Consider the following 42,010-nt stretch of genomic DNA (forward strand, 5'->3'; position numbering starts at 1 on the left):
GTGATGTCCTGGTCGATGAAGTTGCCCACGTAGAGGTACTTGCCATCGGCGCTCCACACCGCGCCTTCGGGCAGGCCGCGCACCACCACCTCGTTGGAACGCGTGACCTTCTTGCCGTCGATCTTCAGCAGCACCACCGAGCCGTTGCGGTTGTAGAAGTAGGCGTTCTTCGCCGAGTTGCTGCCGCGCAATATCACCGCCACCGCATGCCGCCCGGTCGGGCTCACGGCCAGGCCTTCGGGACCGTCGCCGACCACCACCTTGTCGATCACGCGCGGCGGCGCGGCTTCCATGTCGATCACGCTCACGGTGTCGACCTGGCCGTCGGACGCGCCCGAGTTGCCGTTGTCGGCCGTCAGCGCCAGCTTGCCGTCGGGCGTCACGTCCACGTTGTAGGGCCAGAGGCCCGCCGCGAGATCGACCTTGTTGTAGCTGACCTTCTCGCCGTTCACCTCAAGCAGCGCGATCTTGTGGCTCGGGAACTTGGCGGCCAGCGCGCGCCTGCCGTCGGGCGTGAAGCGCACGTGCGCCACCGAGTCGCCCATGGCCACCGTGTCGATCGGCGTGACCTTCTTGCCCGCGATGCGCAGCACGCTCACCGAGTTGTCGGCGCGGTTGGCCACCAGCGCCAGCGTGCCCGCGCGGTTGATCGACAGGCCCGAGGGCTGCTTGCCGACCTGCAGCGTGTCGAGCAGGCTGGGCGGCGTGGTGGTCAGGTCGATCACAAACAGGCGGTTGTCGGGCACCTGCTTGCGCACGCCGTTCTCCTCGACCACGTTGAGCGAATTGGCGACCAGTGCCAGCGTTTCGCCGGGTGTGATCGCCAGGTTGGTCGGCGGGCCGGCGATGGTGTTGTCCAGCTGCAGCGTGCCCAGCACCCTGGGCGCCAGCGGGTCGGTGCCGATGTCGAGCACCTGCACCGTGTCGCGCCCCATGGGGCCGAGGATGACGGCGCCGGCGTCGTTCCACGACTGCTTCTCGTCGTTGGCGACCAGCATCAGCTGGCGCTGCGGCACGGTGGGGGTCATGGACGTGCAGGCCGCAAGCGAGACCGCGGCGGCCAGGGCAAGGGCCGCGAGTGCGGCGGGGCGGAAGTTCATGGCATCTGTCTCCGGTGTTGTTGTGCGCGCATGGTAGCGAACGGCGGTCGGCACAATCCGTCGACCCAACCGCCGAGAGAAGACCACCCATGACCATCGAGATACCGAAGGAAGCACGCCAGCAGGCCATTGCGTCCATCGAACGCTACTTCCGCGAGAACATGGAAGAGCCGATCGGCAACATCGCGGCGGGGGCGCTGCTCGGATTCTTCCTCGAAGAGCTCGGCCCGCTGGTCTACAACAAGGCCGTGGCCGAAGTGCAGGAACGCCTGCAGTCGCGCATTTCCGAAATCGACCTCGAGGTGCACGAGGACGAGTTCCAGTACTGGCGCAAGTTCGACAGGCAGAAGAAGGGCAGGCAGGCGTAGCGCCCGCGCATCGCCGTGCATTCAAAAGTGCTTCAAAACGTTGCAGAATTCGCAGCCATGCACTTCCACCGCACGCTCCTTCGCCCCGCGCTTGCTCCCATGCTGCGCGCCCTTGCCGTCCTGCCCTTCGTGTGTGCCGCCTCGATGGCCGCCGCGCAGCAGGACCCCGCCGGCTTTCCGCTCGACTCCGTGGGCTACCTCAACGAGGAACTGCCGCGCATGGAGGCCGCCATCGCCGCGAAGGACCGCAGCTTCTTCCATGGCGCGATGGTCCGCACGGTGCAGTTCTCGGAGCGCTGGGGCTTCAAGGTCACGGCCAACCCCGACCTCGCGGCCTACCCGATGTGCACGGCCGCCGTCATGGACTACGCTGTGGTCGGCATGTGCAGGCTGACCCCGTCCGACGAATGCGAACCCGGACTGGCTTCGCGCTTCGAGGCCAACGTGCAGCGCTGCCGCGAGGTGGCGGCCAAAAAATAGCAACAGAGACACACCATGGACTACGCCCGCTACCAGACCCTTGTCATCACGCGCCGCGGCGCCAACGGCACGGTGCTCGACATCCAGATGCGGGCGGCCAACGGCAAGTTGCCCACGGCGGGCCATGACGGACACCGCGAGCTGGCCGAGATCTGGCGCGACGTGTCGGCCGACGACACGGTGCGCTGCGCCGTGCTGCGCGGCGAGGGCCTGGGTTTTTCGGGCGGCGGCGACCTCGCCATGGTGCAGGACATGACCACCGACGACGCCGTGCGCCAGCGTGTGTGGAAGGAGGCGCGCGACCTCGTCTACAACCTCATCAACTGCGACAAGCCCATCGTCAGCGCCATGCACGGCCCGGCCGTGGGTGCAGGGCTGGTGGCGGGCCTGCTGGCCGACATTTCCATTGCCGCGAAGAACGCGAAGATCGTCGACGGCCACACGCGCCTGGGCGTGGCGGCGGGCGACCATGCGGCCATCGTGTGGCCGCTGCTGTGCGGCATGGCCAAGGCCAAGTACCACCTGCTGCTGTGCGAGCCCGTGAGCGGCGAGGAGGCCGAGCGCATCGGGCTGGTGTCGCTCGCGGTGGACGAGGCCGACCTGCTGCCGCGCGCCTACGAAGTGGCCGACCGGCTCGCGGCCGGCAGCCAGAGCGCGATTCGCCTGACCAAGTACGCGCTGAACAACTGGCTGCGCCAGGCCGGCCCGACCTTCGACGCCTCGCTGGCGCTCGAGTTCATAGGCTTCGCGGGCGCCGACGTGCGCGAGGGCGTGGCCTCGCTGCGCGAACGGCGCGCGCCGAACTTCGGCTGACTGTCCCTGGCTCGCAAGGGCCAACGCGGAACCGGCGTTGCCGGACCGCTGGTGTCGCCCCCTGCAAGGGGCTCAGCTCGATTTGAGGCCCTGCAGCGTTTGCAGGAGCACGACGCGCGTCTGTCCGAGCACCATGCCCTTCCATTCCTCGTTGTCGCAGTAGAACGCGTCGCGCAACTGCGCGCGAATCTCGCGCTGCTGCGACGCCGGTGCGTCGGGGTGGCGGCGCAGCCAGGTGTCCGCGCGCAGGCGAACCAGCACTTCCAGGTCGGGCAGGGTGCCGAACTCCAGGCCCATCGGCGCAATGCGTGCGTTCGGGCATTCGTCGTACGCGGTCGAGATGACCGGGCCCGACACGTCGGCCGAGGCCGAGTCGCCGGCGAACGGCGCGAACACGTCGGCGCCCCACCAGGCATGCGCCAGCGCCAGGTCTTCGGGCGTGTTGCGGCCCGGGTAGATCTTCTCGCCGTGGCCGTACGGGCCCAGGCCGGTGTGCACGTCGATCCAGCCCAGGTGCGTGGCCGACGCGGCGTACTTGCGCAGGATCGCGCGGATGGTCTTGTTGCTCCATGAGGGCGCGGTGCCGCCGTAGAACAAGCCGTCGGGTGAGGTGTACTGCCCCTTGGTGACGGCCGCGCGGAAGGCGGTCATGCCGTGCTGGCCGATGTAGGCGGCCACGGCCGCGTCGTCGGCGGGGGTCGGCGGCCAGGTGTCGGGCAGCACCAGCGGCTCGACCTCGGCGTAGGCCGAGTTCACCGGCAGCGGCGCATTGAAGTCGATGTGGTTGCGGTTCAGGTCGATGTTGTCTTCGTTCGTGCGGTGCAGGTGCGAAAAGCCGTGCGGGTTCACCGCATGCACCAGCAGCAGCGCCACGCCGGCCTGCTGCAGCCGCGCGAGCAGGTCGGCATCGTTGAGCGTGGCCACCTGCGTGCCCGAGCCGCAGAAGCCTTCGGGGCCGTGCGTGCCCGAGGTGACGAGCAGGATTTTCTTCGCATCGATGGCGCCGATCAGCGCCACGTCGGTGGCGAGTTCTTCGCCGAGCGCGCCGCGGTGCGTCGGGTGCACAAAGGACTCGACGGCCGCGCCGCGCTGGGCGGCGGCCTCGAGGAACTTGGTGCGGGCTTCGACGTAGGTGCCCGAGAAATACCGCGTGGCGGCGCTGCGTTGTGTTGGCATGGCGTGGGGTTCCTGTGCTTTCAATGTCTTGGAAACGAAGATGAAGGGGGTCAGCCCGCGGCGTGCGCGCCCGCGGCGTCGATGTCGCGGCCCGTATGGTCGCGCAGCCAGAGCAGGCCGAGCAGCGAGACCACCGTCATCGCCACCAGGTACCAGGCCGGCGCCAGCTTGCTGCCCGTGGCGTTCAGCAGCCAGGTGCTGATGAAGGGCGCGAAGCCGCCGAACAGGGCCACGCCCACGCTGTACACCAGCGACATGCCGCTCGCGCGCACCGCCTTCGGGAACATCTCCGGCAGCATCGTGATGCCGGGCACCGTCTGCACCACAAGGCCCAGGCTGAACACCCCCAGCACCAAGAAAAGCACCGTGGGCGTGGGCGAGGCGTTGAGCCACAGGAAGCCCGGGTAGATGAGGATCGCCAGCGCGATGCGGCTCCACAGGATGAGCGGCTTGCGGCCCACCTTGTCCGACAGCTTGCCCACGAAAGGGGCGAACGCGAACGAGATCAGCCCCGTGAGCGCGGCGCCGAACAGCGCCACCGACGGCGTGAACCCGAGCTCGCGCACCGCATAGGTGGGCATGTAGAAGGTCACGACATACGCGGCCGTGGTGCCGCCCACCAGCGAAAGAATGGCGGCCAGCACCGTCTTGCCGTGCCGCGTGCAGACGATCTTCAGGCTGCTCTCGCGCGGCGCGGCGGCCTGTTCCGGCGAGATGTGCAGCGACTCCTCGAGGTGGCGGCGGATGTACATGCCCACGGGTGCGATCAGCATGCCCAGGATGAACGGCACGCGCCAGCCCCAGCTCAGCATGGCCTCCGGCGAGAGCGACGTCGTCAGCACGCCCACCACCACGGCGCCCATCAGCACGCCCAGGCCCTGGCTGGCGAATTGCCAGCTCGCCATGTAGCCGCGGTTGGACGGCGTGGCGTGCTCGACCAGCAGCGTGGTGGACGCGCCCACTTCACCGCCGGCCGAGAAGCCCTGGATCAGCCGCGCCAGCACGATGATGAGGGGCGCCGCCACGCCGATGGCCGCGTAGGTGGGCGTGAACGCGATCAGCGCGCAGCCCAGCGCCATCAGGAAGATGGTGAGCGTCATGGCCTTCTTGCGGCCCGCGCGGTCGGCGTAGGCGCCGATGACGATGCCGCCCAGCGGCCGCATGATGAAGCCCACGCCGAAGCTCGCCACCGTCAGCAGCAGCTGGCCGTACGAGTTGAAGGTCGGGAAGAACAGCTTGCCGATCACCAGGGCGAGAAAACCGTAGACGGTGAAGTCGAAGAACTCCAGCCCGTTGCCGATCGTGGTGGCCACGATGGTCTGGCGCCTGCGCGCGGGGGACGAAGGCGAGGGCCGGCTGCTTGGGATGCTCATGTCACTCCAGTGGGATTGCTGTTCGAGGTGTTGTGGGTCGAAGGTATGCCTCGACCGCGCCGGATGCTAGAGACTCGGTGCTGTCATGAAAAGACAATAATTGGGGCGGAAAGATAACTTTTGGTTGTCATGGTTGAAACCCTATGGCTCCGCCGGAACGCCCCAGCACCCGATGAAACCCAACCAGTTGCACGCCTTCGTGGCGGTGGTCGAGCAGATGAGCATTCGCGCCGCGGCCCGCGTGCTGGGCATTTCGCAGCCGGCCGTGACCAAGATCGTGCGCGAGCTGGAGCGCGAGGTGGGGGCGCCGCTGGTGGAGCGCAGCGTGAAGGGCGTGCGCCTCACCGAGTTCGGCCAGGCCTTCGCGCCGCGGGCGCGGCTGCTGTTGGCCGACATGCAGCGCGCCCGCGACGAGATTGCGCAGATCCGCGACGGTGCCACTGGTTCGGTGTCGATGGCGGTGAGCGCTTCGTTCGCGCTCACCGTGCTGCCCGCGGCGTTCAAGGACTTCCACACGCGGCTGCCCGCGGTCGACGTGCAGTTCAGCGAGGCGGTGCTGCCGTGGATGCTGGCGCGCCTGCGCGACGGCTACCTCGACTTTGCCGTCGCGCACGTGGTGCCGGGCACGCTCGATCCGCAGTTCGAGGCGCTGGAGCTGTTTCCGGTGCAGCTGGTGGTGGGCATGCGCAACCGCCACCCGCTGCGCGCGGCGCGCTCGCTGCTCGAGCTTTACGCGGCCGAGTGGATCCTGCCGGGCGACGACCATCGCGGGCGCGAGTCGGTGGCGCCGCTGTTCACGCCGCTGGGGCTGCCGCCGCCCTCGCGGATCATCCAGGGCCAGTCGGTCACGGTGGCGCTGGGCCTGGTGGGGCACATGGACCTGATCGGGCTGTTCGTCGAGCCGCTGGTCAAGCTCACGTTCAAGCGGCACGGCATTCGCCGCGTCGACATCGAGGAACAGCTGCCGATGCTCAACGTGTGCGTGGTGCGCCGGCGCGGACAGCTGACGACGCCGGCGGCGCAGCATTTCATCGAGTGCATCCAGCGGGCCTCGGCAGCGGCGATGGGCGCCTGAGGGGCGTTCAGGCCGGCGGGAAAGCGACGCCGGCCTCGCCGCTTTTCCAGGGCGCGTGCTTGTGCATGGCGCGCGCGAAGAGGTCGGATGCGGTCCAGTTCGCCAGCCATGCCTGCAGCCGGGGCCAGGGCTGGGCGTCGAACCACGCGGCATCGACCATCGCGAACTGGCGCACGAAAGGCATCAGGGCCGCATCGGCGAGCGTGGCGTGGGCGCCGGCCAGGTGTTGCGAGGCCGAGAGCCTGGCTTCCAGGTTGCGCAGGAACTGCGCGCCGCGCTCGCGCGCCGGCTCGCCGCCGTCGGCATGGCGCTGCGGGTACTTGTAGCGGTCGAGCTGGGGCTTGAAGTCGTCGTCGCAGGCCGCCACCAGGGCCAGCATGTCCTCGAGCGTGCCGGCCTGCGGCTGCAGCCAGCGTTGCGGATCGTCGCGCCGCAGCGCCCACAGCATCACGTCGAGGCTCTGCTCGAGCACCGGGCCTTCGGGCGTCAACAGCACCGGCACCGTTCCCTTGGGCGACGCCGCGAGCATCTCGGCCGGCTTGTTCTTCAGCATCACCTCGCGCAACTCGCAATGCTGGCCGGCGGCCACCAGCGCGAGCCGGGCCCGCATGGCATAGGGACAACGGCGGAACGAGTAGAGAACGGGGAGGGCGGTGGGCATTCGGGGAGGGCGGGGGAAGGGCGCGGGAGGTGCGGCAGGCGGAGCCGCCGATTTTCGGCCACGGCGGCGTGCTCGCGGACGGGCGGGTTTTTCCACACAATCGGCGCCATGGGTGAACGCCTCTTTCTCCGCCTCGACGACGACCCGCTGCACGGGCCGGAGTCGAGCGTGCCCGCCGGCACGCTGCGCGCGTTTCCCGTGGGCGCCGCGCTGCGCGGCCATGTCTCTCACATCCTGCGGTACCGCGAAAGCTTCGCCGAAGGCTGCGAGGTGCGCGAGCGCGTGCTGCCCGACGGCGCGGTGCGGCTGGTCTTCAACTTCGGCGATGCGCCGTCCGCCGACGGCGGCCAGGGGCAGGCGGTGGAGGCCATCGGCGCGTCGGCGGCGCCGGTCGTGGTGCGCATGCGCCGCCAGGTCGACGGGCTCTCGGTCACCTTGCACCCCGGCGCCGCGGCGGCGCTGCTCGGGGTGCCGGCCGGCGAGATCGGCGCAAGTGCCGTGCACCTCGATGCGTTGTGGCGCGGCGAAGGCGCGCTGCTGCTGGCGCGCATGGCCGATGCGCCCGGCGATGCGGAACGCATGGCTTTGCTGCACACGGCCCTGCTGCGTCGCCTCCATGGCGGCGAGTCCACCGGAAGAGCGGGCGGCACCGGCCATGCCGTCGCCATGCACGCGGCCCGCCGCATCGCCGCCGCCGGCGGACGCGAGCCGCTGCGCGACGTGGCTGCCGCCGTGGGCGTTGGCGAGCGGCGCCTGCAGCAACTGTTCCATGCCCACGTCGGCCTCGCGCCGCGCGCGTGGCGCAGGCTGGCGCGCATGCACGGCTGCCTGCGCGCGCTGCGCGCGCAACCTTCGCCGGGCTGGGCCGAACTGGCGCTCGACGGTGGTTTCTACGACCAGTCGCACCTGGTCAACGAGTTCCGCGCCCTGTGCGGCGTCACGCCGACCGAGTTTCTCGGCCGGGCGATTGCGGGTTCTTCCAAGACGGCGGGCTGAGGGCGCTCTATCTTCGGCCGCTCTCAAGCCAACGCAGATCGAAAGAGCCATGAACCGGATTCACGAAGAGAACGCCCACCGTCCGTTGAAAGACTGCGTGGCCGTGGTCACGGGCGCAAGCCGGGGTGCGGGGCGCGGCATTGCGCTGGAGCTGGGCGCGGCGGGCGCCACGGTGTACGTCACCGGCCGCAGCACGCGCGATCGGCCCGCCGGCACCTACGCCCAGCTGCTGGCCCTGTCCGGCATGGCGTCGGTGCCGGGGAGCATCGACGACACCGCCGACGAGGTCACGCGCCAGGGCGGGCGCGGCATCGCGGTGGCATGCGACCACACGAACGAAGAAGACGTGGCGGCGCTGTTCGCCCGCGTGGCGCGCGAGGCCGGCCGGCTCGACCTGCTGGTGAACAACGCCTGGGGCGGCCACGAGAGCTTCGACGGCGTGTTCGACGCGCCGTTCTGGGAGCACCCCCTCGCTCAGTGGGATGCCATGTTCGAGCGCGGCGTGCGCAACCACCTGCTCGCCAGCCGCTGCGCCGCGCCCCTGCTGGTGCGGCAGAAGAAGGGGCTCGTGGTGACCACCACCTTCTGGGACCGCGACCGCTACCTGCGCGGCAACCTGTTCTACGACCTCGCGAAGGCCTCGATGACGCGGCTGGCCTTCGGCATGGCGCAGGACTTCAGGCCCCACGGCGTGGCCTCGGTCGCCGTGTCGCCGGGCTGGATGCGCACCGAGTTCGTGCTGGCCGGCCACAACACCGACGAGGCGCACTGGCAGGAGCGGCCCGAGCTGGCGCGCACCGAGTCGCCGCGCTACCTGGGGCGCGCCGTGGCGGCGCTGGCGGGCGACGCGAAGGTGATCGACAAGAGCGGGGCAGTGTTGCGCGTGGCCGACCTGGCGCAGGCCTATGGGTTCACCGACATCGACGGCAGGCAGGTGGCCGCGTTCGAGATGTAGCCGGCGGCATTGCTGGCTTCGGCGGGTAGGACAAATTCGCCCTCGACTGGGGTAAATCGCGTACCGCCGCGGGCGCGCGCGGGATCACCATGTGCGCAGGTTCAAAGCAATCCGCAACCCGAACCTTCACACCAGGAGGTGACCCGCCATGCCTGCCCCAGCCGAAATTGCCGCACCGGCGTCCGCCAGCCAGCTCGCCCGGTCCAACCCCGTCCGGTTTCCCAACGAAAGCGTGGCCTACCGAAAGGCGCGCATGGAACTGCTGGCCGAGGAAATCGACCTGCGCCGGCGCATCGAGCGCGTCGCCGAGATGCGCCGTGCGCTGCCGCCCGGCGGGGTCGTGCCGGAAGACTATATGTTCCAGGGCGTCGACGGGCCGGTGCCGATGTCCGGCCTCTTCGGCAGGCATGGAACCCTCATCACCTACAACTGGATGTTCGGCCCGAAGCGCGAGCGGCCGTGCCCCATGTGCACGTCGTTGCTGAGCGCGTTCGACGGCGAAATGCCCGACCTTCTGCAGCGCGTGGCGTTCGCGGTGATCGCCACGTCGCCGGTCGAGCGGATGACCGCCTTTGCCGATGAGCGCGGCTGGCGCTACCTGCCGCTCTACTCGTCGCAGGGCAACAGCTTCAACGCCGACTACGCCGGGGAGACGCCCGACAGCGGCGACCTTCCGGCCTTCAACGTGTTCCGGCGCGACGGCGACACCATCAGGCATTTCTGGGCCGCTGAAATGGGCCCGGGCACGGCCGACCCGGGGCAGGACCCGCGCGGCGCGCCCGACCCGATGCCGATCTGGAACCTGCTCGACATGACGCCCGAGGGCCGGGGCTCGGACTGGTACCCCAAGCTGAGCTACTGAGGCGCCGCCTGTTTTAAATGCAACCGTGTTGCGTATGCTTCCTATAATGCAATCCTGTTGCATATATGGAGCCTGTTCCCATGGCCGATCGCCTCCCCGTCACCGTGCTCTCCGGCTTTCTCGGCGCGGGCAAGACCACGCTGCTGAACCACATCCTCCACAACCGCGAGGGCCGCCGCGTGGCGGTCATCGTCAACGACATGAGCGAGGTCAACATCGACGCCGCACTCGTGCGCGACGGCGGCGCCAGGCTCTCGCGCACCGAGGAGAAGCTGGTCGAGATGAGCAACGGCTGCATCTGCTGCACGCTGCGCGAAGACCTGCTGCTGGAGGTGAGGCGCCTGGCGAAGGAGGGGCGCTTCGACCAGCTGGTGATCGAGTCCACCGGCATCTCCGAGCCGCTGCCCGTGGCCGAGACCTTCACCTTCGCCGGCGAAGACGGCAAGAGCCTGGCCGACGTGGCGCGGCTGGACACCATGGTGACGGTGGTCGACGCCTTCAACTTCCTGCGCGACTACGGCTCGGCCGACAGCCTGGGCCAGCGCGGCCAGTCGCTGGGCGACGAGGACACGCGCACGGTGGTCGACCTGCTGATCGAGCAGATCGAGTTCTGCGACGTGCTGGTGGTGAACAAGACCGACCTCGTCACGCCCGGGGAGCGCGAGCAGCTGATGGCCATCCTGCGCAGCCTGAACCCGCGTGCGCGCATTGAGCTCGCGGAATTCGGCCGCGTGGCGCTCGACCGCGTGCTCGACACCGGCCTGTTCGACTTCGAGCAGGCCGAGCAGGCGCCGGGCTGGCTGGCCGAGCTGCGCGGCGAGCATGTGCCCGAGAGCGAGGCCTACGGCATCCGCAGCTTCGTGTATCGCTCGCGGCTGCCGTTCCACCCGATGCGCTTCTGGAAGCTGGTGCAAAGCGAGTGGGAGGGCGTGGTGCGCTCCAAGGGCTTCTTCTGGCTCGCGAGCCGCGCCACGCGCGCGGGCACGTGGTCGCAGGCCGGCGGCGCCTGCCGCTACGGCGCGGCGGGCTTCTGGTGGGCAGCGGTGCCGCGCGAGCACTGGCCGACCGATGCCGATGCGCTCGAACTCATCCAGAAGAACTGGGACCCGGCCACGGGCGACGCGCGGCAGGAGCTGGTGCTGATCGGCATCGGCATGGACGAGGCCGCGCTGCGTGCGCGGCTCGACGCTTGCCTGCTGACGGAGAACGAGATGCGCTTCGGCGCCTCGTGGTGGCAGAACTTTCCGGACCCGTTCCCTTCCTGGAACGTGTGAACAGGCGCTAGCGGGAGCACTCGCCGCAGGTGCCGTGCAGCGTGAGCGCCGTGTGCCGGGTGTCGATGCCCTGCTTGCGCAGTGCCTTGCCGAGCCGCCCCATCACCTTCGGCAGTTCCGGGTCCGACGGCAGCGCCAGCACCTTGTGGCAGTGGTTGCATTCGAAGGTGTTGCCCGACGCGGCGTCCACGTGGCGCGAGAAACGGTTGACCCGATCGGCACCCACGCGGCGGTCGCACAGGCCGGCCTCGACCAGCCGGTCGAGCACGCGGTAGACGGTCACGCGGTCGGGCGCCTCGCCGGTGGCGGTGGTGTAGGCCGAGGCCACGTCCTCGTGGGTCAGCGGCTGCGAGCTGTGTTCAAGCAGTTCGAGCACCGTCTGCGCGGCGCGCGTCACGCGCAGACCGCTGTCGCGCAGCAGCGTTTCGCTGTCGAACGGGGCGGCGGCCAGGGGGGGCTTCGGGTGCGGGGTGGAGGTCTTCATGCGAAACGCCATTGTGTTGCATCCGGGGTCCCCGCGTCCCGCGCGGGGACGCGGGCGCGCCTGCATATGCCCGAAAGCACCTAAGCATCTGACGAATGGGTCGTTCGCTTGCGGGCCGCGGCGCGACAGAATCGCGCGCTTTGTCTCCTGCAACCGAAAGTTCTCCATGCGCGCCCGTTCCCCCTTGAAGCTGCTGAAACCGGTCCTGGCGCTGTGGGCCGGCGTGTCGCTGGCCGTGCTCGGTTTTGCCGCGCAGGCCCAGACCTCGCCCGCGCCGGCCTATCCGTCCAAGCCCGTGCACCTCACGGTGGCGAACACGCCCGGCAGCTCGCCCGACGTGCTCGCGCGCCTGCTGGGGCAGCGCCTGTCGGAGCAATGGAAGCAGCCCGTGGTGGTCGACAACCGCGCCGGCGCGGCCGGCATCCTGGCGGCCGACGGACTGGCCAAGGCGCAGCCCGACGGCTATTCGCTCCTGGTGGGCGCGGACGGCCCGATCACCATCCTCCCCAACATCCAGCCCGGCCTGCCGTACGACGCGCGGCGCGACCTGGTGCCGGTGGTGTCACTCGGGCAGATCGACTTCGTGCTGGTCGCCAACCCGAAGACCGGTTTTCGCACCGTGGCCGACTTCGTGCGCGCGGCCAAGGCGCACCCCGGGCGCATCAACTACGCCTCGGCCGGCAACGGCAGCCCGCAGCAGCTCAGCATGGAGCTGCTCAAGCAGAAGGCGGGCATCTATGTCACCCACATCCCGTACCGCGGCGGTCCGCTGGGCATGCAGGACGTGATCGGCGGGCAGGTCGACGTGATGTTCATCGCCGTGGGCCCCGCATTGCCGCACATCCGCAGCGGCCGGCTGGTGGCGCTGGGCACCAGCGGCGAGAAGCGCCATGCGCTGTTGCCCGAGGTGCCCACCGTGGGCGACACCTACAAGGGCTACCGCTCCGGCACCTGGTTCGGCCTGTTCGCGCCGGCGCGCACGCCGCAGCCCGTGATCGATGCCATCGCGGCCGATGCGGGGCGCATCGTGCAGGCGCCGGCCCTGCGCACGGAACTCGCGGCGCAAGGCATCGAGGCCACGGGGTATCCGCAGCGCCAGTTCCAGACGCTCGTGTCGGCCGAGTACGAGCGCTATGCGCAGATCGTGAAGGCGGTCGGCATCAAGGCCGAGTAACGCGGCGTCATTTCAGGGACTTGGCCAGCACCTTGGCAAAGGCCTCCACGTCGCCGTCGCGGCACATCTCGGCGGCCAGCGGGGCGTGGCCCTGCGCCACGGCCGCCAGCGCCATCGCCTTCTTCGGGCACAGGCCCAGGCAGCTGCACTGCACCACGCGCAGGCGCACCGGCATGTGCGACAGGCCGTGCTTGAGTTCCTTGCGCACCTGGCGGGCTGTGAGTTTGGTGGGGCCGTCCTTTCGTTCTTCGCACTCGCCGCACACGAGCACGACGCCGGCCAGCTTGGTCTCGACCATGGGGAGGGATTGGCTCACGTGGATTTCCTTGGTGTCTTTGCCCACGATGTTGAGCGCGGCGGCACGGCGTGCAAGTCAGCCAACCCGCCGTTTCCATGCCCCCGGTTGCGCTCTGGCAGACCCCGGATGCGCTAAGGTGCTGCCATCCGCTTTCTGAACACCTTCGCCTGATCATGTCCCGTCCCCCCATCGAGATCGAAACCGCCCCCCATCCCACCGCCACGGTGATCGTCATGCACGGCCTGGGCGCCGACGGCAACGACTTCGTGTCCCTGGTCAACGAACTCGACCTGTCGGGCGTGGGCCCGGTGCGCTTCGTGTTCCCGAATGCGCCGGTCATTCCGGTGACCATCAACGGCGGCTACCAGATGCCCGCCTGGTACGACATTGCCGCGCCCGACCTGTCGAGCCAGGAAGACGAGGCCGGCCTGCGCCGTTCGCAGGCCGCCATCGAGGCGCTCATCGCCGGCGAGAAAGCCCGCGGCATCGCCGCCGAGCGCATCGTGGTGGCCGGCTTTTCTCAAGGCTGCGCCATGGCCCTCATGACCGGCCTGCGCCACACCGAGCGCCTGGCCGGCATCGTTGGCCTCTCGGGTTACCTGCCCATTGCCGCCACCACGGCGGCCGAGCGCCATGCGGCCAACCACGAGACGCCTGTGTTCCTGGCCCATGGCCGGCAAGACCCGGTGGTGCCCCTTGCCGCTGCGTTGCGCTCGCGCGATGCGCTGGCCGCGCTGGGCCACACGGTGGAATGGCACGAATACACCATGGCGCATTCGGTGTGCATGGAGGAAATTGCCGACCTCAACCGCTTCCTGCTGCGCGTGCTCGGCTGAGTCTTGCAGGGCGCCGCAGCGCGACATGGCCGGCCAGCCGCGCCATGGCGGTATTTCACAAGCCGTTCGAGGCGCCAACGGGCGTTTTTCTGATGTGTGTAGCTATCAAAAACATAGCGCTTGACAGGCTGGCAAAGGCCGGGATTCCCTGCGCAAGCAACGCCCGCGCGCCCGTGCTACCTTCCAGCCCCTCAGAAGATTGATGGGTCATAACAATATGAGCAACAGATTGCAGGAGAGGTTGGGTGCACTTTCAGCCGCACGCCTCCAGGGCATGCGCCGCGGCATCGAGAAGGAAAGCCTGCGCGCGCTCCCCGACGGCAAGCTCGCGCTCACGCCGCACCCCGAGGCCCTGGGCTCCGCGCTCACGCATCCGCACATCACGACCGACTTCAGCGAATCGCAGCTCGAGCTCATCACCGGCGTTCACGCCAACGTCGACGCGGCCCTGCAAGAGCTCACCCGGGTGCACCAGTTCACCTACCGCGTGCTCGACACGCTGGGCGACGAGCGTTTGTGGGTCTCCAGCATGCCCTGCGGCCTGCCGACCGACGAGACCATTCCCATCGGGCGCTACGGCTCCTCGAACGTGGGCCGCGCCAAGAGCGTCTACCGCATGGGCCTGAGCCACCGCTATGGCCGCCGCATGCAGACCATCTCGGGCATTCACTACAACTGGTCGCTGCCCGACGTGTCGAGCGAACAGTACTTCGCGCTGATCCGCAATTTCCGCCGCCACGCCTTCCTGCTGCTGTACCTGTTCGGCGCCTCGCCGGCGCTGTGTTCGAGCTTCGTGGCGGGCCGCCCGCACGAGCTGCAGCCGCTGGGCGACGGCAGCATGTTCATGCCGCACGGCACCTCGCTGCGCATGGGGCGGCTGGGCTACCAGAGCGACGCGCAGGCCTTGCTGGCCGTGAGCTACAACAGCCTGGACGGCTACGGCGCCTCGCTGCAGGACGCGCTCACGCGACCCTGGCCGGCCTACGAGGCCATCGGCATCCGCAACCTGGGCGGCGACTACAACCAGCTGGCCACCAGCCTGCTGCAGATCGAGAACGAGTTCTACGGCACCATCCGCCCCAAGCGCGTGATCCACCCTGGCGAGCGGCCGCTGCACGCGCTGCGCGAACGCGGCGTGGAGTACGTCGAAGTGCGCCTGATGGACCTCGACCCCTTCGAGACTGTCGGCATCAATGCGCAGACCATGCGCTTCATCGACGTGTTCCTGCTGCACTGCCTGCTGAGCGACAGCGCCGACGACACCCCGCAGGAAATTGCCGAGCTCGCGCACAACCAGCACCTCACGGCCGCGCGCGGCCGCGAACCGGGCCTGCAGTTGCAGCGCGACGGGCGTGAAGTGTCGCTGGCCGACTGGGGCGCGGAGCTGGTCGAACAGTGCCTGCCCATTGCGGTGGCGCTGGACGCGGCGCAGGGCGGCGGCACGCTGCACGCCGACGCGGTGCATGCCGCCCGGGCCGCGCTGCGCAACCCCGACAGCCTGCCCTCGGCGCGCGTGCTCGCGGCCATCGAGAACGCGCACGGCAATTCCTTCGTGGGCTTCGTGCGCGCCCAGTCCGAGCAGACCCGCACGCAACTGCTCGACCTGCCGTTCCCGGCGGCGCTGCAAGCCGAGTTCGAGCAGATGACCGCCGAGTCGATCCAGGCGCAGAAGCGCATCGAGGCGGCAGACACGATGCCCTTCGAAATCTACCGCGAGCAGTACGTCTCGCCCGCGCGCCTGGGCATGGCGCGCGGCCGCGTGGCGCTCGCCGCCTAGCACTTTCGTCCTTCCTTTCGCCTCGCGCCCCTTCGCATGACGACAGGGGCGGTGGCGGATGGCCTACAGGCATTGGCCCGCATCGCCCACCGCGCGCATCCGTTGCGCAGCGACGATGGCTGCCATGACATTCAAGGCCTACCTCGTCGAAGACAGTCCGGTAATCAGGGAGAACCTGGTGGGCTTTCTCGAAGACGTGGCAGACGCGCATGTCGTGGCGTCGGCCAGCACGGAGGAAGAAGCCGTCAGCTGGTTGCGGCTTCATGCCGACGACTGGGACCTCACCATCGTCGACCTGTTCCTCCAGCGTGGCAACGGCCTGGGCGTGATCCGCGCCTGCCGCAACCGCGCGCCGCACCAGAAGGTGGTCGTGCTGAGCAACTACGCCACCGCCGACATGCGGGCGCGCTCGCAACAGTTGGGCGCGGATGCCTTCTTCGACAAGTCGGCCGAACTCGACCAGCTGGTGGCGTATTTCGAGCAGCTGCGCTCGGCCCGCCATTGACCGGCGAATGAAGGCACAGGCCTGACGCCGGTGTGACTTGTCTTCTGCGCGGGGGACTGCGCGCGGGTGCTTTTCTGGGTTAAAACGCCACGCTGCCGCCCCAGGCGGCGACGAAACAACGGCAACTCCCCAGGAAAGCGACACAGAGACATGAGCAGCAACAACATCGACTTCAAGGGCCGCGTGGCCATCGTGACCGGCGCGGGCGGCGGCCTGGGCCGCCAGCATGCGCTGGCCCTGGCCGCGCGCGGCGCCAAGGTGGTGGTCAACGACCTGGGCGGTGCGCGCGACGGCTCCGGCGGCTCGGTGAGCGCCGCGCAGGCGGTGGTCGACGAGATCAAGGCGGCGGGCGGCGAGGCCATCGCCAATGGCGCTTCCGTCACCGATTTCGAAGCGGTGCAGGCCATGGTCAAGCAGGCGGTCGACGCCTGGGGCCGCGTGGACATCCTCGTCAACAACGCAGGCATCCTGCGTGACAAGAGCTTCGCCAAGATGGAGCTGGACGACTTCAAGCTGGTGGTCGACGTGCACCTGATGGGCGCCGTGAACTGCACCAAGGCCGTCTGGGCTCTCATGAACGAGCAGAAGTACGGCCGCATCGTGATGACCACGTCGTCGTCGGGCCTGTACGGCAACTTCGGCCAGAGCAACTACGGCGCGGCCAAGCTTGCGCTGGTGGGGCTGATGCAGACGCTGAGCATCGAAGGCGCAAAGAACGACATCCGCGTGAACTGCCTGGCACCCACCGCCGCCACGCGCATGACCGAAGGCCTGATGCCGCAGGAGGTGCTGGACGCGCTCAAGCCCGAAGCCGTGGTGCCCGCGATGCTGGTGCTTGCCGCGCAGGACGCGCCCAACCGCACCATCCTGTGCGCGGGAGCCGGCACTTTCGAAGCCGCGTACATCACGATGACGCAGGGCGCCTGGGTGGGCATCGGCTCCGACGCGCCCGAACAGTTGGCCGCGCGGCTGGCCGAGGTGACCTCTCGCGAAGGTGAAGTGGTGCCGCAGAGCGGTGCGGCGCAGGGCACCAACGAGGTCGGCAAGGCGATGGCGAACGCGAAGCGGGGCTGAGTCGCCAGACCGGCGGCTGGGCCTTGGGCCTCCCCGGTGCTAGGACCTGCGAGGACCGGGGAGGACCGAGGAGAGGGGCTTATTCCGCGATGAAGCTCGGGTCCGTGCGGATCGACTCGCGGTCGCGGTGGTTGTTCAGGCGGCCCAGCGTGCTGTCGAGCAGACGCTTGAGCTTGTCGGCCGCGCCGCGGAAGGCCTCGTCGAGGCTGGCGGCATGTTGCGTCACAGCGAGCGGTTTGTGGTGCGCCAGGCGCGCCTCCATCACGCAGCACTTGTCTGCCGCGCCGGCCTTGTCGTGGTTCTCGTCGCTCAGATGCACCTCGACGCGCGTCACGTCTTCGGCGAAGCGGCTCAGGTGCTGCTTGAGCTCTGTGTCGGCCCAGCGTTCCAGCGTGCCCTTGTTCTCGATACCGTTGCTCGTGTTGACCTGAATCTGCATGCAATGTCCCTGCTGGATGGATGAACGAAGCTCCACTGTGCGCCCTGCGGCACCCGGGTGCGCGTAGGTCTATTCCCTACCCACGCGCCGGGCAGGGTCCGCAATGCGGCGGATTTGCTCAGCTCTGGATGTAGGTGGTCAACTGCTCGATGGTCGTTTCCTGGTCCGCGATGATGTCGTCCATCAGGTCCTGGATGGAGATCATGCCGACCACCTTGTCGCCGTCGACCACCGGCAGGTGGCGGAACTTGCGCTGGCTCATGAGCGCCATGCAGGCGCGCGTGCGGGTCTGTGGCGTCACGGTCATCACGTCGGGCGTCATGATGTCGCGCACCTTCACTTCCTTGGAGTTCTTGCCCTGCAGCGCCACCTTGCGGGTGTAGTCGCGCTCGGAAAGAAAGCCCACCAGCTTCTCGCCGTCCATCACCATCAGGGCGCCCACCTCGAAGTGCGCCAGGGTGGACAGCGCGTCGAACACGCTGGTGTCGGGGGAGGTGCGCCATGCTGCGGAATCATGGCGCTTGAGCAGTTCGGAGACGGGTTTCATCGCGGGTCACTCCATCAAAGGGTTGTCGATTCGACCGACGCTCGGGCGCCGCACTCGGTCAAATGATAGGGGTGATACCCGTCGCCGCGATGCAAAAACCTCTAGGGGATTGCCTGCGTGCGCGCCCGCAGGCAATGCGCGAGAACTTATGGCTGCGCCGGTGCCGCGAGCATGCGGCTGAGCGTGACCGGGTCGCCCACCACCGCCTTCACCAGGCCCTGGTCGTCGAAGCTCACCTGGAACTCCGACCAGCTGTCGCGCCAGTAGCGCCATACCGGCGCGTCCAGGCTCGGGTTCTCGCTGGCCACCGGGTAGCCGATGGCCATCAGCACCTGTTCGCGCGTCATGCCGGGCCGCAGCTTCACCGCGAGGATGGCGTCGCGCACGGCCGGCGGGAAGGCCGCCATCTTCTGCTTCGGGTCTTCGGTGACCACGTAGCGCTGCGCGAAGGCGGGCAGGGCGATGTTGCGGCTGTAGTCGTTCTTGATGCGCTGCGGCTTGCCGCCCAGCTCCAGGCTGAACCAGCGGAAGTCGTAGGCCGTGATGCGCGCGGGGGTGCCCACCGCCACGATGCGCGTGCCCTGTTCGTCGTAGTTGATGTCGCTGATCGAATCGCCGTAGGTGCGCATGTTGCAGCACAGGTAGCCGCTGATCAGCGGGCCGGCCGGCGGGGCGGGCCGCTGTGCATGGGCTGCGGGGGCGAGCAAGGTGGTGGCTGCCAGCAGGGCGGCAGCGGCAAGGCGCTTGGACATGGGTTTCCCTCGGATGCTTGTTGGAATGGCTGCGCGGGCAGCGCGCGGATTCTAGGATCGAAGCTGTCGCGGGCGAAGGCAGAATGCCTGCCTGCAGCTATCGAAAACGTAGCAACAAGGTTACGTTCAGGTTCCGGGGCCACAATGCGCACCCGGCCCCGTAGAGGCCCTCCATTCCAGACAGCGACAGCGCGAAGAGAAAGAAGCCCACCGATGGCGATCCAGTGGTTCCCCGGTCACATGTATTCGACCCAGAAGGCCATCACCGAGCGGGTGAAGGACATCGACGTGGTCATCGAGTTGCTCGACGCGCGACTGCCCGGCTCCAGTGCCAACCCGATGCTGGCCGAGCTCACGGCCGGCCGGCCCAGCGTCAAGGTGCTCAACAAGCAGGACTTGGCCGACCCTGTGCGCACTGCGCACTGGCTGGCGCACTACAACGCGCTGCCGGCCACCCGCGCCATCGGGCTGGACGCGAGCCAGACCGCGCCCGCGCAGCAGCTGGTGAAAGCCTGCCATGAACTGTCGCCCAACCGCGGCGGCATGGCCAAGCCGATGCGCGTGCTGATCTGCGGCATTCCGAACGTGGGCAAGTCCACCCTCATCAACACGCTCATCGGCGGGCGCAAGGCCAAGACTGGCGACGAGGCCGGCATCACCAAGCTCGAGCAGCGCATCACGCTGGCCGACGACTTCTACCTGTGGGACACGCCCGGCATGCTGTGGCCGCGCATCGTCGTGCCCAAGAGCGGCTACAACCTGGCCGCCAGCGGCGCGATCGGGCGCAATGCCTTCGACGAGGAAGAGGTGGCGCTCGAGCTGCTCAGCTATCTCAAGGCCCACTACGCCGCCGGCGTGGCGGCGCGTTTCAAGCTGGTGGAGCTCGACGCCGAGACCATGGCCGGCATGAAAGACGAAGACCTGCTCGACACCATCGGCCGCAAGCGCGGCGCGTTGCTGGGCAAGGGCAAGGTCAACCTGCAGAAGGCGGCGGAGATCGTGATGCACGAGTTCCGTGCCGGCAACTTCGGCCGCGTGACGCTCGAGACGCCCGAAGAGTTCGCGCAGTGGCTCGCCGCGGGGCAGCTTGCCGATGCCGAGCGCGCGGCGAAGAAGGCCGCGCGCAGCAAGAAGCGCAAGGGCGGCGGCGAGCCCGCGCCAGAGGCCGCCGACCCGGCCTGAACCCGCAGGGCCCGCCGGCCCCGGCTTGCTCAATCCAGCGCGAACAGCGCCCCGGCGGCTTCGTTGAGCGCCGCGGTCCGGCGTGAATCGGGGTGGGGCCCGGCGGCGGCCAGCGCACGCTGGTACAGCGCAATGCGCGTGGCCGACACCGGCCGGCACAGCGGGCGGCCCACCGTCTGCGACAGGCCGCGCTCGGGCACCACGTAGCGCCCGGGGCTCAGGCGCGCAAAGCGGATGTAGGCCTGCAGGGCGTAGAGCATCTCCTCGTGCAGGGCATCCATGCGTTTCTCCGCGTCCTTGCCGATCTGCGCATGGCCCTTGGCGTCCTTGGCCACCGGCAGGCCGAGGATGTCGGCCATGTCGATCTGGTAGTGCGTGAAGTCGCCGTACGGGCGCTTGCAGTCGATCATGAAGGTGCGCCAGTTCGCGTGCTGCAGCAGCCGGATGTGCTCAGCCGTCACGTCGAAGGCGGCACGCTGCTCGAAGGGCGGCAGGAAGCCGTAGTGCCCGGGCGCGAAGCTCGCGTACAGGAAGAGCGCCGAGGTCACGCGCACGAAGCGGTCGAACGCGGGCAGGACCCGCGCATCGCCGCCGTCGAGCGCTTCGCCGAACTGCGCGAGCGACAGGTCGGGCGGAACGATGGCGGGCGCACCCGATTCGCAGTTGATCCATTCGGCCTTGCTGCGGCGGAACCAGTCGATGTCCTCCTGCGTGACGGCGATGCTGCCGGGGGCGGGCGGCGCGGCGGGCTCCGGCGCGGAAGCCGCGGTCGCGCTGTGCTGCCCGCAGCCCGACGCGGCCAGCAGGGCAGAGGCGGCGCAGGCGGCCGAAAGGGCCAGCGCGCCTCGCCGATGGATCCATCTCACGTTGTCTTCTCCCATGCAAATGCGGACTGAGCGTTCGGGCGCCAGAGGATGCCACGCGGGCCTGACGTGCAACTGAGGAAGGCGCATGCGCGGCGCGCAGGCTTGCGGCCGTCCACTGCTCCTATAGCGCCAGCGCCTTCGTCAGAAGGCGCTCTTGACGACGCCGCCGTCGACGCGAAGGGCCGCGCCCGTGGTCGCCGACGCGAGCGGACTTGCCACGTAGGCCACGAGCGAGGCCACCTCCTGCGGCGAAGCGAAGCGCTTGATCAGCGAGGTCGGGCGAACGTGCTCGAAGAACTCTGCCTCGACCTGCTCGAAGCTCTTGTCGCTCGAGCGTGCCATGCCTTCCACGAAGTCGCCGACGCCGCGCGATTTCGTCGGACCCGGCAGCACGCTGTTGACGGTGATGTTCGTCCCGGCGACCGATTCCGCCAGCCCGCGCGACACCGCGAGTTGCGCGGTCTTCGTCATGCCGTAGTGAATCATCTCGGTCGGGATCTGCACCGCGCTTTCGCTCGAGATGAAGATGATCCGGCCCCAGTTCGCCCGCTTCATCTGCGGCAGCACCAGGCGTGCAAGGCGAACGCCGCTCAGCACGTTGACGTCGAAGAAGCGCTGCCAGTCTTCATCGGGAATATCTTCGAAGGCCTTGGCCTCGAAGATGCCCAGGTTGTTGACCAGGATGGCGATGCCGGCGTGGCGGCGCACGAGTTCCTCGGCGGCGTCCGCCCGGCTGAGGTCGCCGGCATGGCCGAGCACCGTGCCTTTCGTTTCCGAGCGGATGCGCTCCACCGCCTCGTCGACCGCCGCCTGCGATCTGCCGTTCACGATCACGCTTGCGCCTTCCTGGGCCAGCGTGTGCGCAATTGCGTAGCCGATGCCGGCGGTGCTTCCGCTCACCAGGGCGAGCTTCCCATCGAGTTGCAGGTCCATTTAGGTTCTCCTTGGTTGATGTGACGGTCGTGTTCGTCGAGCTCTGCTGTTCGTGCCGCACGCAGGGTGGCGAGGTTTCTGTCGCGCCCCTGCCGAGGCGGCTTTGCCGCTAGCCCAGGAAGTTGACCAATGCCGGAATGACCTGCTCTGGCGCCTCTTCCATCAGCCAGTGTCCGGAGCCTTTGACGATCACGCCCTGCACCTGGGTCGCGACCATCCTTGCCTGTTCGATCAGGAAGGTTCCGCCGGCCTTCTCGCCGGAGAGCACCAGCATCGGCATGGGCAGCGGCGTCTTGCCCAGTTCGGCGAACTCGGCTGCATCCTGCTCGAAAGCCTTGAAATATTCAAACCCCGCACGCATGCCGCCGGGTTGCGCATAGGCCCTGGCGTAGAACTGCCGGTCGGCTTCGGGCACCGAGTGCCTGGGGTTGGCCGCGAAGTCGTTCCAGAAGTGCTCGAAGTAGATGCGCTCGCGCCCCTTCACAAGCGCCAGCGGCGTTGCACCGTGGAAATGGAAATGCCACAGGTCGCGCAGGAGCCAGACGTTCTGCCATGCGCCGATGCCGGGCAGGAAGGCGTCCATGAGCACCACCTTGTCGGTCTCCGAAGGAAACTGCGCGGCATACGCGTAGGCCACCATCAAGCCGATGTCGTGGCCGACGATGCTCACGCTGCGGATGCCGAGCGAGCGCACCAGCTCGTGGATGTCGACGGCCATGTTCTTCTTGCCATAGCCCGTCTCGGGCTTGGAGGAATCGCCCGCCCCCCGAAGGTCGGGCACGACCACGGTGTGCGTCCTGGCCAGCAGCGGCATCAGCGGGTTCCACATGTGCCCGGTCTCGGCGTAGCCGTGCAGCAGCACGACGGTCGGTCCGCTGCCGCCGATGCGGTAGTGGATGCGCGTGCCGTTCACCTCCGCGCTGCCCGAGCGGAAGCCCGGCACCGCGTCGGCGGCGGGTGCCGCGTGTGCGGCGCGGCCCAGGGTCAGGGTCAGGGCGGCGCCGACGGCGACCGCGCCGGCAAGCAGCGTACGGCGGGTGGGCACCGGGGCGGCGGGGGTCGAATTGGTGGGGTTCATGCGGAACTTCCTTTCTGTCGGTTGTGGAGTGACGTGAATTTATGATTCAGCTTCACTTCCAGAAAGAGCCCAAAAGTGGTTTACTCATTCAGCTTTCATGAATGATTGGACGAGGCGCTCATGGACCGATTGCGTGCTTACGAGGTGTTCGTCACCGTGGTGGCGCGGGGCAGTTTCACCAAGGCGGCCGACGCGCTGGACACCTCCCCGGCCAACGTGACGCGCTACGTCAACGAGCTGGAGGCCCACCTGCGCACGCGGCTCATCAACCGCACATCGCGCCGCCTGTCGCTCACCGAAGGCGGCGAAGCGCTGTTCGACCGGGCGAAGTCGATCCTCGAAGAAGTGGCGGAGACCGAGGCCCTGGCGACCACCGCGTCGCTGCAGCCGCGAGGGCGCCTGCGCATCAACGCGCCCCTGAGTTTCGGCAGCCTGGTGCTGGCGCCCCTGTGGCCGAAGTTCATGGCGAAGTACCCCGACGTCGAGCTCGACATTGCGCTCATCGACCGCGTGGTCGACATCGTCGAAGAGGGTTACGACCTGGCCATCCGCATCTCGCGCACCACCTCGGGCAACCACATCGCACGGCGCCTGGGCCGCTCGCCCAACCTGGTCTGCGCCTCGCCCGGATACCTTGCGGCCCATGGCATGCCCGAGGTCCCGGCAGACCTTGCCCGGCATCCGTGCCTCGGCTACACCTACGGTGCAACCTCCGACGAGTGGCAGTTCGCCGGCCCCGGCGGAACGCTGGAATCGGTGTGCGTGCGCTGGGCCCTGCGCGCCAACAATGGCGAGACCGCCCGCGCCGCGGCGCTCGCCGGTGCCGGCGTCATCTGGCAACCGAGCTTCGTGATCGGCAAGGATGTGCGGGCCGGCCGATTGGTCGAGGTCATGCCCGGTTATCACATGCCGCCCGTCGACATCCTGGCGATCTATGCAAGCCGTCGGCACCTCAGCGCGAAGGTCCGGGTGATGGTCGACTTCCTGGTCGATGCTCTTCAAGACTCGCCGCTGGTGGAAGGCGAGGTGGCCGCGGTGGACAGGTGAGTCTCTGCCGAACGACGGCTGGGCAGGCCTTCGACAACGATCGGCCGAGGCGGTGTGACAACGCGATGCGGTGGTGCGTGTCGCCAAGGTAACCGTGCGCGCATGTCTCGTCGCGCGCGCGACGGCGGATGCCGGCGGTGCTTCCTAGAGTGGACTGCATTGCCGTCAACCCCAGGACACACCGCCATGCTCGACACCATCCAGGCCATCAACAAGACCGCCGCCTTCAACCGCTGGGCCGGCTTCGAAGCCGTCAGCGCCGCCAACGGCGAAGCCGAGTTGCGCATGAACTTTCGCGAGGAAGACATGGGCCAGTACGCCGGCTTCCTGCACGCGGGGCTGATCGGCGCATTGCTCGACACCGTGAGCGGCTTCGCGGCCGCCACCGTGGCCGGGCGCGTGCTGGCGTCTCATTTCTCGGTGAACTGCATCTCGCCCGCCGTGGGCCGGGCGTTCGTGGCGCGCGGGCGGGTGGTGAAGGCGGGGCGCAAGCAGGTGTTCGCGACCGCCGAGCTCTATGCGCAGGGCGAAGGCGATGCGCTCAAGCTCGTGGCGACGGGGAACGCCATCCTGGTTCCGGTGGACGATCCGAAAGTGGCTGCGGCGAAGCCGGCTGCCCAGGCTTCTTCGCGCGCTTCAGCCCGAACAGCGGCCGTAGGAAGCTGACGCGGCGGATCAGCCCGTCGGTCAGCAGCCAGCAACCTGCAAGCGTCGACGCCACCAGCAGGGCGGGCTCGACGACCGGGCCGAGTGCGAGCGGTGCCAGCACGGTGATGCCGACGACGATCAGCGTCTGGTGCAGCACGTACCACGGGTACACCGACTCGTTGGCCCAACGCAGCCACGGCCACGGCCGGTTCAGGTGGCGATGGGCGTGGCCCAGGATGGTGGCGACCATCAGCCACAGGTAGAGCACGCGCAGCAGGTCGGCCACCGGGCCCGTCACCGGACCCTTCGCGCCGGCGCGCAGTGCGATGAACACGGCGATCACCGCCACGGCCAGCGCCAGCGACACGCGGCGCAGCCGCTCCAGTTCCTTCCATACCCCCGTGTCCAGGCCCATCCAGTAGCCGTAGAGAAACAGCGTGAAGTAGATGCTGTGCAAATGAAAGTCGCGCACGAAGTTGTGGGTGCCCGGAAAGCGCGCGGCCAGCAGCATGGTGAAGACAAGCAACGGCACCACCGGCAGCAACAGCAGCCTCCAGCCGCGCAGCCCGTTGAACGCGCGGCGCAGCCACTGCCCGGCGGCGCAACGCCACAGCGGCAGCGTCAGCGCGACCAGCGCCGTGTACGCGAACAGGTAGGGCAGGTACCAGAGGTGGTTCCATGTGATGCCGAATTCCGCGCCGTCGAAGGCCTGCCTGGGCCAGGGCGCGGTCATCGGCAGGTAGCGCAGCAGGAAGGCGCCGAAGCCCGGCGCCACCAGCCCGTTGGCCACGCCCTGGGCATAGGCCTGGTACGGCACGATCACCGCCATGCCGAAGGCCAGCGGCAGCATCAGCCGCACGCCCCGGCTGCGCAGCAGCGCCCAGGTGCCCTGGCCCCGGCTCAGGAAGCCGAGCGAGACGCCCGAGACCAAGAACACCAGGTCCATGCGCCAGAGGTTGAGCGCCACCATCGGCCATTGCAGCCATTCGGCGGCATGCGGACTCTTCAGGTGCCAGTGCCAGCCGGCCACGTAGTACATGCCCACGTGATACAGGATGACGAACAGGAAGGCCATGGCGCGCAGGGCGTCGATGTCGTGACGGCGGGCGTCCGGGGTGGTGGTGGTGCTCATCGCAGGCTCCTCGAAGCAAAGAAGCCGCGATGCTCCGGCCCATGGACGCTGCGCGGCGCACCTGTGGGACGGACCGCCCCCGCTTTGTGACGAGCGGTGGCCCGGAGGGACGAAACCCGGCCGCCCCTGGGCCCCTTTTCGCGAGAATTCCAGCCCATGGGCGACCCACGCAAGAACCTGTACGAACGCTACGAGCCGATCCGCCGTCCCGTGGAGGTGGCGTTCTGGATCGTGCTGATGGGGTTGCAGGCCGTGTTCGGCACGATGGTGGCCATCGTCGACATGCGCACCCGCGCCGTGCCGGCCGCCAACTGGGAGGTCATCGCCTGGGAAGTTTCGAGCCACCTGATGCTGTTGCTGCTGGTGCCTGCGCTGGTCTTCATCGAGCGCCGGCTGTCGCCGCTGGTTCGCGGCCATCTGGCGCGCTTTGTGGTGTTGCATGCGGCGGGCAGCGTGGCGTTCAGCCTGGCCCACGTGGCGGGCATGTTCGGGCTGAGGGCGCTGGTCTACGCCCTGGCCGGCGCGCACTACGACTTTGCCGGCTGGGCCGCGCAGTGGGGCTACGAGTACCTGAAGGACGTGCGCGCTTACGCCAGCATCGTCTTCGGCATCTGGGCGTACCGGCTGTTCCTGCTGCGCCTGCAGGGGGAGGCGCGGGTGCTCGATGCGCCGGAGGAGGGCGTGTCCCATGTGCCGGTGCCGCACCAGGTGCAGTCGGAACCGGAGGGAGCCGAGCCCTCCGTGCCGGATGCGCCCGCGACATCGCCATCGCCGCCGCCGCCGCTCGCCCGGCCCGAGCGCTTCCTGGTGCGCAAGCTGCGCCGCGAATTCCTCATTGCCGCCACCGACATCGACTGGCTGCAGGCCGAAGGCAACTATGTCGGCCTGCATGTGAACGGCCACGACTACCTGCTGCGCGCCACGCTCACCGACTTCCTGGCCCAGCTCGACCCCGCCACCTTCGCGCGCGTGCACCGCAGCCATGCGGTCAACCTGGGCCGCATCAAGGAAATCGAGCCGCTCGACGGCGGCGACGCCCGGCTGCACATGCACGACGGCACCACCGTGCCCTGCAGCCGCCGCTACCGTGACGCGCTGCGCGCCGGCACGGGCTGATCCGGTGCGCGAAGGGCCCGGAAGGCCCTTGTTTGGTTCATTTCGCACCATCAAAGAGCCATCAGGCACCATTTTTGCTTGGTTTGGCTGCCGCTCCGCGTGATTCGGGTGCGACGCACCAATTCAAACCAAAAACTGCAAGAAGCTTCCATGGACGCACTCAAACAGGGCGCTGACGCGCTGTTCATTCTTCTCGGCGCCATCATGGTGTTGGCCATGCACGCCGGTTTTGCCTTTCTCGAACTGGGCACCGTGCGCAAGAAGAACCAGGTCAATGCGCTCGTGAAGATCCTGGTCGACTTCTCGGTGTCGACCATCGTGTACTTCCTGGTGGGCTATGGCGTGGCCTACGGCACGCATTTCTTCGTGAGCGCCACCGAACTGGCGGCACGAAGCGGCTACGAGCTGGTGAAGTTCTTCTTCCTGCTCACCTTCGCGGCGGCCATCCCGGCCATCATCTCGGGCGGCATTGCCGAGCGCGCCAAGTTCTGGCCGCAGCTCATCGCCACGGCGGTGATCGTCGGCTTCGTCTATCCGCTGTACGAAGGCATTGCCTGGAACCGGCACTTCGGCATCCAGGGCTGGATCGCCTCGCTCACGGGGCACGAGTTCCATGACTTCGCCGGTTCCGTGGTCGTGCACGCCGTGGGCGGCTGGCTCGCGCTGCCGGCCGTGCTGCTGCTGGGCGCGCGCCGCAACCGCTACCGCGGCGACGGCTCGCTCAGCGCGCATCCGCCGTCGAACATTCCGTTCCTGGCGCTGGGCGCGTGGGTGCTGTGCGTGGGCTGGTTCGGCTTCAACGTGATGAGCGCGCAGAGCATCGACAAGATCTCGGGGCTGGTGGCCGTCAACTCGCTGATGGCGATGGTCGGCGGCACGCTGGTGGCCCTGGCCATGGGCAAGAACGACCCGGGTTTCGTCTACAACGGCCCGCTCGCGGGTCTGGTGGCCGTGTGCGCGGGCTCCGACCTGATGCACCCGCTGGGCGCGCTGGTGGTGGGCGGCGTGGCCGGCGCCATCTTCGTCAGCATGTTCACGCTGGTGCAGAACAAATGGAAGATCGACGACGTGCTCGGCGTGTGGCCGCTGCACGGCCTGTGCGGCACCTGGGGCGGCATCGCCGCGGGCATCTTCGGCACGCAGGCGTTGGGCGGCATCGGCGGGGTGAACCTGTGGGCGCAGCTCATCGGCACGGTGATGGGGGTGGCGTGGGCGGGCCTGGCGGGCTGGGCGGTGTACGGCGCGCTGAAGAAGGCGGTGGGGCTGCGGCTCACGCAGGAAGAGGAATTCGACGGGGCGGACCTGTCGATCCACCACATTTCGGCGACGCCGGAGCGGGAGGTGAACTGGTAATGGGCCCTGGCGGCGTGCGAGGCGCGAAACGGCTATCTGTAGCAAACTTGCCTGCTGCTTCGTCCACTCCCCACAGCCTCATGACCCAATCTCCCCCCGCCCTCGAAGTCCTCCCCCGCGATCTCTCCGCCTACCGCAAGGGCAACGTCGGCATCGACTACGTGCACCGCTTCGAGTCCGGCAAGCCCGGCCCGCACGTGCTGATCAACGCGCTCACGCACGGCAACGAGATCTGCGGCATGACGGCCGCCACGCACCTGCTGGACAACAACGTGCGCCCCAAGATCGGCACGCTCACCGTGGCCTTCGCCAACATCGACGCCTACGAGTCGTTCAAGGAAGAGTCGCCCTACGACAGCCGCCAGATCGTGCACAACCTCAACCGCATCTGGTCGCCCGAGTGGCTCGACGGCACGGAAGACAGCCCCGAGCTGCGCCGCGCGCGCATCCTGCGCCCGGTGGTGGACGCGGCCGACCACATCCTGGACATCCACTCGACCAGCCAGCCGGTGGTGCCGTTCTGGGTGTACCCGGCCTTCGAGCGCAACGCCAAGGTCGCGCTGGCCATCGGCCGCCCGTCGGTGCACCTCGTGATGCCCGACGGCCTGGGCTCGGGTACGCCGCTGATCCAGTACGGCAGCCACGGCGGCCCTGACGGCAAGGGCGTGGCGATGGTGGTCGAGTGCGGCCAGCACTTCCTGCGCTCGGCGTCGGAACTGGCGACCGCCGTCACCTACGACTTTCTTGCGTACTTCGGCCTCGTCGACCAGAACCCGGCCAACCCGGCGCCCGAGCCGCAACGGCGCTTCGAGCTGCTGCAGACCTACGTCATCAAGTCGGAAGACTTTGCCTTCGTGCGCCCGCTGATCGGCTTCGAGACCTTCGCCAAGGGCGAGCTGATCGCGACCAACGGCGCGGAAGAAATTCGCGCGCTGTGCGACGACTGCACCATCTTCATGCCGGCGCAGCGCACGATCGTCGGGCGCGAGGCGGTGTACCTCACCAAGCCGCTGTAATGCCGGCCGCTCGATGAACGCGGTGCCCGCCATGAGCCGCTGGCGCGTGGCGGGGCTCGCGTTCGTCTTCCTGTGGTTCGCCATCGGCGGCGTGGCGCACTTCGCCCTGACCGAGACCGAGATGCGCATCGTGCCCCCGTACATCCCGTGGCCGCGCGCGGTGGTGCTGGTGAGCGGGGTGTTCGAGCTGATGGGCGCGGCCGGGCTGCTGTGGCGGCCCACGCGGCGGGCTGCAGGCGTCGGGCTGTTCCTGCTCACCCTTGCGGTGACGCCGGCGCATTTCTACATGCTGCAGAGGCCGGAGCTGTTTGCGAACGTGCCGTACTGGGCGCTCGTGGTGCGGTTGCCGGTGCAGGTGGCGTTGCTGGCGCTGATTGCCTGGAGCACGTCTGCGTGGCCCAAGAAGACGCCGGTCAGCAGATGAGCAGGTGCGTCGGCTTGGCCGCGGTGCCGTAGTCGGCGTGCCAGTAATGCGGGTCGTCGCAGAGGCTGAAGACGGCTTCTTCGTTCGCGTGGCGGTTGTCGAAGTGGTTGTGTAGCGTCACGTGTACCGAGCCCGCATCGGGCCAGTCGATGCCGACGTCGACGACGCGGTTGCCCGAGGCGACTTCGGCGGCGACGATTTTCTGCAGGGCGGGGTGCAGGCGGGTGTTGAGGATTGCCAGGGTTTCGCGACGGGTGGCGCGGGCGAAGGTTGCGTCGAGGCAGGCTTCGGTGAAAAGAGGTTGATCGGCCATGGTTCGCCTGGTGACTCAGGCAGCTGCAGATGCCTTGGACTTCGGAATCGTCCTGCCTCGGCACTTCGGATAGTTGGCGCACCCCCAGAAGCTGCCTTCGTTCCTGGACGAGTTTCTCTCGACCATCTTCGTGCCGCAGCTCGCACAGGTGGGACGCCAGTATTCGCCTTCATAAGCCACCGCGAGCAATGCGGCCTGCTGCTCGGGCGTGCGCTGGCCAATCAGCTTGAGCAGCGCGGCACCGTCCTGCGCGTGGATGCCGTTTTGCTTGGCGAAGGCTGCGGCATCGGCGGAGAAGGTGGAGCTGGTCACGTAGGTGCCGCTCTTCAACTGATGCGACGCCATCACGCCAAAAAACTCGCGCATCTCCTTCACGCCCACGACCTTGCTTTGCCAGTGCTTGCATTGAACGATGCGAGGCACCTCGCTGTGCTTGGAGTGAAGCCAGATGTCGATGCCGCCGTCGGCGCCATGCGACTGGCTGCGCGTGGTGAAACCAGCCTGCGCGTAGAGCGCTTCGCACAAGGCCTCGAAGCGACGCCATTCGATGGCGGCGAGCACGGCGGGGCTCCATTGCTGCACGTGCTGCGGTGCGGGTTCTGGAGGCGGGCGCTTCGGTTCGGATGGCGTTGAAGCAAAGGCGGGTTCCCGCCGCTGGACAGAAGGCGGTGGCGTGGGTTGGGCGACCTTGGCGGTGGGCGACTGCTGCGCCACGCGCTCCGTGTCCGGAAGCGTCGGGATCGCTGCCTTGCGGGCCAGAAGGTAATGCAGCCCCAGCAACACCACGCCAACCGTCAGCGCCCCCCAACCAGCCGGTCGAAGCGCCGGGCCGAGTGTGCCGACGACGGAGCCCTGCATGAAGCTCGGGCCCACAAGCAGCAGGACGCCGACGATGACGACCGTCCACCCCTTGCCTGCCAGTTCATTCCTTGCGCGCTCACGGCGCCGCCCGGCTCTTGTCTGTTTGGCCATCGCACCCACCCGCCCCTTGTTTGAGTAGCGCGAGTTTAGGAGGCGAGGGGAATCCGGAACTCAGGGTGATTACTCAAGCCGCAACGAACAACGCCGGATCCACCATCGCCCGGTTCAGCATCACCGACCAATGCAGGTGCGGCCCCGTCACCCGCCCCGTCGCGCCCACCGCGGCCAGCGCCTGCCCGGTCTTCAGCACATCGCCCACCTTCACGTCCACCCGGCTCAGATGGCAATACATCGTCAGCAGACCGCCGCCATGGTCGAGCCACACCGTGCCGCCGTTGAAGAAATAGTCCCCCGTATCGATCACCTTCCCCGGCAGCGGCGCCAGCACCGGTGTGCCCGTGCCCGCGGCGATGTCCATGCCGCTGTGCGGATTGCGCGACTGCCCGTTGAACACGCGGCGCAGCCCGAACGAGCTCGAGCGGCGGCCCGGCACGGGCACGCGCATCTGCAGCGCGGCGTCGGGGCGGAAGTCGGTGAGCGTGGCCATCACGCCGGTGAGGTGGTCGCGCTCCTTGACGTAGCGGGCCTCGTCCTCGGGCGACAGGTCGACCGTGCGCGGCGCCACGGTCAGGCGTTGTTCGCGGTACTGCTTCGGGGCGACGGTGTAGCCAACCTGGCGTTCGGGTTTGCCTTCGGCACGCACCGTGATGCTCGCCTCGCCAAGTTCGGCCGCCAGCGGAATGCCGACCAGCGCGGTCCATTCGATCGGGTCGCCGAGCACCAGCAACGGCACGTCGCCGGCGAATGCCTTGGGGCGCGTGGCCGCGGGGCCCAGCGAGAGGCGGGCAACGCCGCCCGGCACGAGGGAGGCGTGCGGCCAGACGTCGGGCGCCGGCTGTTTCTTCGCTTTGGTGGTTTTGGTGTTGGCCGAGGCCGCAGCGTTGGCGTGCATTGCGGGCAGCGCAAGCAGGCCGAGGGTGCCAAGCACGGCGCCGCGGCGGTTCAAGACGCTGCAAGAAAGGTCGGGGAAAGGGAGCTTGATGTGCATGGAAAAGATTCGGATGAAGGGTTGTGCGACGGCTCAGCCGCCGGGTTGTTCCAGCCAGGTGCCGGGCGCCAGTCCGTCGAGCGTGTAAGGCCCGATGGCGGCACGGATCAGGCGCAGCGTCGGCAGCCCGACGGCCGCGGTCATGCGCCGCACCTGGCGGTTGCGGCCTTCGCTGATCGCCAGCTCCAGCCACGCGGTGGGAATGCTCTTGCGCTCGCGGATGGGGGGCTCGCGGTCCCACACCTCGGGCGGTGGGTCGAGCAGGCGCGCCCTGGCCGGGCGCGTGGGCCCGTCGTTGAGCTGCACGCCGCTGCGCAAGGCCGCAAGGGCCTCTTGGGTCGGCACGCCTTCCACCTGCACCCAGTAGGTCTTCTCCATCTTGAAGCGCGGATCGGAAATGCGCGCCTGCAGCTTGCCGTCGTCGGTGAGCAGCAGCAAGCCTTCGCTGTCGGCGTCGAGCCGGCCCGCGACGTAGACGCCCGGCAGGTCGATGAAGTCCTTCAGCCCGCGCCAGCGGCCCTCGGGCGTGAACTGGCTGAGGACGCCGTAGGGTTTGTTGAAGCGGATCAGGCGGGAAGAAGAGGTCGGCAAATTCATGGGCGGGTGGCGTCGCGTGGCGCATCGGCCAACTGCGGCAGATAGTCTCGCACCAGTTGCTCGACGGTGTCCGCCTGCAAGGTGTCACGCCCTGACTTGAGCGGGTCGCGATCGGGTCGATGCGCCAGCCACCGCTTGAAGCGCGCGAAGGCCAGTGGATGCACGGTGTTCATCCGCGCCATGTGTCCTGTGGCCCCGACCACCACAGCGGAGAAACGTGGTGCGCTCACCAACTGTTCCACGTTGCAGGCCTGCACGACCCAGAAGTCGTCTTCGACATCACTCAACTGCGCAGGGTAGGGGTCTTTCTCTTGCACCTCGCGTCGCAGGATGTCCACCTCGAAGCCTTTGCTGTTGACGGCCGTGTAGCGTTGATCGTCGATCAGCGAAAAAGTCTTGTCGACCTTGCGCAGCAGAGCCAGCATGGAGGAGTCCAGCCGCTTGAGCTGTGTGGCCAGCCGGAAGCGCTTGCGCGTGTCCCAGAGCAGATCGACATCGCGCGTGGCCACCGCTGCGCTTTGCAGGCGCACGCCCGCTGCCGTTTCGTAGGCGTAGAGCGCGTGGGTGCCCACCACGGTGAAGTGCTCCGAGATGGCGGCGCGCTTCAGCATGTCGAGGATGTCGACGACGATGGTCGGAGCGCGCCCGACGAACAAGGCCCGGTTCATGCGCTGGTGGCGCGTCACTGCCTCGCCCAGGTCCTTGACCCTGCTCTCCGCTTCTTCCTTCCTTCGGACGAAGTTGTTGTGGATGGCTTCGGTTTCAGGGCTGCGGGCCCCCAGGCTTTTTTGTGCGTTGCGGGTGCTGGTGCGAATGAGGTAGTCGACACCGTTGACGGCCTTCCAGTACATGCCGCCGCGCACTCCGGCGGCTTGGGCTTCGGCTGCTTCAAGGGCTTCGAAAGTGGCTCTGGCGTCGATGTACTGGCGGCGAGCGTCGTCACCGATGTCTTGGAAATCCATTGGTTTTCCGTATGAACTTTATAAATCGAAATTTATACGGAAAATTGAAGTAAATCAATGACTTACGTTTCTTTGTTTGAAGTGGCAGTTGTTGCATCGCAAGAGGCGGCAACGGGCCACACAGGGGAGAGCGGCTGTCCTGCACCACGCGGTCCGGCGCACGCGCCCTAATGTCCATCCAAGAGCCAACAGGAGCCCCAATGACGATGCGAAGCCTCATCCGACTCACAAGCGTGGCAAGCGCAACGCTCCTGCTCGCCGCCTGCAACAGCACCTCCATTCGCGTCGGCGGCGCGCCCGAGGCGAGCGTCAAGAACTGCGTGGCCGCGGCCGCGCGCGAACTGCGGGTGCCCGCAGGCAGCATCGCCGTGGACAGCGGCTCCACGCCGCGCGACGGCGTCTACACGATCAACCTGAAGGTCGGGCCGCAGGGCCGCTCGGCGGTGTGCACCACCGACGAGAACAGCGCGGTGCTGGGCGTGGTCTACAAGCGGCCGGAGTAACGCGCGGCTGAAACAGAAAAAGCCGGAGCCATCGCGGCGCCGGCTTCGGCGGCAGGGGACGAACGGACTTACTTGCCCCAGCTGTCCCGCATCCCAGCCGCTCGGTTGAACACCAGCTTGCCATCCGCGCCGGCCTTCGAATCGCGCACGAAGTACCCGTGCCGCTCGAACTGGACCCCGACGCCAGGCGCTGCCGCGGCGAGCGAAGGCTCCACGAACGCCACGCACACCTCCAGGCTCGCCTTGTTCAGCTCTTCCAGCAACTCGCCGCTGCCCGGGTTCGCTTCCGAGAACAGCCGCTCGTACAGACGCACCTCGGCCTGCACCGCGTCCGCAGCCGCCACCCAGGTGATGTTGCCCTTCACCTTGATCGCATCCGCGCCGGGCGTGCCGCTCTTCGTGTCGGGCACCAGCGTGGCCTGCACTTCCACGAGCTTGCCGCTCGCGTCGCGCGTGGCACCGGTGCATTCGATGACGTGGCCATACTTCAGCCGCACCTTGTTGCCGGGGAACAGGCGGAAGAAGCCCTTGGGCTGCACGTCTTCGTAGTCGGTGCTTTCGATCCACACCTCGCGGCCGAGCTTGAACTCGCGCTTGCCCATCTCGGGGTGGTGCGGGTGCACGGGGGCGGAGCAGTCGTCGAGCACATCGTCGCCGCCCATCAGCTCGCCCCAGTTCGTGATGACCAGCTTGACCGGGTCTAGCACGGCCATGGCGCGCGGGGCGACGGGGTCGAGGGTGTCGCGCAGCGCGGCTTCGAGGCTGGCGTAGTCGATCCAGCCGCCCGACTTGGTGGTGCCGCTGCGTTCGCAGAACAGGCGCAGCGCCTCGGGCGTGTAGCCGCGGCGGCGCAGGCCCGCAATGGTGGGCATGCGGGGGTCGTCCCAGCCGTCGACGTGCTTTTCTTCGACCAGCTGGCGCAGCTTGCGCTTGCTGGTCATCACGTGGGTGACGTTCAGGCGCGCAAATTCGTACTGGCGTGGATGCGGACTGGCGATGAGGCCGCCTTCGGCGAGGCGGTCGAGCAGCCAGTCGTAGAAGGGGCGCTGGTCTTCGAATTCGAGCGTGCAGATGGAATGGGTGATCTGCTCCAGCGCATCTTCGATCGGGTGCGCGTAGGTGTACATCGGGTAGATGCACCACTTGTCGCCGGTGTTGTGGTGCGTGGCCCGGCGAATGCGGTAGAGCGCCGGGTCGCGCATGTTGATGTTGGGGCTCGCCATGTCGATCTTGGCGCGCAGGATGGCGGCGCCGTCGTCGAGCTTGCCGTCGCGCATTTCGCGGAAGCGCGCAAGGTTGTCTTCCACGCTGCGGCTGCGGAAGGGGCTGTCGGTGCCGGCCTTGCCGAAGTCGCCGCGATTCACGCGCATTTCTTCAGGGGTCTGCTCGTCCACGTAGGCCAGGCCGGCGCCGATGAGGTACTCGGCCGCCTCGTACATGAAGTCGAAGTAGTTGCTTGCGAAGTACTCGTGCGGCTGCATCGTGCCGGGCGCGCTGGGACGGTCGGCCAGGTAGGTCTCGTAGCCGAGCCACTTCACGGCGTCGCGGATGGAATCGACGTACTCCTGGTCTTCCTTCTCGGGGTTGGTGTCGTCGAAGCGCAGGTGGCACACGCCGCCGTATTCCTTGGCCAGTTCGAAGTTCAGCCAGATGCTCTTGGCGTGGCCGATGTGCAGGTAGCCGTTGGGCTCGGGCGGGAAGCGCATGCGCACCTTGGCCGGGTCGGCCATGCCCTGGGCATGGTGGGAGGCGCTGCCGGGCGATCCGCCCCACTTGCGGCCCGCGTAGGCGCCCTGTTCGAGGTCGTTCTCGATCACGTGGCGCAGGAAATTGCTCGGTGCAGCGGTCGTTTTGGCGCCGTTTTTGTCGGTCGGGGAGGTCATCTGGCCATTCTAGAGGGCGCCTCTTAGGGGTTACCTTTGGCAACGTTCTTCACATTGCCCGGTGCACCCGCTTTGCAATTGCCGCGTTCAATACACACATGGGCGGTTCAGACCCGAACCCGGCCCACTGATTCAAGGAGTCCAACATCATGAGCCTCACACGTTCTACTTTCTTCAAATGGGCCGCCGCAGGTGTGGTGGCAGCCGGTGCATTGTTTGCAGCCACTTCGGCCAGCGCCCGCGGTGACGTGAGCTGGTCGGTCGGTGTCGGCCTTCCCGGCGTGGCGGTGGGCGTGGGCGCTCCGGCCTACTATCCGCCGGCACCGGCGTACTACCCGCCCGCCCCGGTGTACTACGCACCGCCGCCGCCGGTGTATTACCAGCCGCCGGCACCGGTGTACTACCGTCCGGCACCGGTCTACTACGGCCCGCCGGCCTACTACGGACCGCGTTACGGTGGTCGCGGCTACTACCGCGGCCATGGCCACTGGCGCTAAATTGCCACACCATTCGTGACTGAATGAAAAAGCCGGCTCCGCAAGGGGCCGGCTTTTTCTTTGGGCGCGCCCGCTCGGATTTCACATGGCGCGAAACAGATGGGCGTAGAGCCGGCTGACCGGAATCTTCTCGGCCCGCCCGCGCAGCATCAGGTGCATCTTGCCGGCCTCGTCGCGGTGCACCGACTCGATGGCCGCGCTGCGCACCACCACCGCCCGGTGCACCTGCCAGAAGGTGGAGTCATCAAGCTGGGTCAGCAACTGCTTGAGCGGCGTGCGGATCAGGTATTCGTGCGAAGCCGTCAGCACGCGCAGGTATTTGTCGGCGGCCTCGAAGTACAGCACCTCGTCGATGGGCACCATGCGCACCGTGCTGCCCCCGGCGTCGCTGGCGGCAATCATGCGCAGCGGGGCAGGGGGTGCCGTGGCTGACGCGGTGCCAGCGGCCCCGGCGGCGCTCAGCACCTGGCGCCACTGCGCGAGCGTGCGTTCCAGCGCGTCGTCGGCCACGGCGGGTGGGGCCGCAGGCTGCCGCGCGGCCAGCGCCTGCCGGAGCCGCCCCACCGTCTTGCGCAGCCGCTCGGGCTGCACGGGCTTGAGCACATAGTCGATGGCCTGGGCCTCGAAGGCCCGGGCGGCGTACTCGTCGTAGGCCGTGACGAACACCAGCTGCGGCATCGGCGCCTCGTCAACGGGCCAGCAGTCGGCCAGTTCGGCGGCGGCGCCCAGGCCGTCGAGGCCGGGCATGCGGATGTCGAAGAACAGCACCTGCGGCAGCAGGCGCAGCGCCTCGCGCACGGCGCTGCGGCCATCGCCTGCGATCGCCACGACCTGCAGTTCGGGCCAGGCCGCGGCCAGCTCGGCCTTGAGGGCCTGGGCAAGCAGGGGTTCGTCTTCTGCGATGAGGGCGGTGGGTTGCATCTTTGCTGTCGTCAGGTTGTCCGGTTGTCAGTTCGGCCGCGGAAAGCTCAGTGCCGCGCACGTGCCGCCGTCCGGCGCGGGCGCCAGGTTCAGCCGTGCGCCATTGCCGTACACCGTGGCCAACCGTTCGCGCACTTGCTCCAGCCCGAAACCGCTGCCCTCGGAGGGCGCGGCCGCATCGAGCCCGACACCGGTGTCGCTCACCTCGATCACCAGCCGGTCGGCCTCCCGGCGCGCGCGCACCTCGATGCTGCCGCCTTCCACCTGGGGCTCCAGCCCATGGCGGATGGCGTTTTCCACCAAGGGCTGCAGCAGCAGGGGCGGCACGGGCGTGTCGCGCAGATCGTCGGGCAAGTCCAGCGTGTAGCGCAGGCGTTCGCCCATGCGCACCGACATCAGTTCGAGGTAGTCGCCCAGCCGGTCGAACTCCGCCGACAGCGGATGAGACAGCGCGCGCGAACCGCTCAGCGTCATGCGCAGGTAGCTGTTGAGGCGGTCGAGCATGGCCACGGCGCGCGGCGGATCGACGGTGATCAGCACGCGCAAGTTGGCCAGCGTGTTGAACAGCATGTGCGGCTCCAGCTGGGTTTCGAGCAGCTTCAGCCGCGCCTCGGTGGCGGCGCGCTGGGCCAGGTCGACCTGGCCTTGCAGGTGCTTGCTCTTGCCCAGGCTGTAGAAGAAGAAGCACATGCCGGTCGTCGCGGCGATGGTGATGATGACCCCGGTCGCCAGCTTGTGCCCCGCCAGGTCGAGGAAGTCGAAGGTCGGCGCGCCGGTCCAGGCGTCGCCGATGAAGTTGCCGCCCAGGAAGCCGACGGTCACGCCCATGGCCACCAGCAGGTAGCCCCAGGGGCCGCGCGGCCAGGTGTTGTCGCGGTGCCCGGTGATCAGCAGCCGGCTGGTGTCGATGAACAGCCAGCTGATGGTGCCGATCGACAGCGAATAGACAAGGTGCGGTGCCCAGCCACCGCCGTCGGTGAGGGTCAGCGCGCTGGCGATCAGGCAGCAGAAGACCGCGGTGATCAGGCCATGCCGCAGCATGTCCCGCAGGTTTTCGGATCCGAACCTGGAGACCCCTGCGTCCGCTGGGGACGGCGCCACGCTCATCCGCGGTCCCGGGCGCCCAGCGCGCGGCGCTCGCGCTCCACCAGGCGGTCGTAGAAGCCGCCGCCCGGCGCCACGAACCAGACCACGGCGCCATGGACCAGCAGGCCCAGGCCCCAGCCCATGAGCGGGTAGATCGCCCAGGTGTGGCCCCTGGCGGCCGACAGGCCGACCAGCCCGAGGTTGACCAGCACATAGACGAAGGCATGGATGTACCAGCCCATCTTGGCGCCGGCGCGGCGGCGGGCAAGGCGTTCGACGTCGGAAAGGGAGGGGTTCGAAGCGGTGTGGATCATGACAACTCCTTGTTGTACTGCACGGGAACGAAGTCGGGCGCGGGCACCGAGTGTGACGGTGCGGCCTGAAGCGCCGCGCGTTGCCGCAGCTCTTCGGTGGTGTCGCCCGGACCGTCGGGCTTCCACCCCGGCGGCTTCACGAGGTAGCCGACGAAGGCGCGCACCGAGCGGGCCGAGACCAGGTCGCGCAGCAGCGCGCGCCACTGGGTGAATTCGATCTCGAGCAGGTTGTACGAGGTGATCGGGTTCACCAGCCCGTAGCGGCAGGGCAGGTCGGCGCGCTCGGGAATGTAGGTGCCGAACAGCCGGTCGAACACGATCAGCACGCCGCCGTAGTTGCCGTCCAGGTATTCCAGGTTCGAGGCGTGGTGCACGCGGTGGGCCGAAGGGGTGTTCAGCACCCATTCGAGCGGCCCCAGGCGCGGTATCCAGGCGGCGTGGATCCAGAACTGGTACAGCAGGTTCAGCGTGAACATGAGCAACACGACCCGCGGCGGCATGCCCAGCAACGGCGCCAGCATGAAGAAAGCCAGCGTGCCGGTGAGGCGGCCGGTCCAGCCGAAGCGGTAGGCGGCCGACAGGTTCAGCTGGTTTGGCGAATGGTGGATGGCGTGGGTGCACCAGAACCAGCGCACCCGGTGCGCCGCGCGGTGGTACCAGTAGTAGCAGAACTCCTGGCCGATGAAGCACGCGGCCCAGCCGCTCCAGTGGTCCATCGGCAGGGTGAACAGGCGGTGGGCGTAGAACCAGTCCATGGCGCCGGTCCAGAACGCCAGCGGCAGCAGCCAGCGCAGCGGGTATTCGCGCACCAGGAAGTCGACCACCGAGAGGGCCGAGGCTTTCCAGTCGTAGCTGCGCCAGCCATGGCGAAAGGACAGCACCAGCGCCTCGGCGATGGACGCGGCGAGCACCACCGTGACGGATATCTTGAGGATCAGCAAGAGCGCGTTCATGGTGCGGTTCCTGGAAGCGGTAGGGCCGGGCGGAAATTCCAGGCAGGACTTTAGGCCGGACGCACGTTCGCCGCCATGGCGTCGGTACGGATGGCCAGCTTCCACAGGCGCACGGCACGGGCCACGAAGACACCGCTGAACGCGCCGTAGATCACCGGCACCACGAGGCCGAGAAGGGCTTGCTGGCGCAGCTCCGGGTGCATGGCCAAGGTGGCGCCCACCACGTACTTGGTCACGAAGATGCCCATCATCAGCATCAGGGGCACCGGGCTGCCGGCCAGGTGGAACCGGCGCTCGGCGGCGTCGTAGCGGGTGGTGGCGGGCAGCGGGCGCTGCAGCACCAGCGCCAGCATCACCACGGCCGCGGCCGCCCACCCCAGCAGCGGGCCGAAGGCATCGCCGAAGACCGAGATCACGCCATACACCGACAGGCCGCCCATGGCCACGGGCATCAGCGTGACCCGGCTCAGGCTCACGTCGTTGGCAAGAAGTTGCTTGGCGCCGAGCCACAGCAGCAGGAAGAACACGGCGAACACCCACTTCGGGGTATGGAGGATGACTTGCATCAGCATGGTGGCGCTCCGTTGAAAGTTGAAGGAATCTGGAAGAAGGACGGGAGGGGAATCGATGGGCGGACTGTGCCGGCGCCCGGGCGCCCGTGCCACCGGCGTGCGACGGAATGCCCGACGGCGGCGCGAACCGCAGCCAGGCGGCGCGAATGGGGGGCAACATGTGGCAGCTTTACCGTCGCTTTACGGCCCAGCAAAGAGCGCGACTACCATTCCGCGTGTACTACCCGGTCCGCACCTCCGTCTTCTCCGCACGCAACGTCCATGGAACAAGAAAAACAACCCGAGCCCCTGCCCGCCAACGTGTCGCCCACACACCCACCGGTGCGCAGGCGCCGTTGGGTGGGAGGCCTGCTGACTCTGCTGCTGCTCGCGGCGCTGGGCGGCGGCGCCTGGTATCTGATCCAGCGCTCGAAGACGCCCGTCGCCGGCCCCGGTGCGGGACCGGGGGGCGGCCCCCGCCAGGGCGGGCCGGGCGGCCCCGGCGGTCCCGGTGGAAGGGGCGGCGGCGGCGCGGCCTCCAGCACGGTCGGCATCGCCACGGCCAAGCAGTCGGACATTCCGGTGCAGCTTGAGGCACTGGGCACGGTGACCCCGTTGGCCAACGTGATCGTGCAGCCGCAGGTGTCGGGCGTGCTCACGGCCGTGCTGTTCCAGGAAGGGCAGATGGTCAAGAAGGGCGACGTGCTCGCCACCATCGACCCGCAGCCGTTCCAGAATGCGCTGGCGCAGGCCTCCGGCGCGCGGCAGCGCGACGAGGCGCAGATGGCCGCGGCGCGCGTCACGTTGCAGCGCTACCAGACGCTGCTGGGGCAGGACTCCATCGCCCGCCAGGACGTCGACACCCAGGCTGCGCTGGTCAAGCAGCTCGAAGGCACCGTGGCGATCGACCGTGCCAACGAGAACACCGCCAAGCTCAACCTCAGCTGGAGCCGCATCACGGCCCCCGTGAGCGGTCGCATCGGCCTGCGGCCGGTGGATGCGGGCAACTACATCTCGACCGGCACCACCAACGGCGTGGCGACCATCACGCAGATCGCGCCCATCGACGTGGAGTTTTCCATTCCGCAAGACCGCGTGCCCGAGGTGCAGGAGCGCCTGGCCCAGGGCGCCAAGCTCGACGCCACCGCCTTCGACCGCACCCGCACGCGCCGGCTGGCCAACGGCACCTTCGCCACGCTCGACAACCTGGTCGACACCGCCACCGGCACCGTCAAGGCCAAGGCCCGCTTCGCCAACACCGACAACGCGCTGTTCCCCAACCAGTTCGTCAACCTGCGTCTGCTGCTGCGCACCGTGAGCAGCGCGGTGGTGGTGCCCGTGACGGCGCTGCGCCACGGCCCCAACGGCGACTACGTGTACGTGCTGAACGACGACAGCACGGTGTCGCAGCGTCCGGTGACGCGCGGCGAATCGAGCGTGGACAACGTGGCGCTCATGTCGGGCCTGAAGGCCGGCGAGCAGGTGGTCACTGAAGGCGGCGACCGGTTGAAGGACGGCGCGCGCGTGCAGACCGCGGTCGACCGGCCGGCGGTGCCGGCGTCCGGTGCGGCTTCGGGCGCGCGGCGTGGCGCCCGGGGCGAGCGAGGTGAACGCGGCGGCGAGCGCGGCAGCGGCCGCCGCGAAGGC

Annotated in this window: 46 protein-coding genes and 1 pseudogene (1 of these 47 running past the window's edge); 23 read left to right on the top strand and 24 right to left on the bottom strand. The window is 68.3% G+C overall.

Features of this window, described 5'->3' with window-relative positions; translation table 11 throughout:
• Nucleotides 1-1,100 carry the 5' portion of a lactonase family protein gene (locus tag AC1DJH_RS13795; RefSeq protein WP_478186067.1) on the bottom strand. 97 nt of this gene lie to the left of the window's left edge, so 1,100 of the gene's 1,197 nt are visible here — the first part of the coding sequence; the start codon lies at nucleotides 1,098-1,100; its stop codon lies off the left edge, out of view.
• An 89-nt stretch (nucleotides 1,101-1,189) separates the two neighbouring features.
• Here AC1DJH_RS13795 and AC1DJH_RS13800 point away from each other — a divergent pair, with 89 nt between their 5' ends.
• The 3 genes from AC1DJH_RS13800 to AC1DJH_RS13810 all read left to right on the top strand — a co-directional run bounded on the left by AC1DJH_RS13800 (nucleotide 1,190) and on the right by AC1DJH_RS13810 (nucleotide 2,761).
• A complete protein-coding gene (locus AC1DJH_RS13800) occupies nucleotides 1,190-1,468 on the top strand; it encodes a DUF2164 domain-containing protein (protein ID WP_472126761.1) in 279 nt (92 codons plus the stop codon).
• Between the two features lie 99 nt (nucleotides 1,469-1,567).
• Nucleotides 1,568-1,948, top strand: coding sequence for a hypothetical protein (locus AC1DJH_RS13805; RefSeq protein ID WP_435484393.1), 381 nt, complete (start codon nucleotides 1,568-1,570; stop codon nucleotides 1,946-1,948).
• A 15-nt stretch (nucleotides 1,949-1,963) separates the two neighbouring features.
• Nucleotides 1,964-2,761, top strand: a complete 798-nt coding sequence (locus AC1DJH_RS13810; protein WP_478186068.1) for an enoyl-CoA hydratase/isomerase family protein — start codon at nucleotides 1,964-1,966, stop codon at nucleotides 2,759-2,761.
• A 72-nt stretch (nucleotides 2,762-2,833) separates the two neighbouring features.
• Here AC1DJH_RS13810 and AC1DJH_RS13815 read toward each other — a convergent pair whose 3' ends face one another.
• A complete protein-coding gene (locus AC1DJH_RS13815; protein WP_478186069.1) occupies nucleotides 2,834-3,937 on the bottom strand; it encodes a M14 family metallopeptidase in 1,104 nt (367 codons plus the stop codon).
• 50 nt (nucleotides 3,938-3,987) lie between these two features.
• Nucleotides 3,988-5,310, bottom strand: coding sequence for an MFS transporter (locus tag AC1DJH_RS13820; RefSeq protein ID WP_478186070.1), 1,323 nt, complete (start codon nucleotides 5,308-5,310; stop codon nucleotides 3,988-3,990).
• Nucleotides 5,311-5,482: 172 nt separating this feature from the next.
• On the opposite strand from AC1DJH_RS13820, the gene AC1DJH_RS13825 reads away from it, so the two are divergent.
• Nucleotides 5,483-6,385 (top strand): LysR substrate-binding domain-containing protein, encoded by a 903-nt coding sequence (locus tag AC1DJH_RS13825; protein WP_435494610.1) that lies wholly within the window; start codon nucleotides 5,483-5,485, stop codon nucleotides 6,383-6,385.
• A gap of 7 nt (nucleotides 6,386-6,392) precedes the next feature.
• Here AC1DJH_RS13825 and AC1DJH_RS13830 read toward each other — a convergent pair whose 3' ends face one another.
• The gene (locus tag AC1DJH_RS13830; protein WP_478186071.1) at nucleotides 6,393-7,046 is read right to left on the bottom strand and encodes a glutathione S-transferase; all 654 of its coding nucleotides are present in this window, start codon (nucleotides 7,044-7,046) and stop codon (nucleotides 6,393-6,395) included.
• Between the two features lie 108 nt (nucleotides 7,047-7,154).
• Here AC1DJH_RS13830 and AC1DJH_RS13835 point away from each other — a divergent pair, with 108 nt between their 5' ends.
• The 4 genes from AC1DJH_RS13835 to zigA all read left to right on the top strand — a co-directional run bounded on the left by AC1DJH_RS13835 (nucleotide 7,155) and on the right by zigA (nucleotide 11,133).
• Nucleotides 7,155-8,042 (top strand): AraC family transcriptional regulator, encoded by an 888-nt coding sequence (locus tag AC1DJH_RS13835; protein WP_478186072.1) that lies wholly within the window; start codon nucleotides 7,155-7,157, stop codon nucleotides 8,040-8,042.
• 49 nt (nucleotides 8,043-8,091) lie between these two features.
• Nucleotides 8,092-8,997: an SDR family oxidoreductase gene (locus tag AC1DJH_RS13840; RefSeq protein WP_478186073.1), complete on the top strand. Its 906-nt coding sequence runs from the start codon at nucleotides 8,092-8,094 to the stop codon at nucleotides 8,995-8,997.
• A 148-nt stretch (nucleotides 8,998-9,145) separates the two neighbouring features.
• Complete coding sequence (locus tag AC1DJH_RS13845; protein ID WP_478186074.1) at nucleotides 9,146-9,859, top strand: DUF899 family protein; 714 nt, start codon at nucleotides 9,146-9,148, stop codon at nucleotides 9,857-9,859.
• Between the two features lie 80 nt (nucleotides 9,860-9,939).
• Entirely contained in the window at nucleotides 9,940-11,133 is a 1,194-nt protein-coding gene (gene zigA / locus AC1DJH_RS13850) for a zinc metallochaperone GTPase ZigA (RefSeq protein WP_472126308.1), read from the top strand.
• 7 nt (nucleotides 11,134-11,140) lie between these two features.
• Here zigA and AC1DJH_RS13855 read toward each other — a convergent pair whose 3' ends face one another.
• Nucleotides 11,141-11,617 (bottom strand): Fur family transcriptional regulator, encoded by a 477-nt coding sequence (locus AC1DJH_RS13855; RefSeq protein WP_435436468.1) that lies wholly within the window; start codon nucleotides 11,615-11,617, stop codon nucleotides 11,141-11,143.
• 166 nt (nucleotides 11,618-11,783) lie between these two features.
• Between AC1DJH_RS13855 and AC1DJH_RS13860 the strand changes: the two genes are divergently transcribed.
• Nucleotides 11,784-12,791 carry a Bug family tripartite tricarboxylate transporter substrate binding protein gene (locus AC1DJH_RS13860; RefSeq protein ID WP_478186075.1) on the top strand — a complete coding sequence of 336 codons (1,008 nt, stop codon included), beginning with the start codon at nucleotides 11,784-11,786 and terminating at the stop codon, nucleotides 12,789-12,791.
• A 7-nt stretch (nucleotides 12,792-12,798) separates the two neighbouring features.
• Here AC1DJH_RS13860 and AC1DJH_RS13865 read toward each other — a convergent pair whose 3' ends face one another.
• Nucleotides 12,799-13,107 carry a hypothetical protein gene (locus AC1DJH_RS13865; RefSeq protein WP_478186076.1) on the bottom strand — a complete coding sequence of 103 codons (309 nt, stop codon included), beginning with the start codon at nucleotides 13,105-13,107 and terminating at the stop codon, nucleotides 12,799-12,801.
• A gap of 155 nt (nucleotides 13,108-13,262) precedes the next feature.
• On the opposite strand from AC1DJH_RS13865, the gene AC1DJH_RS13870 reads away from it, so the two are divergent.
• The 4 genes from AC1DJH_RS13870 (at nucleotide 13,263) to AC1DJH_RS13885 (ending at nucleotide 17,281) form a co-directional block, all read left to right on the top strand.
• Nucleotides 13,263-13,925, top strand: coding sequence for an alpha/beta hydrolase (locus AC1DJH_RS13870; RefSeq protein WP_435484380.1), 663 nt, complete (start codon nucleotides 13,263-13,265; stop codon nucleotides 13,923-13,925).
• 217 nt (nucleotides 13,926-14,142) lie between these two features.
• Nucleotides 14,143-15,702 (top strand): glutamate--cysteine ligase, encoded by a 1,560-nt coding sequence (gshA, locus tag AC1DJH_RS13875; RefSeq protein ID WP_478186077.1) that lies wholly within the window; start codon nucleotides 14,143-14,145, stop codon nucleotides 15,700-15,702.
• A gap of 124 nt (nucleotides 15,703-15,826) precedes the next feature.
• Nucleotides 15,827-16,207: a response regulator gene (locus AC1DJH_RS13880; RefSeq protein ID WP_472126318.1), complete on the top strand. Its 381-nt coding sequence runs from the start codon at nucleotides 15,827-15,829 to the stop codon at nucleotides 16,205-16,207.
• Nucleotides 16,208-16,357: 150 nt separating this feature from the next.
• Entirely contained in the window at nucleotides 16,358-17,281 is a 924-nt protein-coding gene (locus AC1DJH_RS13885) for an SDR family NAD(P)-dependent oxidoreductase (RefSeq protein WP_478186078.1), read from the top strand.
• 79 nt (nucleotides 17,282-17,360) lie between these two features.
• Here AC1DJH_RS13885 and AC1DJH_RS13890 read toward each other — a convergent pair whose 3' ends face one another.
• The 3 genes from AC1DJH_RS13890 to bamE all read right to left on the bottom strand — a co-directional run bounded on the left by AC1DJH_RS13890 (nucleotide 17,361) and on the right by bamE (nucleotide 19,019).
• Complete coding sequence (locus AC1DJH_RS13890; RefSeq protein WP_478186079.1) at nucleotides 17,361-17,720, bottom strand: HPF/RaiA family ribosome-associated protein; 360 nt, start codon at nucleotides 17,718-17,720, stop codon at nucleotides 17,361-17,363.
• A gap of 118 nt (nucleotides 17,721-17,838) precedes the next feature.
• Nucleotides 17,839-18,267, bottom strand: a complete 429-nt coding sequence (locus tag AC1DJH_RS13895) for a CBS domain-containing protein (protein ID WP_435484376.1) — start codon at nucleotides 18,265-18,267, stop codon at nucleotides 17,839-17,841.
• A 146-nt stretch (nucleotides 18,268-18,413) separates the two neighbouring features.
• Nucleotides 18,414-19,019: an outer membrane protein assembly factor BamE domain-containing protein gene (bamE, locus tag AC1DJH_RS13900; protein ID WP_478186080.1), complete on the bottom strand. Its 606-nt coding sequence runs from the start codon at nucleotides 19,017-19,019 to the stop codon at nucleotides 18,414-18,416.
• A 213-nt stretch (nucleotides 19,020-19,232) separates the two neighbouring features.
• Here bamE and ylqF point away from each other — a divergent pair, with 213 nt between their 5' ends.
• Nucleotides 19,233-20,201, top strand: coding sequence for a ribosome biogenesis GTPase YlqF (gene ylqF, locus AC1DJH_RS13905; RefSeq protein ID WP_472126290.1), 969 nt, complete (start codon nucleotides 19,233-19,235; stop codon nucleotides 20,199-20,201).
• A 29-nt stretch (nucleotides 20,202-20,230) separates the two neighbouring features.
• Here ylqF and AC1DJH_RS13910 read toward each other — a convergent pair whose 3' ends face one another.
• From AC1DJH_RS13910 to AC1DJH_RS13920, 3 genes are all read right to left on the bottom strand, one after another.
• Complete coding sequence (locus AC1DJH_RS13910; RefSeq protein WP_478186081.1) at nucleotides 20,231-21,067, bottom strand: hypothetical protein; 837 nt, start codon at nucleotides 21,065-21,067, stop codon at nucleotides 20,231-20,233.
• A 141-nt stretch (nucleotides 21,068-21,208) separates the two neighbouring features.
• Nucleotides 21,209-22,000 (bottom strand): SDR family NAD(P)-dependent oxidoreductase, encoded by a 792-nt coding sequence (locus tag AC1DJH_RS13915; protein WP_435436481.1) that lies wholly within the window; start codon nucleotides 21,998-22,000, stop codon nucleotides 21,209-21,211.
• 109 nt (nucleotides 22,001-22,109) lie between these two features.
• On the bottom strand, nucleotides 22,110-23,078 hold the full coding sequence (locus AC1DJH_RS13920; RefSeq protein WP_478186082.1) for an alpha/beta fold hydrolase: 969 nt from the start codon (nucleotides 23,076-23,078) through the stop codon (nucleotides 22,110-22,112).
• Between the two features lie 120 nt (nucleotides 23,079-23,198).
• Here AC1DJH_RS13920 and AC1DJH_RS13925 point away from each other — a divergent pair, with 120 nt between their 5' ends.
• On the top strand, nucleotides 23,199-24,125 hold the full coding sequence (locus AC1DJH_RS13925; RefSeq protein ID WP_478186083.1) for a LysR family transcriptional regulator: 927 nt from the start codon (nucleotides 23,199-23,201) through the stop codon (nucleotides 24,123-24,125).
• 306 nt (nucleotides 24,126-24,431) lie between these two features.
• Nucleotides 24,432-24,647: pseudogene (locus tag AC1DJH_RS13930) on the top strand (PaaI family thioesterase); the annotation flags it as partial.
• Nucleotides 24,648-24,666: 19 nt separating this feature from the next.
• Here AC1DJH_RS13930 and AC1DJH_RS13935 read toward each other — a convergent pair.
• Nucleotides 24,667-25,905: an acyltransferase family protein gene (locus AC1DJH_RS13935; protein WP_478186084.1), complete on the bottom strand. Its 1,239-nt coding sequence runs from the start codon at nucleotides 25,903-25,905 to the stop codon at nucleotides 24,667-24,669.
• Between the two features lie 156 nt (nucleotides 25,906-26,061).
• Between AC1DJH_RS13935 and AC1DJH_RS13940 the strand changes: the two genes are divergently transcribed.
• From AC1DJH_RS13940 to AC1DJH_RS13955, 4 genes are all read left to right on the top strand, one after another.
• Nucleotides 26,062-27,021: a LytTR family DNA-binding domain-containing protein gene (locus AC1DJH_RS13940; RefSeq protein WP_478186085.1), complete on the top strand. Its 960-nt coding sequence runs from the start codon at nucleotides 26,062-26,064 to the stop codon at nucleotides 27,019-27,021.
• 150 nt (nucleotides 27,022-27,171) lie between these two features.
• Nucleotides 27,172-28,374 (top strand): ammonium transporter, encoded by a 1,203-nt coding sequence (locus AC1DJH_RS13945; RefSeq protein ID WP_435484367.1) that lies wholly within the window; start codon nucleotides 27,172-27,174, stop codon nucleotides 28,372-28,374.
• An 80-nt stretch (nucleotides 28,375-28,454) separates the two neighbouring features.
• Nucleotides 28,455-29,390, top strand: coding sequence for a M14 family metallopeptidase (locus tag AC1DJH_RS13950; protein WP_435444289.1), 936 nt, complete (start codon nucleotides 28,455-28,457; stop codon nucleotides 29,388-29,390).
• A gap of 31 nt (nucleotides 29,391-29,421) precedes the next feature.
• Entirely contained in the window at nucleotides 29,422-29,814 is a 393-nt protein-coding gene (locus AC1DJH_RS13955; RefSeq protein ID WP_478186086.1) for a DoxX family protein, read from the top strand.
• On the opposite strand, the gene AC1DJH_RS13960 is transcribed toward AC1DJH_RS13955, so the two are convergent.
• The 5 genes from AC1DJH_RS13960 to AC1DJH_RS13980 all read right to left on the bottom strand — a co-directional run bounded on the left by AC1DJH_RS13960 (nucleotide 29,804) and on the right by AC1DJH_RS13980 (nucleotide 33,655).
• The gene (locus AC1DJH_RS13960) at nucleotides 29,804-30,127 is read right to left on the bottom strand and encodes a hypothetical protein (protein ID WP_478186087.1); all 324 of its coding nucleotides are present in this window, start codon (nucleotides 30,125-30,127) and stop codon (nucleotides 29,804-29,806) included. The genes AC1DJH_RS13955 and AC1DJH_RS13960 overlap by 11 nt on opposite strands.
• Nucleotides 30,128-30,142: 15 nt before the next feature.
• Nucleotides 30,143-31,099 carry a restriction endonuclease gene (locus AC1DJH_RS13965; RefSeq protein WP_478186088.1) on the bottom strand — a complete coding sequence of 319 codons (957 nt, stop codon included), beginning with the start codon at nucleotides 31,097-31,099 and terminating at the stop codon, nucleotides 30,143-30,145.
• Nucleotides 31,100-31,172: 73 nt separating this feature from the next.
• On the bottom strand, nucleotides 31,173-32,096 hold the full coding sequence (locus AC1DJH_RS13970; RefSeq protein WP_478186089.1) for a peptidoglycan DD-metalloendopeptidase family protein: 924 nt from the start codon (nucleotides 32,094-32,096) through the stop codon (nucleotides 31,173-31,175).
• Nucleotides 32,097-32,129: 33 nt separating this feature from the next.
• Nucleotides 32,130-32,693 carry an rRNA large subunit pseudouridine synthase E gene (locus AC1DJH_RS13975; protein ID WP_478186090.1) on the bottom strand — a complete coding sequence of 188 codons (564 nt, stop codon included), beginning with the start codon at nucleotides 32,691-32,693 and terminating at the stop codon, nucleotides 32,130-32,132.
• The gene (locus AC1DJH_RS13980) at nucleotides 32,690-33,655 is read right to left on the bottom strand and encodes a GSU2403 family nucleotidyltransferase fold protein (RefSeq protein ID WP_478186091.1); all 966 of its coding nucleotides are present in this window, start codon (nucleotides 33,653-33,655) and stop codon (nucleotides 32,690-32,692) included. Before AC1DJH_RS13980 ends, AC1DJH_RS13975 begins: the two co-directional genes overlap by 4 nt.
• Before the next feature lie 200 nt (nucleotides 33,656-33,855).
• Between AC1DJH_RS13980 and AC1DJH_RS13985 the strand changes: the two genes are divergently transcribed.
• Complete coding sequence (locus tag AC1DJH_RS13985) at nucleotides 33,856-34,158, top strand: hypothetical protein (protein ID WP_478186092.1); 303 nt, start codon at nucleotides 33,856-33,858, stop codon at nucleotides 34,156-34,158.
• Nucleotides 34,159-34,226: 68 nt separating this feature from the next.
• On the opposite strand, the gene AC1DJH_RS13990 is transcribed toward AC1DJH_RS13985, so the two are convergent.
• Nucleotides 34,227-36,041 (bottom strand): glutamine--tRNA ligase/YqeY domain fusion protein, encoded by a 1,815-nt coding sequence (locus tag AC1DJH_RS13990; protein ID WP_478186093.1) that lies wholly within the window; start codon nucleotides 36,039-36,041, stop codon nucleotides 34,227-34,229.
• 149 nt (nucleotides 36,042-36,190) lie between these two features.
• On the opposite strand from AC1DJH_RS13990, the gene AC1DJH_RS13995 reads away from it, so the two are divergent.
• Nucleotides 36,191-36,538: a hypothetical protein gene (locus tag AC1DJH_RS13995; RefSeq protein WP_472126244.1), complete on the top strand. Its 348-nt coding sequence runs from the start codon at nucleotides 36,191-36,193 to the stop codon at nucleotides 36,536-36,538.
• An 81-nt stretch (nucleotides 36,539-36,619) separates the two neighbouring features.
• On the opposite strand, the gene AC1DJH_RS14000 is transcribed toward AC1DJH_RS13995, so the two are convergent.
• The 5 genes from AC1DJH_RS14000 to AC1DJH_RS14020 all read right to left on the bottom strand — a co-directional run bounded on the left by AC1DJH_RS14000 (nucleotide 36,620) and on the right by AC1DJH_RS14020 (nucleotide 40,384).
• A complete protein-coding gene (locus AC1DJH_RS14000) occupies nucleotides 36,620-37,459 on the bottom strand; it encodes a LytR/AlgR family response regulator transcription factor (RefSeq protein ID WP_478186094.1) in 840 nt (279 codons plus the stop codon).
• A gap of 27 nt (nucleotides 37,460-37,486) precedes the next feature.
• On the bottom strand, nucleotides 37,487-38,500 hold the full coding sequence (locus AC1DJH_RS14005; protein WP_478186095.1) for a sensor histidine kinase: 1,014 nt from the start codon (nucleotides 38,498-38,500) through the stop codon (nucleotides 37,487-37,489).
• Nucleotides 38,501-38,562: 62 nt separating this feature from the next.
• Nucleotides 38,563-38,859, bottom strand: coding sequence for a 2TM domain-containing protein (locus AC1DJH_RS14010; protein WP_472126234.1), 297 nt, complete (start codon nucleotides 38,857-38,859; stop codon nucleotides 38,563-38,565).
• Nucleotides 38,856-39,812 carry a sterol desaturase family protein gene (locus AC1DJH_RS14015; RefSeq protein ID WP_472126231.1) on the bottom strand — a complete coding sequence of 319 codons (957 nt, stop codon included), beginning with the start codon at nucleotides 39,810-39,812 and terminating at the stop codon, nucleotides 38,856-38,858. The genes AC1DJH_RS14010 and AC1DJH_RS14015 overlap by 4 nt, the downstream gene beginning before the upstream one ends.
• Nucleotides 39,813-39,862: 50 nt before the next feature.
• On the bottom strand, nucleotides 39,863-40,384 hold the full coding sequence (locus AC1DJH_RS14020; protein WP_478186096.1) for a DUF6622 family protein: 522 nt from the start codon (nucleotides 40,382-40,384) through the stop codon (nucleotides 39,863-39,865).
• A gap of 261 nt (nucleotides 40,385-40,645) precedes the next feature.
• On the opposite strand from AC1DJH_RS14020, the gene AC1DJH_RS14025 reads away from it, so the two are divergent.
• On the top strand, nucleotides 40,646-42,010 hold a 1,365-nt coding region (locus AC1DJH_RS14025), incomplete at its 3' end, for an efflux RND transporter periplasmic adaptor subunit (RefSeq protein ID WP_478186097.1).

The sequence above is a fragment of the Variovorax sp. 10N412 genome, assembly GCF_056394985.1.

Bases quoted from the DNA above. Each gene is read 5' to 3' on its own strand.
- AC1DJH_RS13885 (WP_478186078.1), top strand. From the start codon at position 16,358: ATGAGCAGCAACAACATCGACTTCAAGGGCCGCGTGGCCATCGTGACC.
- AC1DJH_RS13840 (WP_478186073.1), top strand. From the start codon at position 8,092: ATGAACCGGATTCACGAAGAGAACGCCCACCGTCCGTTGAAAGACTGC.
- AC1DJH_RS13890 (WP_478186079.1), bottom strand. From the start codon at position 17,720: ATGCAGATTCAGGTCAACACGAGCAACGGTATCGAGAACAAGGGCACG.
- AC1DJH_RS14010 (WP_472126234.1), bottom strand. From the start codon at position 38,859: ATGATCCACACCGCTTCGAACCCCTCCCTTTCCGACGTCGAACGCCTT.
- AC1DJH_RS13880 (WP_472126318.1), top strand. From the start codon at position 15,827: ATGACATTCAAGGCCTACCTCGTCGAAGACAGTCCGGTAATCAGGGAG.
- AC1DJH_RS13975 (WP_478186090.1), bottom strand. From the start codon at position 32,693: ATGAATTTGCCGACCTCTTCTTCCCGCCTGATCCGCTTCAACAAACCC.
- AC1DJH_RS13815 (WP_478186069.1), bottom strand. From the start codon at position 3,937: ATGCCAACACAACGCAGCGCCGCCACGCGGTATTTCTCGGGCACCTAC.
- gshA (WP_478186077.1), top strand. From the start codon at position 14,143: ATGAGCAACAGATTGCAGGAGAGGTTGGGTGCACTTTCAGCCGCACGC.
- AC1DJH_RS13980 (WP_478186091.1), bottom strand. From the start codon at position 33,655: ATGGATTTCCAAGACATCGGTGACGACGCTCGCCGCCAGTACATCGAC.
- AC1DJH_RS13845 (WP_478186074.1), top strand. From the start codon at position 9,146: ATGCCTGCCCCAGCCGAAATTGCCGCACCGGCGTCCGCCAGCCAGCTC.
- AC1DJH_RS13915 (WP_435436481.1), bottom strand. From the start codon at position 22,000: ATGGACCTGCAACTCGATGGGAAGCTCGCCCTGGTGAGCGGAAGCACC.
- AC1DJH_RS13940 (WP_478186085.1), top strand. From the start codon at position 26,062: ATGGGCGACCCACGCAAGAACCTGTACGAACGCTACGAGCCGATCCGC.
- AC1DJH_RS13965 (WP_478186088.1), bottom strand. From the start codon at position 31,099: ATGGCCAAACAGACAAGAGCCGGGCGGCGCCGTGAGCGCGCAAGGAAT.
- AC1DJH_RS13935 (WP_478186084.1), bottom strand. From the start codon at position 25,905: ATGAGCACCACCACCACCCCGGACGCCCGCCGTCACGACATCGACGCC.
- zigA (WP_472126308.1), top strand. From the start codon at position 9,940: ATGGCCGATCGCCTCCCCGTCACCGTGCTCTCCGGCTTTCTCGGCGCG.
- AC1DJH_RS14005 (WP_478186095.1), bottom strand. From the start codon at position 38,500: ATGCTGCGGCATGGCCTGATCACCGCGGTCTTCTGCTGCCTGATCGCC.
- AC1DJH_RS13870 (WP_435484380.1), top strand. From the start codon at position 13,263: ATGTCCCGTCCCCCCATCGAGATCGAAACCGCCCCCCATCCCACCGCC.
- AC1DJH_RS13925 (WP_478186083.1), top strand. From the start codon at position 23,199: ATGGACCGATTGCGTGCTTACGAGGTGTTCGTCACCGTGGTGGCGCGG.
- AC1DJH_RS13985 (WP_478186092.1), top strand. From the start codon at position 33,856: ATGACGATGCGAAGCCTCATCCGACTCACAAGCGTGGCAAGCGCAACG.
- AC1DJH_RS13820 (WP_478186070.1), bottom strand. From the start codon at position 5,310: ATGAGCATCCCAAGCAGCCGGCCCTCGCCTTCGTCCCCCGCGCGCAGG.
- AC1DJH_RS13955 (WP_478186086.1), top strand. From the start codon at position 29,422: ATGAGCCGCTGGCGCGTGGCGGGGCTCGCGTTCGTCTTCCTGTGGTTC.
- AC1DJH_RS13825 (WP_435494610.1), top strand. From the start codon at position 5,483: ATGAAACCCAACCAGTTGCACGCCTTCGTGGCGGTGGTCGAGCAGATG.
- AC1DJH_RS14015 (WP_472126231.1), bottom strand. From the start codon at position 39,812: ATGAACGCGCTCTTGCTGATCCTCAAGATATCCGTCACGGTGGTGCTC.
- AC1DJH_RS13805 (WP_435484393.1), top strand. From the start codon at position 1,568: ATGCTGCGCGCCCTTGCCGTCCTGCCCTTCGTGTGTGCCGCCTCGATG.
- AC1DJH_RS13835 (WP_478186072.1), top strand. From the start codon at position 7,155: ATGGGTGAACGCCTCTTTCTCCGCCTCGACGACGACCCGCTGCACGGG.
- AC1DJH_RS13860 (WP_478186075.1), top strand. From the start codon at position 11,784: ATGCGCGCCCGTTCCCCCTTGAAGCTGCTGAAACCGGTCCTGGCGCTG.
- AC1DJH_RS13960 (WP_478186087.1), bottom strand. From the start codon at position 30,127: ATGGCCGATCAACCTCTTTTCACCGAAGCCTGCCTCGACGCAACCTTC.
- AC1DJH_RS13945 (WP_435484367.1), top strand. From the start codon at position 27,172: ATGGACGCACTCAAACAGGGCGCTGACGCGCTGTTCATTCTTCTCGGC.
- AC1DJH_RS14000 (WP_478186094.1), bottom strand. From the start codon at position 37,459: ATGCAACCCACCGCCCTCATCGCAGAAGACGAACCCCTGCTTGCCCAG.
- AC1DJH_RS13950 (WP_435444289.1), top strand. From the start codon at position 28,455: ATGACCCAATCTCCCCCCGCCCTCGAAGTCCTCCCCCGCGATCTCTCC.
- AC1DJH_RS13990 (WP_478186093.1), bottom strand. From the start codon at position 36,041: ATGACCTCCCCGACCGACAAAAACGGCGCCAAAACGACCGCTGCACCG.
- AC1DJH_RS13895 (WP_435484376.1), bottom strand. From the start codon at position 18,267: ATGAAACCCGTCTCCGAACTGCTCAAGCGCCATGATTCCGCAGCATGG.
- ylqF (WP_472126290.1), top strand. From the start codon at position 19,233: ATGGCGATCCAGTGGTTCCCCGGTCACATGTATTCGACCCAGAAGGCC.
- AC1DJH_RS13800 (WP_472126761.1), top strand. From the start codon at position 1,190: ATGACCATCGAGATACCGAAGGAAGCACGCCAGCAGGCCATTGCGTCC.
- AC1DJH_RS13995 (WP_472126244.1), top strand. From the start codon at position 36,191: ATGAGCCTCACACGTTCTACTTTCTTCAAATGGGCCGCCGCAGGTGTG.
- AC1DJH_RS14020 (WP_478186096.1), bottom strand. From the start codon at position 40,384: ATGCTGATGCAAGTCATCCTCCATACCCCGAAGTGGGTGTTCGCCGTG.
- AC1DJH_RS13810 (WP_478186068.1), top strand. From the start codon at position 1,964: ATGGACTACGCCCGCTACCAGACCCTTGTCATCACGCGCCGCGGCGCC.
- bamE (WP_478186080.1), bottom strand. From the start codon at position 19,019: ATGTCCAAGCGCCTTGCCGCTGCCGCCCTGCTGGCAGCCACCACCTTG.
- AC1DJH_RS13920 (WP_478186082.1), bottom strand. From the start codon at position 23,078: ATGAACCCCACCAATTCGACCCCCGCCGCCCCGGTGCCCACCCGCCGT.
- AC1DJH_RS13830 (WP_478186071.1), bottom strand. From the start codon at position 7,046: ATGCCCACCGCCCTCCCCGTTCTCTACTCGTTCCGCCGTTGTCCCTAT.
- AC1DJH_RS13855 (WP_435436468.1), bottom strand. From the start codon at position 11,617: ATGAAGACCTCCACCCCGCACCCGAAGCCCCCCCTGGCCGCCGCCCCG.
- AC1DJH_RS13970 (WP_478186089.1), bottom strand. From the start codon at position 32,096: ATGCACATCAAGCTCCCTTTCCCCGACCTTTCTTGCAGCGTCTTGAAC.